General features: G+C 40.9%; 40 protein-coding genes, 5 tRNA genes and 3 pseudogenes (1 of these 48 running past the window's edge). 21 read left to right on the forward strand and 27 right to left on the reverse strand.

Translation table 11 applies throughout. From position 1 onward, the window contains the following. The 9 genes from E0H82_RS16050 to E0H82_RS16090 all read right to left on the reverse strand — a co-directional run. Positions 1-920 (reverse strand): aromatic amino acid lyase (locus tag E0H82_RS16050; protein ID WP_165492974.1); only part of this gene is annotated, 920 nt, incomplete at its 3' end. A gap of 296 nt (positions 921-1,216) precedes the next feature. Beyond that, on the reverse strand, positions 1,217-1,798 hold the full coding sequence (locus tag E0H82_RS16055) for a HutD family protein (RefSeq protein ID WP_131265713.1): 582 nt from the start codon (positions 1,796-1,798) through the stop codon (positions 1,217-1,219). A 552-nt stretch (positions 1,799-2,350) separates the two neighbouring features. Then, a complete protein-coding gene (gene aguA, locus E0H82_RS16060; protein WP_131265714.1) occupies positions 2,351-3,454 on the reverse strand; it encodes an agmatine deiminase in 1,104 nt (367 codons plus the stop codon). Positions 3,455-3,527: 73 nt separating this feature from the next. Next, on the reverse strand, positions 3,528-4,874 hold the full coding sequence (locus E0H82_RS16065; RefSeq protein WP_131265715.1) for an APC family permease: 1,347 nt from the start codon (positions 4,872-4,874) through the stop codon (positions 3,528-3,530). A gap of 115 nt (positions 4,875-4,989) precedes the next feature. After that, positions 4,990-6,405 (reverse strand): aldehyde dehydrogenase family protein, encoded by a 1,416-nt coding sequence (locus E0H82_RS16070; RefSeq protein ID WP_131265716.1) that lies wholly within the window; start codon positions 6,403-6,405, stop codon positions 4,990-4,992. Positions 6,406-6,606: 201 nt separating this feature from the next. Continuing rightward, positions 6,607-8,007, reverse strand: a complete 1,401-nt coding sequence (locus E0H82_RS16075) for an aminotransferase (RefSeq protein WP_131265717.1) — start codon at positions 8,005-8,007, stop codon at positions 6,607-6,609. A gap of 78 nt (positions 8,008-8,085) precedes the next feature. Continuing rightward, positions 8,086-9,345, reverse strand: coding sequence for a Zn-dependent hydrolase (locus tag E0H82_RS16080; RefSeq protein ID WP_131265718.1), 1,260 nt, complete (start codon positions 9,343-9,345; stop codon positions 8,086-8,088). A gap of 591 nt (positions 9,346-9,936) precedes the next feature. Then, entirely contained in the window at positions 9,937-10,689 is a 753-nt protein-coding gene (locus E0H82_RS16085; protein ID WP_131265719.1) for a TorF family putative porin, read from the reverse strand. A 399-nt stretch (positions 10,690-11,088) separates the two neighbouring features. Further along, a complete protein-coding gene (locus E0H82_RS16090; RefSeq protein ID WP_131265720.1) occupies positions 11,089-12,024 on the reverse strand; it encodes a LysR family transcriptional regulator in 936 nt (311 codons plus the stop codon). A gap of 911 nt (positions 12,025-12,935) precedes the next feature. On the opposite strand from E0H82_RS16090, the gene E0H82_RS16095 reads away from it, so the two are divergent. The 6 genes from E0H82_RS16095 (at position 12,936) to tcuB (ending at position 20,020) form a co-directional block, all read left to right on the forward strand. Continuing rightward, on the forward strand, positions 12,936-13,865 hold the full coding sequence (locus E0H82_RS16095; RefSeq protein ID WP_131265721.1) for a LysR family transcriptional regulator: 930 nt from the start codon (positions 12,936-12,938) through the stop codon (positions 13,863-13,865). Between the two features lie 278 nt (positions 13,866-14,143). Next, complete coding sequence (locus E0H82_RS16100; RefSeq protein ID WP_131265722.1) at positions 14,144-15,454, forward strand: MFS transporter; 1,311 nt, start codon at positions 14,144-14,146, stop codon at positions 15,452-15,454. An 83-nt stretch (positions 15,455-15,537) separates the two neighbouring features. Further along, positions 15,538-16,332, forward strand: a complete 795-nt coding sequence (locus E0H82_RS16105) for a substrate-binding domain-containing protein (protein WP_213073969.1) — start codon at positions 15,538-15,540, stop codon at positions 16,330-16,332. A gap of 131 nt (positions 16,333-16,463) precedes the next feature. Continuing rightward, positions 16,464-17,393: a LysR family transcriptional regulator gene (locus tag E0H82_RS16110; protein ID WP_131265723.1), complete on the forward strand. Its 930-nt coding sequence runs from the start codon at positions 16,464-16,466 to the stop codon at positions 17,391-17,393. Positions 17,394-17,496: 103 nt separating this feature from the next. Next, entirely contained in the window at positions 17,497-18,903 is a 1,407-nt protein-coding gene (tcuA, locus tag E0H82_RS16115; protein WP_131265724.1) for an FAD-dependent tricarballylate dehydrogenase TcuA, read from the forward strand. Continuing rightward, positions 18,893-20,020, forward strand: a complete 1,128-nt coding sequence (tcuB, locus tag E0H82_RS16120) for a tricarballylate utilization 4Fe-4S protein TcuB (protein WP_131265725.1) — start codon at positions 18,893-18,895, stop codon at positions 20,018-20,020. Before tcuA ends, tcuB begins: the two co-directional genes overlap by 11 nt. Here the strand turns inward: tcuB and E0H82_RS16790 are convergent. From E0H82_RS16790 to E0H82_RS16145, 6 genes and pseudogenes are all read right to left on the reverse strand, one after another. Then, positions 19,966-20,193 (reverse strand): annotated as a pseudogene (locus E0H82_RS16790) (hypothetical protein); the annotation flags it as partial. The gene tcuB and the pseudogene E0H82_RS16790 sit on opposite strands and share 55 nt — an antisense overlap. Before the next feature lie 61 nt (positions 20,194-20,254). Further along, positions 20,255-20,380 (reverse strand): annotated as a pseudogene (locus E0H82_RS16795) (IS5/IS1182 family transposase); the annotation flags it as partial. A gap of 146 nt (positions 20,381-20,526) precedes the next feature. Then, positions 20,527-21,333, reverse strand: a complete 807-nt coding sequence (locus E0H82_RS16130; RefSeq protein WP_131265726.1) for an oxidoreductase — start codon at positions 21,331-21,333, stop codon at positions 20,527-20,529. A 38-nt stretch (positions 21,334-21,371) separates the two neighbouring features. Continuing rightward, complete coding sequence (locus tag E0H82_RS16135) at positions 21,372-24,437, reverse strand: efflux RND transporter permease subunit (protein WP_131265727.1); 3,066 nt, start codon at positions 24,435-24,437, stop codon at positions 21,372-21,374. Beyond that, positions 24,434-25,558, reverse strand: coding sequence for an efflux RND transporter periplasmic adaptor subunit (locus E0H82_RS16140; RefSeq protein ID WP_131265728.1), 1,125 nt, complete (start codon positions 25,556-25,558; stop codon positions 24,434-24,436). The genes E0H82_RS16135 and E0H82_RS16140 overlap by 4 nt, the downstream gene beginning before the upstream one ends. A gap of 79 nt (positions 25,559-25,637) precedes the next feature. After that, positions 25,638-26,258, reverse strand: coding sequence for a TetR/AcrR family transcriptional regulator (locus tag E0H82_RS16145; RefSeq protein ID WP_131265729.1), 621 nt, complete (start codon positions 26,256-26,258; stop codon positions 25,638-25,640). A 127-nt stretch (positions 26,259-26,385) separates the two neighbouring features. Here E0H82_RS16145 and E0H82_RS16150 point away from each other — a divergent pair, with 127 nt between their 5' ends. The 3 genes and pseudogenes from E0H82_RS16150 to E0H82_RS16720 form a co-directional block, all read left to right on the forward strand. Next, entirely contained in the window at positions 26,386-27,822 is a 1,437-nt protein-coding gene (locus E0H82_RS16150) for an efflux transporter outer membrane subunit (protein WP_131265730.1), read from the forward strand. A gap of 51 nt (positions 27,823-27,873) precedes the next feature. Further along, entirely contained in the window at positions 27,874-29,226 is a 1,353-nt protein-coding gene (locus E0H82_RS16155; RefSeq protein WP_131265731.1) for an MATE family efflux transporter, read from the forward strand. 261 nt (positions 29,227-29,487) lie between these two features. Then, positions 29,488-29,750: pseudogene (locus E0H82_RS16720) on the forward strand (IS982 family transposase); the annotation flags it as partial. Between the two features lie 208 nt (positions 29,751-29,958). On the opposite strand, the gene E0H82_RS16165 reads toward E0H82_RS16720, so the two are convergent. The 6 genes from E0H82_RS16165 to lldP all read right to left on the reverse strand — a co-directional run bounded on the left by E0H82_RS16165 (position 29,959) and on the right by lldP (position 37,946). Further along, positions 29,959-30,048: transfer RNA gene (locus tag E0H82_RS16165), tRNA-Ser, on the reverse strand. Positions 30,049-30,135: 87 nt separating this feature from the next. Continuing rightward, complete coding sequence (locus E0H82_RS16170; RefSeq protein ID WP_131265732.1) at positions 30,136-32,172, reverse strand: NADPH-dependent 2,4-dienoyl-CoA reductase; 2,037 nt, start codon at positions 32,170-32,172, stop codon at positions 30,136-30,138. Positions 32,173-32,353: 181 nt separating this feature from the next. After that, a complete protein-coding gene (dld, locus tag E0H82_RS16175) occupies positions 32,354-34,051 on the reverse strand; it encodes a D-lactate dehydrogenase (protein WP_131265733.1) in 1,698 nt (565 codons plus the stop codon). A 291-nt stretch (positions 34,052-34,342) separates the two neighbouring features. Continuing rightward, positions 34,343-35,497 carry an FMN-dependent L-lactate dehydrogenase LldD gene (gene lldD / locus E0H82_RS16180; protein WP_131265734.1) on the reverse strand — a complete coding sequence of 385 codons (1,155 nt, stop codon included), beginning with the start codon at positions 35,495-35,497 and terminating at the stop codon, positions 34,343-34,345. 2 nt (positions 35,498-35,499) lie between these two features. Then, complete coding sequence (gene lldR / locus E0H82_RS16185; protein ID WP_131265735.1) at positions 35,500-36,243, reverse strand: transcriptional regulator LldR; 744 nt, start codon at positions 36,241-36,243, stop codon at positions 35,500-35,502. Between the two features lie 32 nt (positions 36,244-36,275). Next, positions 36,276-37,946 carry an L-lactate permease gene (gene lldP, locus E0H82_RS16190; RefSeq protein ID WP_171458310.1) on the reverse strand — a complete coding sequence of 557 codons (1,671 nt, stop codon included), beginning with the start codon at positions 37,944-37,946 and terminating at the stop codon, positions 36,276-36,278. 566 nt (positions 37,947-38,512) lie between these two features. Between lldP and argG the strand changes: the two genes are divergently transcribed. The 11 genes from argG (at position 38,513) to E0H82_RS16240 (ending at position 46,190) form a co-directional block, all read left to right on the forward strand. Beyond that, on the forward strand, positions 38,513-39,853 hold the full coding sequence (gene argG / locus E0H82_RS16195) for an argininosuccinate synthase (RefSeq protein WP_131265737.1): 1,341 nt from the start codon (positions 38,513-38,515) through the stop codon (positions 39,851-39,853). A gap of 266 nt (positions 39,854-40,119) precedes the next feature. Then, a complete protein-coding gene (gene pyrC, locus E0H82_RS16200) occupies positions 40,120-41,154 on the forward strand; it encodes a dihydroorotase (protein ID WP_116762306.1) in 1,035 nt (344 codons plus the stop codon). Beyond that, positions 41,139-41,798 carry a ribonuclease T gene (rnt, locus tag E0H82_RS16205; RefSeq protein WP_165492975.1) on the forward strand — a complete coding sequence of 220 codons (660 nt, stop codon included), beginning with the start codon at positions 41,139-41,141 and terminating at the stop codon, positions 41,796-41,798. Before pyrC ends, rnt begins: the two co-directional genes overlap by 16 nt. A gap of 20 nt (positions 41,799-41,818) precedes the next feature. Continuing rightward, positions 41,819-41,894 (forward strand) — tRNA-Glu (locus tag E0H82_RS16210). Positions 41,895-41,991: 97 nt separating this feature from the next. Continuing rightward, the gene (locus E0H82_RS16590; RefSeq protein ID WP_165492976.1) at positions 41,992-42,144 is read left to right on the forward strand and encodes a hypothetical protein; all 153 of its coding nucleotides are present in this window, start codon (positions 41,992-41,994) and stop codon (positions 42,142-42,144) included. Positions 42,145-42,460: 316 nt separating this feature from the next. Continuing rightward, positions 42,461-42,536: transfer RNA gene (locus E0H82_RS16215), tRNA-Glu, on the forward strand. A gap of 108 nt (positions 42,537-42,644) precedes the next feature. Next, the gene (locus E0H82_RS16220) at positions 42,645-44,063 is read left to right on the forward strand and encodes an amino acid permease (RefSeq protein ID WP_131265739.1); all 1,419 of its coding nucleotides are present in this window, start codon (positions 42,645-42,647) and stop codon (positions 44,061-44,063) included. A gap of 81 nt (positions 44,064-44,144) precedes the next feature. Then, positions 44,145-45,038, forward strand: a complete 894-nt coding sequence (locus E0H82_RS16225) for a hypothetical protein (protein WP_131265740.1) — start codon at positions 44,145-44,147, stop codon at positions 45,036-45,038. Positions 45,039-45,164: 126 nt separating this feature from the next. After that, positions 45,165-45,240: transfer RNA gene (locus E0H82_RS16230), tRNA-Glu, on the forward strand. A 42-nt stretch (positions 45,241-45,282) separates the two neighbouring features. Beyond that, positions 45,283-45,358, forward strand: a tRNA-Glu gene (locus tag E0H82_RS16235). A 133-nt stretch (positions 45,359-45,491) separates the two neighbouring features. After that, positions 45,492-46,190, forward strand: coding sequence for a glutathione S-transferase family protein (locus E0H82_RS16240; protein ID WP_131265741.1), 699 nt, complete (start codon positions 45,492-45,494; stop codon positions 46,188-46,190). A gap of 2 nt (positions 46,191-46,192) precedes the next feature. On the opposite strand, the gene E0H82_RS16245 is transcribed toward E0H82_RS16240, so the two are convergent. The 6 genes from E0H82_RS16245 to E0H82_RS16270 all read right to left on the reverse strand — a co-directional run bounded on the left by E0H82_RS16245 (position 46,193) and on the right by E0H82_RS16270 (position 56,329). Then, positions 46,193-47,437, reverse strand: a complete 1,245-nt coding sequence (locus E0H82_RS16245; RefSeq protein WP_131265742.1) for an NADH:flavin oxidoreductase/NADH oxidase family protein — start codon at positions 47,435-47,437, stop codon at positions 46,193-46,195. 62 nt (positions 47,438-47,499) lie between these two features. Then, positions 47,500-49,128: a dipeptide ABC transporter ATP-binding protein gene (locus E0H82_RS16250; RefSeq protein WP_131265743.1), complete on the reverse strand. Its 1,629-nt coding sequence runs from the start codon at positions 49,126-49,128 to the stop codon at positions 47,500-47,502. Beyond that, entirely contained in the window at positions 49,106-50,116 is a 1,011-nt protein-coding gene (locus E0H82_RS16255) for an ABC transporter permease (protein WP_131265744.1), read from the reverse strand. Before E0H82_RS16255 ends, E0H82_RS16250 begins: the two co-directional genes overlap by 23 nt. Further along, a complete protein-coding gene (locus tag E0H82_RS16260; RefSeq protein ID WP_131265745.1) occupies positions 50,116-51,180 on the reverse strand; it encodes a microcin C ABC transporter permease YejB in 1,065 nt (354 codons plus the stop codon). Before E0H82_RS16260 ends, E0H82_RS16255 begins: the two co-directional genes overlap by 1 nt. 77 nt (positions 51,181-51,257) lie before the next feature. Then, positions 51,258-53,072, reverse strand: a complete 1,815-nt coding sequence (locus tag E0H82_RS16265) for an extracellular solute-binding protein (protein ID WP_228258676.1) — start codon at positions 53,070-53,072, stop codon at positions 51,258-51,260. Positions 53,073-53,122: 50 nt separating this feature from the next. Next, positions 53,123-56,329 (reverse strand): LysM peptidoglycan-binding domain-containing protein, encoded by a 3,207-nt coding sequence (locus tag E0H82_RS16270; protein WP_131265747.1) that lies wholly within the window; start codon positions 56,327-56,329, stop codon positions 53,123-53,125. A gap of 218 nt (positions 56,330-56,547) precedes the next feature. On the opposite strand from E0H82_RS16270, the gene dnaQ reads away from it, so the two are divergent. Then, positions 56,548-57,671 carry the 5' portion of a DNA polymerase III subunit epsilon gene (gene dnaQ, locus E0H82_RS16275; RefSeq protein ID WP_131265748.1) on the forward strand. 247 nt of this gene lie beyond the right edge of the window, so only the first 1,124 of its 1,371 coding nucleotides appear in the window; its start codon is at positions 56,548-56,550; the stop codon falls past the right edge of the window.

Here is a 57,671-nt window from a genome sequence, read left to right on the forward strand (position 1 = left end):
GCTTCAATTTCTAATACTTCAGCCGCCTGACGGATTTGAGTTAAACAGGCACCCATCACCTGTGGTTGGCAACGTAAAGAATACGGATCTTGAACTTTGCTACAGTCTTCGTGTGAATGTGCAATTTCACTCGAATCAGTCAATAAGTCACGATAAGCCGCCGCCACATCAATTTGACCACGTTGACCACGTACTTCATGAATACGGGCATCGAACGGTGAGCGTGAACCCAGCATTGCTTCAACACTTAAGCCACCACACACTGTCGCAGCAGCAAATAAATCTTCAGCTTCAAACAAACCACGTAAAGCATAAGCGGTCGAAACTTGTGTACCATTTAAAAGGGCTAAGCCTTCTTTGGCAGCTAAAGAAATGGGTTCTAAACCTGCAATTTTTAAAGCTTCGATTGCGGGTAACCATTCACCTTTGTAGCGTGCTTTACTTTCACCCAATAAGATTAATGACATATGCGCCAAGGGTGCCAAATCACCTGAAGCGCCTACTGAACCTTTCAGAGGAATGTGTGGATAAACTTCAGCATTAATTAAAGCCAACAACGCATCAATGACTTTACGGCGAATACCTGAGAAGCCACGTGCCAAGCTATTTGCTTTCAATAGAATAATTAAACGAACCATCGCATCATCCAGTGGCTCTCCTACACCTGCGGCATGTGAAAGAACTAACGAACGCTGTAATTGTTCTAAATCTTCAGGAGCAATCTTGGTTGAAGCAAGTAAACCAAAACCTGTGTTAATGCCGTAAGCTGTACGCCCTTCATTTACAATCTGTTCTACACAAGCCACGCTTGCGTTGATTGCAGCTGAAGCACTGTCATCTAATTTAACTTTAATTGGGTTGAGGTAAGCTTGACGAAGGTCTGCAAGTGTCAGTTGACCGGGTTGAAGTAAGAGTTCCATCTTTATCCTTTGCTTCACGATATTGTTCAATCCCAAGGCTGCTTATCCATAGAGCAGCATTGTATTTACTTCTATCTATTTATTATTGCGTCATCATTATCAGGTTCAGGAAGATAGCACCAATCGGATTGGTATATCAATGTATTATCTTGTATATACATTTATTTATTACATAAAACAGCCTCATAAATAAGCTGATTCTTTGAACCGTTGTAACAGAGTAAGATTAAATATTACTGTGCATAAACTTAAGCCAAAGTAGGTTTAATCCTTGGCTGAATGTCCGCTTTATTCCATTAAATTTTGCTTAACTCAATCCAACAGCCCTGCCGTACAGCGGATGCAGGAAAAATAAAATGTTTCACATTTTGATTGGAATGTATGTAGATGCTCTGATGTTGCTCAAGCTTAAATCGTTGACCATCCACAGACAGCTCTAGTGCCAAAATGCTTTGATTAAAAATAAAGATGACATCTGCTGAAGAGAAAAACTCAAGAGCTGATGAATCTTCTATCCATTGGTAGCGAGCAGTATAGTGCAGTGGTGAATAAATTAAATTAAAATCACGGATTGGCCCCGCCAATAGATTACAACTGACCAGACGATCCCCACTAAATTGGATCGACTGCAACGTCTGTAAAGTGTGGGTTGCTCCATCAATGTTTAATGCAATGCCCGTTCCCTCTAATACCGTCAAAAAACGTTGCATTCCCATAAACTGAGAAAAAGTCCCTGAAGTCGTGACGTCCGCCATGGAAATGCGCCAATCAAACTCAGTCAACTCCTCTCCTGCACTACGCGCCAGTTCTAGGGTATAGCCTGCTCCATTTTTCCAAGGCATTTTTTTATAGTGATTTGCTGTAAGCAACTCGATCATGGCGTAAATTTCCCTTTTAAAGAATAACGACTGTCTGGGTCAATCAGTCATGTACTTGAAATAAACTGTTGGTTTACCCTTGTACGATGGCAAATCCATCAACAGGCTGATTTTTTTAATTTTTAAACCGTTACATGCTTGAACTAATGCTTGAATAGCCGCGACAATCTGCTCGACTTAGATCACTGGTGATCTCGATATTAAATAAGCATTCGAGGTAATTTGGCTAAAATCTTGGTTTAAATACGTTTAAATCATCAGTAATCATATATTTGACACCTAAATACAACGGCACAGCGCTATCATTTCCCAAAGACAATGCCAAATCGTATTGTTCCGACCCTCTGAGCACTCGCTAGATTCATACAAAATAATCAAATTTATCTTAATCTATCATTCATGTATTTGTATATACAGGACTATACATTAATATTTATTCTGATTAGATCTCAGTTCTCTCAAAATCTTAGATTTTTTATACTCAATAAAAAGAAAAGCCATGTATTTACATGGCTTTTCTTTTTATTTGGGGTGAACACCCCTCAGCATTAATTAAGCTGGAATTTGCTGAGTAATACAGTGAATATTACCACCGCCCAACAGAATTTCACGTGCAGGCACACCTGTAATTAAGTAATCAGGATACATTTGCTGGAACAATGCTCGGGCTTGTTCATCGGTACTTTCATCAAATAACGGGAAAATAATCTGTTGGTTACTAATCAAGTAATTCACATAGGAACCTGCCAAACGATTGCCTTCAACACGCTCAATCGCATTGCCTTTTTCGACATCGTTAATTTCATTCTCGCGCGCAAAAAGCGGACCTGGCGCAGGCAGTTTCCATACTTTTAGCTTACGACCTTGGGCATCCAGACTATTTTCCAACACCTTGAGTGCTGCGACAGAACGTGGATATTGCGGATCCGTTTCATCATTCGTCCAGTGCAATGCCACTTCACCGGGGCGAACAAAACAACACATGTTATCTACATGACCATCCGTTTCATCATTAAATACCCCTTCAGGCAACCAGATGAAATTTGTCACTCCTAAACATTCTTGCAGAATTTCTTCAATTTCATCCTGCGTTAAATCTGGGTTACGGTTTGGGTTCAGCAAGCATTCTGCTGTCGTTAACAACGTCCCTTCACCATCGACATGGATTGAACCCCCTTCAAGCACTAATGGCGCTGCGAAAGTTTCTAGCTCATGCATGGCTGTAATGTGTTTTGGAATTAATTGATCTTGGTCCCACGGGAAATACAAGCCGCCATTTTCTCCGCCCCAAGCATTAAATACCCAGTCAATTCCCAAACGTTCACCTTGTGCATTTTTCACAATGGTTGGGCCTGTATCACGCGTCCAAGCATCGTCACTTTCCATTTCATACAAAGTTACTTCTGCTGGCATGGTTTGACGTGCTTTTGCCATTTCTGAAACTGGAACTGCCATAAATACAGGCGTCTTTTTCGAAATGGCTGCCGCAACCTGAGCAAAGGCTTGCTGTGCAGGTTGAGCATTATTACGCCAGTTGTCTGTACGGTACGGCCAAATCATCCATACTGCTTCTTGTGCTGCCCATTCACCCGGCATACTAAAACCCTGTTGCTTTGGGGTTTTTACTGTTTTTTGCTTTTCTACCACAAGTTCCATTTTGATACTCTCTTGAATTTTTACGTTTCCAAATTTTTGATTTAGTGAATTAAAGTCGTTCACTCACACTGACTTAACTGTTTGAAACTTCCTCTACAGGAGATCCCAATGAAATCGGCTGCTTTTTAATTTTCTTGTACAACACCAGTACAATCCCTACGCATAACCAAATTCCACCGAATTCAAGCGCATTTTTTTCCAAGTTAATCCATAGGCCTAACAATGAAAATACAGACGCCAAGGGTAAAAATAGGTTCATAAACAAGTTTTTAAACCCAGTACGTTCTTTTCTAATTACAAAGAATTTCATGAAAACTGAGAAATTCACCATGGTAAAGGCAATTAAGGCACCAAAGCTGACAAAACTCACCACCATTGCCAGATCGACATAAATTGCCAGTAATGAAATTAAACCTACAAAAAAGATTGAATATAACGGTGTACCCAGTTTTGTATTGACTGAGCCGAAAACTCGCTTACTGAATATGCCATCACGCCCCATAATATGAATTAAACGCGAAGCACTGGCATGTGTTGCTAAACCAGAGGCAAAGGCATTCATAATTTGGACCGTTAATAATTGAGTCTGGAATGCTGCACCACCGACAATTAGGGCAATTTCTGGCAAGGCTTCATCAGGATTTTGGAATTGAGCCAAGGTCGGAAACTGTAACGTCACGAACCAAGATACTGTAATGAAAATGGCGCCACCCACCAAAGTCGTCCAAATAATCGCTTTTGGAATGGTCTTGGTTGGGTTTTTGGTTTCATTTGCCAAAGTTGATACTGCATCAAATCCCAGATAGGAAAAACAGACCAAAGAGATACCTGCGACCAAGGTGTTCAGTTCTGGATTACCATTGAACATTGGCTTCAAGGTCATCACCTGACTATAACCTTGTGAGTTTCCTATACCTGTCACCACCAAATAGATAAACACCAGCATCATCACCAAGGTCGCAGCAACAAATACAAAGCTGAAATTGGCCAAAATATTAATGCGGAAGCTGTTAATCAATGTGACCAATCCCACCATGATGAGTACCCACGCGGTATAGGACACATCAGGAAAGATGGAGTTTAAATAAAATCCAGCAAGTAAGGCATTGATCAGGGGGAGCAACATATAATCTAATAACGAGCACCACCCCACAAAAAAGCCCATGGTTTTACCGCAGGTTTCAGTGGTATAGGTATAAGCCGAACCTTCTCTCGCTGAGAGTCGACTAAAACGCGCATAACTTACTGCGGTTAACAGCATAGCAACCAGTGCCAATAAATAGGCTAAAGGAACTTGCCCATTGGTGACTCTTGAAATAATACCAAAAGTATCAAATACCGTTGCTGGTGCCATATAGGCAACCCCAATGACAACCACTTGCCAAAGGGAGAGGCTCCTGTGTTTATTCTCGCCTTCCATGCTTTTACTCCTGTAGCATTGCAAGCACTTTATTTCGTGCAATAGTTGTTCCACTTAACAGCACATATATTGAGAAGAGCATCCTTTTTCTTCTCAATAATCCTTAAAACCACATCTAAATCGTAATTACATTTTCTTCTAAATAACTTTGCATTCCAGACTCACCCAGCTCACGCCCAGTGCCGCTCTTTTTAAAGCCACCCCATAGCGAACTTGGATGAATCATTTGGAAAGAGTTAATCCAGATGTGCCCAGCACGAAGCCGCTTAGCAAGCGTTTTACCGTGATCGACCGAGCCTGTCATGATGGTGGCTGCCAAACCAAATTCTGAGTCATTCGCGACTTGAACCGCTTCATCTTCACTGCTAAAGGTACGACAGCACATGACTGGACCAAAGATTTCTTCTTTCCATAAACGGCTGCGGGTTGGTACATCAATAAAAATTTGCGGGCGAATATAAAAACCCTGCGTAGGACATCGAATATTTTCAGCATCCACTAAGGCTTGCAGTTGCTCTTGTGCTGCAAGGGCTAAGTATTCATTGACTTTATTGAATTGTTTTTGCGTGGTCATAGGACCCATGCTGAACTGATCTTCAGCTTCTTGCCCCAACAAAATAGCTTCCGTGGCTTGCTTCAGCTTTTGGTAAAACGGGGCAGCAATTGATTCATGCACCAATACACGCGACATGGCTGAACACATTTGTCCTGCGTTATAGAACATCCCGCCTACGGCTTTTTCCACCGCATCATCAATATCGGCATCTTCTAACACTAAAAATGCCGACTTTCCGCCTAGTTCAAGGGTAACCCGTTTGACCGACGTTGCTGCAGCTTGCATCACTTGAATCCCAATCTCGGTACTACCCGTGAAAGAGACTTTTTGGATCTCTGGATGACGTACCAAATGTTCGGCTGCAATGGCATCACCAAGGACTAAATTAAACACACCTTGTGGGAAGTTAATTTGATTGAGTAGTTTAATAAATTCAAGTTCTGGTAATGGCACCAATTCCGAAGGTTTAAAAACCAAGGTACAACCCGCTGCCAAAGCAGGTGCAATTTTCCATGCACTGGTAATTAAAGGAAAATTCCACGGCGTAATGAGTGCCACCACACCGACAGGGTTTTGCTGATGGGTGAGTTCAGTGCCATGATCAGTTTGACTGGTTTTACTAAAGGCAAATTTCTGGACTAAATCAGCATAGTAGCGATAACATTTGATACTGTTCTCAACATCAACTTTGGCTTGACTCAATGATTTGCCATTGTTGCTATGTGACAGTTCAACTAATTTTTCTTTTGCTTGTTCAAGTGCATCGGCAATTTTATTTAACCAGACTGCACGCTCCGCTGCACTGGTCTGACTCCAGCTTGCTAAAGCATGATTTGCCGCTTCTACCGCAGCGTCCACATCATGGATTGAGGCTGTCACGAAATGTGCCAGTGCTTGCTCACTACGTGGATTGATCACCGCAATCTCGGTGCTGCCAGTCGTTGCAGCCCATTGTCCATTGATATAATTTTTCATCTTTTTACTCGCCTTTGTCTGTGTCCATCATTTGAGGCTTAATCTGTCTCTTGTGTGTACACCACATCAGGAACATTATTACAGTTCGTCTTTCTTGACTTTTGATCTTGTTGTTTGCCCAAACCCATTGTTTAAGCAAACAAGTACTGAACAATCTGCCCAAATAGGTCAGATTGTCAGAAGGTTAGATGAGAATAAAACTTATAAGTGACCTTCGGCTTTTAACTCTGCAATCGTGTTTTGAATTGCATGACGTAAGGTTCTGACTACAAAATCCACTTGGTCACGCGTTAAAATTAACGGTGGAGAAAGTACATTCATGTGACCCACTGGGCGTACAATCAAACCTAATTTTTGGCAATGGTTGGCAATACGCTTACCTACACCCACTGAGCCATCAAACAACTCTTTGCTTTCTTTGTTACGCAAGTTTTCAATACACATCATGAATTTCTTGCCACGAACCTGACCTACAATTTCTAAATCAGCTAAAGTTTTAAGTTGTTCTTCAAAATACACCCCGACATCTTGCACATGTTCGCAAATGTTTTCGCGCTCAATGATTTCGATATTTTTTAATGCAGCCACACAGCTCACAGGATGACCTGAATAGGTAAAGCCATGTGTCAATAAGCCACCTTGGTGATGTGGTTTGCTAATGGCGTCATAAATTTCATCAGAAATAATGGTTGCACCCAACGGTAAATAACCAGAAGACAAGCCTTTAGCACAGGTAATAATGTCTGGCACAATACCGAACACCGCTTCTGAAGCAAACATGTGACCTAAACGACCAAATGCAGTCACGACTTCATCCGATACATACAACACATTGTATTTCTTACAAACTGCCAAAGTTTTCACATGGTAGCCTTCTGGTGGCACAATCACCCCACCCGCCCCCATAATTGGCTCGGCAAAGAACGCCGCAACATTGTCTGGACCCAGTTCTAAAATTGTGTCTTCCAATTCCTGCACTTTTTCATTACAGAAATCTTCCATCGACTGAGATTCAGGCTTGCGGTACGGGTTTGGACAAGAAACGTGATGTACCAATTGGTTGTGAATTTCAAAGCCAATATGGTCTGCTTCAATGCCTGTTAAGCTCATGCTGATGTACGTACTACCATGATAAGCATCTTTACGTGCAATCAGTTTTTTCTTAGACGGCTGACCAATTTGATGGAAATAATGGTGAATTAAACGTACCGCGGTGTCATTTGCGACTGAACCACCACAACCAAAAAACACATGATTTAAGCTTTCTGGTGCATGCTCTGCTAACTTTGCGGCTAATTTAGCTGCGGGCGCAGTAGTTTGATGACCGAATGGAGAGAAGTACGGCAATTCCATAATTTGTGCAGATACGGCATCCGCAATTTCTTGACGACCATAACCGACATTCACACACCACAAGCCACCAATACCATCTAAGTATTTATTGCCATGTACATCATAAACAAAAACATTTTCACCTTTTGCCATAATTAAAGAACCCTCTTCTTTAAATGTGGTGAAATCTGTCCATGGATGAATGACATGATCTTTGTCTTTTTGCCAAACATCTTGAATATCAATTTCTACTGGTAATTTAGAATTCATACTTTTTCCTTCCTAACACTTCGCAGCAGATCAATCCTGATGGCTGCATTTTAACTGGGTATTTATTGAATCATCTGTTTAGACCGCTTCAGCACAATGCTGTTGCACTGTATTTGCTTGCATAGCGTCATAATTTAAGATGGCATTGAGCAATACATCTGCACCCTGTGCCGCATCAAGTGCATAGACATCTTCAGCTTCGTTATGGCTTAAACCATCAATACACGGAATAAAAATCATGGTGGTTGGGCAGTGCTTTGCAATATTAATCGCATCGTGTCCTGCACCACTCACAATGGTCTGGTTTGAATACCCTAAGGTGTCCACTGCTTTTTGTACCGTCTCGACACATGCAGCATCGAAATAAGTCGCTGGACTTAACCAATGCTGAGAAATATTGATTTCTAAGTCATGATGTTCTGCAAGTGTCTGCAAAATTTTGCGCGTTTCTTCTTCCATTTCTTTCAATACAGCGTCGTTTGGATTACGCAAATCGATGGTCCATTGAATTTGCCCTGGAATGGTATTGCGTGAAGAATTTGCAACTTGCATTTCACCAAAGGTGACTAATCCCTCTGGGAAGCGTTTACGAATGTTACGCTCTAACTCTGCAATCATTGCTGCTGTACCCACCATGGTATCTTTACGCATATACATGGGCGTGGTGCCTGCATGTGCTGCTTTACCTTTGGTTTCTACATCCAGCCACAAAATTGCTTGCCCACCCGTCACCACACCAATGGCAATTTGGTTCTGTTCTAAAACAGGCCCTTGTTCAATATGTGCTTCATAATATGCTTTAAACGGACGGGCTAAAGGGGTTTGACCTAACTGACCTGTACGTACCAATTCTGAATAAACAGAAACACCTTGTTTGTCGGTACTTTCATACACTTTTTGCTTCGGCAATAAGCCTGTAAATACCGCCGAGCCCATCATGGCTGGAGTAAAACGTGCGCCTTCTTCATTGGTCCAAACCACAACTTCCAAAGGATGGTGAGTGGTAATTCCCTCTTCAGCCAAGCGTTGCAAAACTTCCATGCCCGACAATACACCATAGATACCATCAAAACGGCCACCTTTCGGCTGCGTATCTAAATGACTACCCATAACGATCGGTAAAGCTGTCGCGGAGTGACCTGCACGTCTTAAAATCAAATTTCCAATTTCATCATAATCAATGGAAAGATTGATCTTTTTTGCCCAGTTAATCAGTAGAGAACGTCCAGCAACGTCTTCATCTGATAATGCTAAACGTGTATTTCCGCCTTTATCTGTTGCGCCAATTTTTGCCATTTCCATCAGCATGTGCCACAAACGTTCCGCATTCGCTTTCATTACTAGAAACATCCATTTTATAAAATACTTTTTTGTGTCTTTTACAGAACACCAAATTTCATAAATTCACTCTAGAAAAAAAACCGAGCAGCAACAAGTTATATATTTTTAAGCGAAATATTAGTAAAACTTATACCCTAGCATTTCATACCACTTTAATTGTCGGAACTATAATAAATAGATTAGCACCTGAACCAAAATAGAAAGTTAAGACCCACCGTTCAAAAATGACTAGCACATTGATATTGATCAAGTTCATAAAAAATACAATTGCAATCTACAAAGGTACAAAAAACCAATTTTGCTTATTTTTAATACAAAATTAATTCAATTATTGCCAAAACCTGCATATCCACCATACGAAAACAGATGAATTAATAAACAATAATTTGATGTAAAAACAATTATTTTTAAACCTTGTTTGAAAATACAAGTACAAATACCGAGTTATAAACCCATAGCACAAATGCTTATTACATTAGAAACTTGCAAATAAGTTTGACCATCAATTAAAATCATCTTTATAAAATACAAAGGCTTATTCTAAATCTTAAGAATAAGCCTTTGGTATACAGATGTTCTAAACTCGGCTTAGAAAGCTTTGGTAATACTAAAAATCACTGCATCATCAGCATAATTTAATTCTTTATTGATATTTGAATCGACATAATACAAATCAAAAATAAAGTCATTGTAGTTATAATTTCCACCTAATTTATAATCATAATATGAGTCTTCTTGATCTGTTGCCCATAAAACATCATAAGCCTCGTGACTTGAAAACTTGTTATATCCAACTTGGGCATAAGCATTCCAGTTTTTAGCTATCGGATAATTATAACTGGTTTCATAGCGAAGCATTTTACCCGTCTGGAAGAAATATTCTGGAGAATAATAGAAGGTAAAATTCAATGCATCATCATCGGTTAATAAACCCATACCTGTTGCAGCAACAGAATATTCTTCATAGTCAGTATCAGGTAAAGATTTATCTGAACCTGGATAATTAATATCGGCATATTGAATATTGAGTTTAAGATGATCATTTACCAAATAGTCATAACCCAAATAATAATCTAGCTCTATGCTACTACCAATATCAAGCTCACTGTTCGAAGCAAAAAGTTGTGCATATAAACCAGAGTCATGATCTATACGTAAAGTACCCTGTACAGCAGGATCTCCTTCCGTTTGCGAATAACCCCGCGAATAATAATCTGTTAAAAAGGAGACCGTACCACTGCTTGAAAAACTTTTTAAGATATTTGATTCTTCGACAGTTTCTGCATGCACACTTGAAATTGCCATTACTGCCAATAAACTACACATTAGCTTATTTTTCATTACTAACCTTCCATCAATTCCATGATTTTTATTTGGTTTTTTATTGTCATGCTTTTTTTATGAAAGCATAGAACCAATTTCCACAATTCGATAGGAACCATTTCAAGAGTAAAGATTAATTATATTTTTCAAAAACTTATGTTATTTTATCCAAAAAATACAGCAATTTAAGTGACCATTAGAATGTAAAATTAAACAAAGAATGATCTTGAATTGCATTTAAATGAAAAAATAAGAGATCCAGTTCGCTTGCAAACGATATGTACAATATCAATATGCAGTCCATCAGCCTGATGGGTGCATTGATGCCGATTATTTAATAAACAAGATCAAATCAATAATGGTGAATGAATACGCTATAAAATCATGCTCATATTGAAAAAATATGAATGGATAAATTTATACTTTTGAATGATTCACATTAAATACACTTCTTAAATCATTAATAAAATACTGCTCAACTAAAGATAACTCTCGATCTTTATGCCATGCTAATGAAATTGGGATAATGGATACATATGGAAATGGTGGAAGCTGTTTAAATAAATGATAGTCACTGCTTTTTTCAATAATATTTTTTGGCAATAGACCAACACCAATACCATTTTTAATAAAACGAATCACTTCATCCATATTATTTGTCGTGACCAATAAACGATTATTCTTCAAAATTTTTTCACGCACTTCACTTAATGGGGATAATGGATCATTTAATTGTTCACTTTGAAAGGAAATAAATCCATGCCCTTTAATTTGAGCAATAGTCTCAATATTTTCACTATACAGTGAATGTTTATCACTACAGAATAAGGCATATTTTTGATTAATTAAAGTCTGATAATTAAGTTTAGCGTGTTGGGTTTGATTAATCCCAATACCAAGTGCTGGAATCTTTTGTAATAATAATTGTTGGATTTCTTTGCTTTTTAAAACATCAACCTGAAAATCAACCAACGGATATTTTTGATTAAAATCATGTAATAGCTGATCATAACGTGTGGACTCAATTCGACTCAGTACTAAAAGTTTAATTGTTCCAGACAAACTATTTTTTTCTGTATTTAATTTTTCCTCATAATCCATCAATTGAGTGTAAATCATCATACTTGCTTCAAAAACAATCTCACCTGTAGCAGTTAAATAAAACTTTCCGCCAGTCCGTACAATTAATGTTTCACCAATCTGCTCTTCTAATCTTTTTAAACTTTGACTGATTGCTGACTGAGTTAAAAATAATTTAATGGCTGCTTTATTCAAACTACCTTCTTGAACAATCACACGGAAGATACGAAGCAAAGACCAATTACATTTATCGAGTAATACATTTGATCTCATGCTGACTTACCTCATTGTATGTGATCTCAGAATTTTCATTCCGATCATATCAAAATTGTAAGGTGCTCACTTCTTATTTTTAATATCTATTTAATATCAATATATTACTATTCTTTTCATTAATATCTGAATATATTTAGCTCAATTTAAATGAAAAAAATTATCATCAAATAGTATTTTACTGAGTCAATTTTTAAATTCGTATTTACATCTAGGTCATCACCAATCAGCATTACACCGACTTATTATGTGTTTTTATCCACACTTTTATTTTAAATAAAAAATTGCATCACTAAATTTTAATGATTTTTTAATTTATTACTAAATTAAATTTCGTTGAAACTCAAACTTAAAGTTTTCATATTTATATTCATTACATTTGAATCATCAAAACTAATATCGATAAGATAAAACAAGGTCTGAAGAGATGGGTCCTCCCCTTCAGACCTTAAGAAGCATTCAATATCTTTGCTCTATGCCCTTAATTTGAACTTTTTTGAGCAAAGATACGAGAGCCATTTAATGACGGTGAAAGAGTGCCAATTGATTTTTATACTTCATAATGAATACTCCATCCAATACCAACTGGTGCTGAGTAAGAATTGATGAAAATAGCGTGAATGTTATGAATGTACTTACATCGCTTTGCTGGATTTCATTCTTTTTTTTAAAAATTTCCATTTAAGCGAAGTAAATTGAAATCACACCGTCATAAAATTAAATTCATTTCCCGAGGCTCTTTTGTTAAAGCATGCGCTTACTTTCATTTTAAATTAGTGATAAAAATATTTATCGTATATAAAATTTCCAACTTAATTTAAACATTTTTCTAGCAACACTGATAACATCCACTCTATTCATTAAATTGCTTTATTGAATAATCTGGCACTTAGATATAAAAGAATATTTTTATGGAAATCAAGCAGATAAAGTACTTCTTAACGGTGGTTGAAGCAGGAAGTATTGGTAAAGCGGCTCAAAAACTCGATGTTGGTGCTTCAGCCATTAGTCAGCAAATTAGTAAGCTAGAACAAGAGTTAAGCATTCGCCTATTACAGCGTAATGCCTTTGGCGTCACGCCTACACCCGCAGGTCTGGCCTTTTTAAAACATTCTCAACTTATTTTACGGCAGATTAATTTTGCAGTAGATGCTGCACATTCAGCACGGCTTTCTGGTCATGTCAGCCTCGGTTTTCCGCCGACCATTACCGCGTTAATTGGCATCCCTTTAATGAAACTAATGTCTGAACGCTATCCAGACATTCGTTTAGAAATTGTGGAAACCCTGTCGGGTAACCTGATTCAATCGATTAACTCACGTCAGCTTGATATTGCCATTATTTTTACCAATGAAATTGATAAACAGTGGTCCATACAACCTTTGGTACGCGAGCAAATGTATTTAATGGCACGCAAAGAAGTGCTCGAAAAATACGGTCTTGCCGAGTGCATCAAAAGTGGAATTATTCAGTCTCAACAAATTGGGGATATTCCTTTAGTACTACCACGGCAGCGTCATAGCTTAAGAAAACTGCTTGAGCACAAGATTGGACAGCTTAATGTGGTCTATGAAATTGATGGCTTACACTTGCTTATGGATAGCCTGATTCACCTTGACCTTGCAAGCATTCGCCCCGGAAGCGCTTGTTTGCAAGAATACAAACACAAGCTTCAGTTACTGAAACTCATTGATCCTGAAGTTGAGCGAATCAATTACTTGGTGAGTCTTGCCGAAGAAGAATTATCACCTGCCGCACTCGCTGCAAAATCGGCAATTAAAGCCTGTGTGAAAGAGTTGATTCAAAACCAAATTTGGCCGTGTTCTGAAATTATTTTATAAAGGGTCATTAATTTTATTAAAGACCTAATTAATTTTGCCCTCTCACTCCTTCCTGCTTTTTAAGATTACATTTTCATCTGAATGATAAGTGAATTTCTGTTTATCGAATTATAGATGTGTAGTTTGAACTGGAAACAAGGCATCACATTTTCAACAAAGGACAACTTTAAATCTCATTTCTAAGCCATTTTTTATTTAGGTTTAGTGAATGAATGGTTTTAAGTCCACATATTGAAAATTGTGAATGTTTCCATTTTGTCAGGCCAAGGAGGTCTCCAATGGATGTCGTGAATAACCGTAGGGCTACTTTTAAAAAAATATTAAATGTAACGAGTGGCAATTTTTTAGAACAGTACGATTTTTTTCTTTTTGGTTTCTATGCCACGTATATCGCAGCAAAATTTTTCCACTCTGAAAATGAATATGTCTCTTTAATGATGACATTTACCGTATTTGCTGCGGGCTTTCTGATGCGTCCTCTCGGCGCTATTTTCTTGGGCGCTTATGTCGACAGAGTTGGTCGACGTAAAGGTCTTATTGTTACCTTGAGCCTTATGGCAATCGGAACCATCTTAATTACCTTTGTACCAGGTTATGAAACCATTGGTATTCTTGCGCCAATTTTAGTAGTGATTGGACGTCTATTACAAGGCTTCTCGGCAGGTGTGGAATCTGGCGGTGTATCCATTTATTTAGCTGAAATTGCAACAGATAAAAACCGTGGATTTATTACCAGTTGGCAGTCTGGCAGCCAACAAATTGCGGTTGTGTTTGCGGCACTACTTGGCTATTGGCTCAATACCATCTTGACTCAGGCTCAGGTAGGTGAATGGGGCTGGCGTATTCCGTTCTTCATTGGTTGTTTGATTATTCCTTTAATCTTCTTGTTCCGTCGTACATTAGAAGAAACTGAAGACTTTAAAGCGCAAAAGACTCATCCATCGACCAAAGAAATTTTCAGCACACTTGCGAGCAACTGGCGCATTGTACTTGCAGGCATGATGATGAGTGCCATGACCACAACTACGTTCTATTTCATTACGGTTTACACCACGGTGTATGCAAAACGTACTCTAGAAATGTCGGTAACAGATAGCCTTTTAGCGACGGTATTTGTGGGTTTATCAAATTTCTTCTGGTTACCAATGGGTGGCTTACTTTCAGACAAAATTGGTCGTCGTCCAGTTTTAGTCGGTATTACGACACTTGCCATCTTTACCACTTATCCAGTTTTAAGCTGGTTGGTGAGTGACATTAGTTTTACCAATCTGATTATTACACTTGCTTACTTCTCGTTCTTCTTTGGTCTATACAACGGTACCATGGTCGCAATCCTTGCCGAAGTCATGCCAAAACGCGTACGTACAGTCGGTTTCTCTTTAGCGTTCAGCCTTGCAGCCGCTATTTTTGGTGGCATGACTCCAATTGCATGCACATATCTAGTTGAACACACAGGTAATGCAAGTACACCCGCATTCTGGCTGATGTTAGCAGCAGTATGTAGCTTAATCTCAAGCTTATATCTCTGCCGTGGTTCTAAACAGAAAAATGCTGACCCAATTGTTGAACCTGCAAAAATCAACGCTTAACACCTTCCCTATTTAGTTGTTATGAACAGTACGCAGATCTTGAGTCTACGTACTGTACTCTTTTGCACTTAAAGTGAGGCACTATGAAAAAATCTCCTATCTTCATGACCATTTGCCTAGCGAGTGCAGGCTTAGGCTCAACCTTTGCTAACGCAGATACCCTCGAAGTGATTAGCTCAGGCGGTTTCTATTCATCTATGGAAAAACTCATTCCGATATTTGAAAAGCAAACTGGTCACACGGTTCACCTTTCGTCTGGTTCATCAATGGGCGCATCGCCAACTGCGATTCCAAATCGACTCGATCGTGGTGAACATTTTGATGTGGTGGTGTTGGCTGCTCCAGAACTGAACAAGCTTGCAGAAAAAGGTTATGTTGACTCAAATTCACAAAGTGCTTTAGTCAATTCAAGCATTGGCATGGCTGTACCTAAAGGTGCGCCAAAACCAGATATTAGCTCTGCGGCAAAATTCGAAAAAGTTTTATTAAATGCTAAGCATATTGGCTATTCAGCAAGTGCAAGCGGTACACATCTTGAAAAAGATGTTTTCCCAAGCTTCCCACCTGTCGAGTACAAAGTGATTTCTGGTAAAGCAGAAAAAGTGGTAGGCGACCGCGTTGCAAAACGCATTGCTGAAGGCCAGTTTGATATTGGTTTCCAGCAAATTAGCGAAATCAAACCTTTTACTGGCCAATATGGTCAAGTTGATTTAGTCGGTCCAATTCCTGCGCCTTATCAAAAAGTCACTGTGTTTGCAGCGGGCATTGGTAAAAACTCTGAACATGAAAAAGTCGCAAAAGAACTCATCAAATTTGTGAAGTCACCACAAGCAACACAAATTATTGAAGAACAGGGTCTGGAGCAGGTTAAACAATAAAAGCTCTAAAAGGCAACGTCTTGAGGTGATGTTGCCTTTACTCTATTGGTGGTTTACTCAGCCTAATAGAACAAAATGTATAGCGATAAACCAGTGTAGAATAACCAATAAAGGACAATGTAGTATTTGCCGTGGAACTCAAACAATTAAAGTATTTTATTGCGGTGATCGAGTCAGGAAGCTTGGGTAAAGCTGCAAAAAATCTCGATATTGGAACTTCTGCATTAAGTCAGCAAATCTCAAAATTAGAAAGTGAGCTTTCTATTCGCCTTTTACAACGCACTGCCCTTGGTACAGTTCCCACCCCTGCGGGTTTAGCTTTTTTTCAACAGGTTCAACTGGCGCTTAGGCACTTAGACCATGCTGTAGACTCTGCACATTCTTCACGTTTAAGTGGACACGTCACCGTCGGTTTTTCGCCGAGTGTCGCATCGGTTATAGGCACTCACTTTTTAAAACTTATGAGAAACCGTTATCCCGATATTAAAGTCCGTTTAATTGAAGGATTATCGGGTGACCTCAAGGCATTAGTTAATGCACGGCAGCTCGATGTTGCCATCATCTTTAGTGACGATGTCGACCCACAGTGGGCCATACAGCCTTTAGTCAAAGAACAAATGTTTTTAATCACACCTAAAGAAGTGCTGAGTCAGTACCATCTTGAAAGTTGTATCGACACTCAAACGATTACTCATTCACAGCTAAAAGAACTTCCGCTGATTTTGCCGAGCCAACGACATGGACTACGTTTGTTGCTCGAACAGAAAATTCATCAGCTTAAAGTGGCCTATGAAATTGATGGACTACATTTGTTAATGGAAAGCATCAGCCAACTCGAAATGGCAACCATTCAACCTGCGGGTGCATCGTTAAACTCAAGGCAAGACTTATGTTTACTTCGCGTTGTGGAACCTCCGATTGAACGCATTAACTATTTAATTAGTCTCTCTGAAGAAGAAATCTCACCTGCTACTTTAGCCACCAAAGTAGTGATTCGTGCTTGTGTAACCAACTTGATTAATGAAAAACGCTGGCCCGGTGCGGAACTCATAAACACTTAAGCGCTTAGTGTTTATTTTTACTAAACACCCATTCAAGCTTAGCCTCTCACTTCACCTTCCCTTTTAAAGCTACATTAGCGTTAGCTGAGAAAGGGAGAAATCCATGCATGATGTGATTATAATTGGTGGTGGGAATGCCGCACTGTGTGCCGCGCTTACGGCAAAAGAAAGTGGTGCATCTGTGCTTGTCATAGAAGCAGCGCCTAAAGAATGGCGTGGTGGTAACTCACAACACACTCGTAACCTCCGTTGCATGCATGATGCTCCTCAAGATGTATTGGTCGATGCCTACCCCGAAGAAGAATATTGGCAAGACCTACTTAAAGTAACTGCCGGAAAAACCAATGAACACTTAGCCCGTCTGGTTATTCGTAGCACGGCGACTTGTCGTGACTGGATGCGTAAACATGGCGTGAATTTTCAGCCGCCACTATCCGGTGCTTTGCATGTTGCACGTACCAATGCCTTTTTTATGGGTGGCGGTAAGGCTCTCATTAATGCGTATTACCGTAGTGCCCAAGAACTTGGCATTGAAATTTTATACAACACAAAAATTAAAGATCTAAAGTTAAACCAAGGACATTTTGAAGCCGCAATTGCGGAAGATGGTCGTGTGTTTAAAGCAAAAAGCTGTGTATTGGCCGCAGGTGGTTTTGAGTCAAATCTGGAATGGTTAAGAGAAGCATGGGGACAAAATGAAAACGGCGAATGGCCTGCCGATAATTTCATTATTCGTGGAACCCGCTTTAATCAGGGCAACTTACTTAAATTTATGATAGATCAAGGCGCCGATATTATTGGTGATCCATCGCAATCGCATTGCGTCGCTGTGGATGCACGAGCACCGTTATATGACGGCGGCATCTGTACTCGTATTGACTGCGTTTCATTGGGTATTGTGGTCAATAATAAAGCCGAACGTTTTTACGATGAAGGCGAAGACTTCTGGCCAAAACGTTATGCGATTTGGGGGCGTCTTGTAGCTAAACAGCCGCAGCAAATTGCCTATTCGATTATCGACTCAAAAGCCATTGGCCGCTTTATGCCACCTGTGTTTGCGGGTGTAAAAGCAAATAGCATTCAAGAGTTAGCCGAAAAAATCGGACTGGATGCAAAAGCCTTCTGTCACACGGTAGAAGAATTTAACCAATCTTGTGTGCAAGGCACCTTTAACCATACCGTTTTAGATGACTGCACCACCGAAAATATTGTTCCTAACAAAACCCATTGGGCCGTTCCTCTCGATCGCCCACCTTTCTATGCCTATGCGCTTAAACCCGGCATTACTTTTACCTATTTAGGCTTAAAAGTCGAAGACGATGCTGCGGTACGTTTTAACAATATAGCCAGCCGCAACCTGTTTGTTGCAGGTGAAATGATGGCAGGTAACGTACTCGGTCAGGGTTATACCGCAGGCGTTGGTATGTCGATTGGCACGACCTTTGGACGCATTGCCGGAAAAAATGCAGCCCACTATGCACTTTCACAAGGAGTTGAACATGAATGCTAGTACTAAAGCCCTAATTCCAGTTGTTCAGCTCTCTGACCATGAGCAGGAAGTTCAAAGAGCCCTACAGATTTGTAATGCTTGTCGTTACTGTGAGTCTTTTTGTGCTGTATTTGCGGCGATGACCAAGCGCCTTGAATTCAATCAAGCCGATATTCATTACCTCGCAAACCTGTGCCATAACTGTGGTGCTTGTCTACACGCTTGCCAATATGCCCCGCCACATGAGTTTGGTGTAAACATTCCACAAGCGATGGCGCAAGTACGTTTGGAAACTTATCAAGAGTTTGCGACCCCTCAGCCTTTAGGCCGACTTTATAAATCGGTGGGCATTCCTTTTGTCTCAGCATTATCAGCTATTTTCTTTTTATGCATGTTGGCTGTGGTGTGGTACAAAGGCACCGACCTGTTTGCAGGCTATCAAGGTAATTTCTATGCGATTTTCCCGCATAACTTTTTAGCTCTACTGTTTGGAGCAACCTTTACAGTTGCGATTGTTTTGCTAGGCATTGGAATTAGTAAATTTTGGAGACAAACCTCTAAAGTTATTCACGGCAAAGTTGAAAAACCAGACCTTATTCAAGCCTCTCAAAATGTTTTAACGCTTAAATATTTAGATGGTGGACATGGCAAAGGCTGTAATGAGCAAGATGACCGTTACACACAAATCCGCCGCGTCTTCCATCATCTGACGTTTTATGGCTTTATGCTTTGCTTTGCTGCCACAGGCGTAGCGACTTTATATCACTATTTCCTTAACCTGCATGCGCCGTACCCTATCTTTAGCTTGCCTGTTATCTTGGGTACGTTGGGTGGTTTTGGCTTAGTGATTGGACCATCTGGCTTGCTCTATTTAAATCTTAAACGCCATCCATTACATGGCGACCGCGAGCAAAAACCTGTAGATCGAGGCTTTATTTTCCTTTTAATTTTAGTCAGTGCTTCAGGCTTAGCTCTTATGGCATTTCGTAATTCTCCATACATGGCACTTTTACTGATTTTCCATTTAGCTACAGTCATGACGTTTTTTATTACCATGCCATTTGGAAAGTTCGCACACGGTTTTTACCGCAGTGCTTCTTTACTCAAATTTTCTATTGAAGAGAGAAAGGCAAAATAATAAATCACTAGAGATGGAATAGACGGTAGCCAAATCAATATACAAGCTAAAGCAACTGAATTTTTGTAGTTCTGCTTTGGCTTGTTATAGCCTGTAGCAATTCCTCTAAATTGCTTGAGTCTTGCACATAAATTCTCAACTAAGTGTATGATTTTATATAAGTATAAATCCATTTTAATAACTTACTGTCTTTAGAGCACCGAGTGAATCATTTAAAGATTCTGGTAAATCTCACCAAGGACAGCCAGTTCTAATTCTATAAAGAATTGCTTCGATAAAACTTCCGAGATTATGTTTGAGATAGATACCAAAATTGTGGACAGTAGATTTCAGCTTTAACCCGTGTTGATCAGTCAGCATGGGTTAAAGCATAGCGAGAAGTAAATTTGGTTTGGCGATTGAGTTTCACTTTCTCGTTATTTTTTGCACAGTAAATGTCGACAGAACCTAAGATAGACGCATAGCTTCTTATGTTTCTATCTTAATATCTAAATAATCCCTAAAACTCATTTCAAACCAAAAGTCTTTCGAATACTTTTATCAACAAGACTACTTGGCATAAATCGACGCAACCTGCTTAACAAAGATGCTTGTCCAGATGGTGTACGGCGCATTTGCCAATCATTCAGTGCCGCTGTAACAATGGTATCCGCAACACTATCGGGCTGAGGTGCTTGATCAATCTGTTTTAAGATGGCATGAGTCGCTAAGTTGCGCTCATTGTCATATTCAGGAATTTTAGACCTTGCTAAGGGTGCATTCTTATCTAAATTGGTTTTAGTAAATGAAGGCTGAACAATGGATATACGAATTCCAAATTGGCGAAGCTCGTGATCTAAAGATTCAGACAATCCTTCAACTGCATGTTTAGTCGCCGAATACAGTCCCATATACGGTGAAGGCAAGAAACCCAATACTGAACTCACATTTATAATTCTTCCATAATGCTGTATCCGCATATAAGGTAATACGGCTTGTATCGTACAAAGAATACTAAATACATTGGTGCTAAATAAAAATTCTGCTTCTTTTATCGAGGTCTCCTCTACTGCACCAATTAAGCTTGCTCCCGCATTATTAACCAAAATATCAATATGCCCAGCTTTATCAATAATAGAATGAATCCCCAGCTGGACAGAGTCTTCATCTGACACATCCATCTCGACAAGCTCAACGCCTTCTAAAGGTTGAGCTTTGACTTTATTTCTGACTGTACCGAAAACTTTATGGCCGAGTTTAGCAAATTTTTCTGCTGTAACTTGCCCAATGCCAGATGAAACACCTGTAATTACAACCACTTTTGAGTTTGACATATGAACTCCAATAACTTTTAAATTTGAAAATTTGATCATTAAACTGCTGGTTTAGCCCCGATCTTGAACCAGATCGAATACATTGCTGGCAGGAAAACCAAAGTCAAAATGGTTCCTGCAAGCGTTCCGCCAATAAGTGTGTAAGCAAGCGTTCCCCAAAACACTGAGTGAGTCAGAGGAATGAAAGCTAAAATAGCTGCTAAAGCTGTCAAAATTACAGGTCTGGCACGTTGTACTGTGGCCTCAACCACTGCATTCAACGGATCAAGCCCAGCTTCTTTGTTTTGCTGAATCTGTCCAATTAAGATGAGCGTGTTACGCATCAAAATTCCAGACAATGCAATCAACCCGACTAATGCATTAATACCAAAGGGCTGCTGAAATAAAAGAAGTGTTGGCACCACGCCGATTAATCCCAACGGGCTAGTTAAAAACACCATAATCATTGCAGCGATAGACCTCACTTGAAGAATGATAATGAGTAGAGTCATTGCCAACATGATTGGAAAAATAGGAAGCATGGCTTTAGTGGCTTTACCTGACTCTTCAATAGAACCCGCCTCTACAATCTGATAACCCTTTGGTAAATCTTTAATGACTGGTTGAAGCTGTTTAGTAATTGCAGTAGATACATCGGGTGGTTGTAACCCTTCAGCAATATCTCCACGAACGGTCATTGTTGGCACCCGATCTCGACGGCGGATGACTGGTTCTTCCATGCGAACTTCAATTTTGCCAATTTGTGCTAAAGGAATACGCTGTCCATTTGCTCCCGTGAGTGTGAAATCACCAATTTTTGCAGGATCTAGTCTTATATCTCCTGCTGAACGAGCAATCACCTGCACTGTACGAATATCTTCACGTACAGATGTAATTGGAATACCAGTTAACAAAAACTGTAATTGCTGTGCGACTGAACTTGATGTCAGACCAACTGCTTGCAGGCGGTCTTGTTCCAATGTGAAATGTAGGGCTGGCACACGAGTTCCCCAATCCGTATTTACAGTTCGCATCATTGGGCTAGCATTCATAACTTGCTGAACCTGAGCTGCAATCACACGTAATTTTTCTGGATCTGGGCCTGAAACTCGGTAAGCCACTGGATATGGCGAATAGGGTCCAAATACAAGTTGTGTTACACGTAGCTGCGCCTCAGTCGCAAGTCCATTTGAAATCGCTTGTCTTAAGCGGTGTTTTAAAGCTTCACGTTCTTCTTGATTGTCAGTTCGTATCACAATCTTGGCAAAGGCTGGATCTGGTAACTCAGGCCCCATCGAAAAATAAAAACGAGGTGCACCTTGACCAATATACGATGTCACAATCTTTGCTTCATGTTGCTTAGATAACCAAGCCTCAACTTTTGCTGTCGCAGCACTTGTTTGCGTAATCGATGTACCATAAGGCATCTGTACTTCAACAAGTACTTCAGGTCGGTCAGAGATTGGAAAAAATTGTTTTTTCACCAATGCCATTCCACCGACGGCTAAAACAAATAGGCCGATTACACTACCGGCAACAATCCATTTACGCGCAATCACGCGTTCAAGAATTTGACGGAAACGGTTATATCGTGGTGTGTCATAAATTGCAGTATGGCCACCTTCAATTTTTTTAAAATCAGGCAACATTTTCACACCCAAATAAGGTGTAAAAACTACAGCAACAATCCATGAGGCAATAAGTGCAATACCAACAATCCAAAACATATTGCTGGTATATTCACCCGCTGAAGAGCGAGCAAAACCATTTGGCATAAATCCAACAGCGGTGACTAATGTTCCTGAAAGCATCGGCGCGGCTGTATGACTCCATGCATAGGCGGAAGCTGCTGTCCGACTAAAGCCCTCTTCCATTTTGACGACCATCATTTCAATCGCAATAATGGCATCGTCAACTAAAAGCCCTAAAGCAAGAATAAGAGAGCCAAGTGTAATCCGGTCAAAGTTTTTACCCGTTGCCAGCATCACTACAAAAACAATAGCTAATGTGAGTGGTACAGCCATAGCAACCACGACACCAACACGCCATCCCATGCTAATAAAGCTTACAAACATAACCACAAGTAATGCTGCAAAGAACTTAATCATGAACTCATCTACCGATGAGCTAATATTGACCGCTTGATCAGTCACTTTATTTAAACTGATACCCAGAGGTAAATCTTCGTTGATGGAACTAACTTCTTTCTCTAATGATTTACCTAGATCTAATCCATTCCATCCTTCGCGCATCACCACGCCCAACAGTAAGGTCGGTTCCCCACCATTACGAATCATGAATGTTGCAGGATCTTCAGTGCCGCGTTTAACTGTCGCAATATCTGACAATTTCAAGGTGCGACCTTGAGCCGTTATCGGGGTGTCACGAATTTTTTGTAACTTGTCAAAAGCACCATCTAATCTGACAAAAACTTGAGGACCCTTGGTTTCAATAGAACCCGCGGGAGTAAGCACATTCTGATTATTCAGTGCAGCAAATACATCTTGTGGATTTACGCCTAGGGTTGCCAAACGCTCATGTGAAAATTCAATATAGATACGTTCAGATTGCTCACCAATAATATTGACTTTCTTTACGCCTGGCACATGAAGTAACTGCTGTCGAATTGTTTCTGCATCACGTACTAATAATCTTTGCGCTTCATTTTTTGCCTTTAATGAATATAAAGCAAAAGTTACATCTGCATATTCATCATTAACGAGTGGTCCAATTACACCGGCGGGCAAGTTGCTCATCTCGTCATTTACTTTCTTCCTCGCCTGATAGAATTCGTCTTGCACCTGTGATGGTGGCGTACTATCAAGTAAAGTCAGTGTCGTAAAAGCTAAGCCAGGTCTGGTATAGGTTTCTGTTCGATCGTACCAACGCAGCTCCTGCATCCGTTTTTCGATTTTTTCAGCAACTTGATTTTGCATCTCTTGAGCAGTTGCTCCAGGCCAAGCCGTCACAATGGTCATAACCTTCACTGTAAAAGCTGGATCTTCGGCTCGACCTAACTTGAAAAAAGCAACGATGCCAGCAATTGAAATCAAAAAAATCAGAAATAGCGTGATACCGCGTTCACGCACAGCAAGGGCTGATAAGTTAAAACCTTTTTCACTCATGAGTGATCCCCTTCATTTTCAACTGAAGGATGACTCGCTTGTGATGCAATACGTACCAACTCACCTTCTCGAAGCAAATGCGCACCTAAAGCAACAATTCGGTCTCCACTTTGAATATTGCCAGTGACATAGGCATATTCATCATCAAGCTGTTTAACAACAACAGGACGCCACGTTACTTTCTGAGTTTTTCCATTAATTACCCAAACTCCAGCTCCTTTACCCTTATCAAGTAAGGAACCGACTGGCACTTGTAAAAAATGTTGTGAACTCTGATTTTGATTGGCAATACGTACAGTAACCGTTGAACCTAAAGGAGCATTTGCTAAATCGCCTTCTAAGACGAAACGTGCCTCAAAAGTACGAGTGAGTTGATCTGCTGTATTTGATAACTGTCTAAGTTTAGCTGGAACACTTATATTTTCTTTACCAAACAGTGTAGCTTGACCAATAGCCCCTATTGCAGGACGTAATGTCTCTGGAAGCTGAATGATTGCTTCCCTTTGACCCGAATGAGCCAAGCGAATGACTGTTTGACCCGCACTGACAACCTGACCTGGTTCGACCAGTGTTTCCATAATCGTACCATCACCATCCGCAATTAAATCGGCATAGTGACTCGCGTTTAATGCCACCCTAGCTTGAGCTTGAGTCGAACTTAGCTGCGCTCTCGCTGTGTCTGCTGCCGCTTTAATCTGATCATAGGCAGAAGCAGATATAGCCCCGCTTCCACGTAAATCCTGATATCGGGCTTCATCTTTCTCTGCTTGTTCTGCACGGGCTCTGGCTGCACCCACAGCTTCTTGTTGGGCTTTAGCAGCAAGTTCTAAATCGACCGGATCAATACGCATCAGTAACTGACCGCGCTTTACTGTCTGGCCTGCTTCAACAAATCGTTTGATGACTTTACCAGAGACACGAAAACCCAAATCACTTTCTACCCGTACCCCTATCGTGCCTGTGAATGCTCTTGAATCAGAAGTGATTTCGTCTTGTACAGTTGCGACTCGTACTAACGGCGCCGAAGTACGGGGGTCAGATTGCGTATTTTCAGCACAACCGAGCAAGAAAAAAGGAAATATACATATTGCTGTAAACGGAATAAGGCGACGATAAAGCATATTTGAGCCCCCCTTAAGAAATTAATCAGGAGACTCATTTTTAATCAAGTGACCAATTTAGTCAATAGTCACAAATCTATTATGGCGATAAACTTCTCAGTACGAGGCTAGAAAGCAAGACTGGAGCATCCGTGTTATATGAAATACTATGTTGTAAAAGTAGTGGGTGCAGATAAGGTCTCATAACTAAATAAATAGCCTTAACTGCTTCATCAATTGGAGTTTTTCTTTCAAAATCACCAGATTGACGACCTTCTTGAATAATGTTTTGTAGTACTTTAAGGATTCGATTTTCATAAGCGACTGTTGCATCCCATTTCTCGGAAGCAGCAGAAGCGGCAATTTCATAAAGCTTACGCTCTTGAGAAAATAAACGAAGGCTTGCTTCAACAATTACTTTAAATAACACCCTTAATTTTTCTGCGGGATACTCAGCTTCTTTAATGGCTGTATTAACTTCATCTTCAATTTCACGTAAACAATTGGCACATATCATTTCGCCAATCGCTTGTTTAGATTCAAAAAATTTATAAATATAAGCTTTAGAAAAACCTATAGATTTTGCAAGATCAGAAACTGTAGTTTTCTCATAACCATATCGGCTGAAATGCTCTGTAGCGGCACTCAGGATTTGATCTCTTACGTCATGATCTTCTGGTCCTCGCTTCGAAACAGGATAACTACTTTTTTCTTTACTCATATTTTCAATTTAAACCTTTATCTGAAAGTGGCAGTTTAACTCTTGCGAAATGATATTGACAACTAGTGACTAAATTGTATTATAGTCACAATTAAACTATTGTTCAAAATCTCGCCTCGGGGGAAATATGTTATCTAGATCTATCGTTCTCCTACCAATCATCGTAAGTACTCTTACTGCGTGTACCGTAGGTCCTAATTATAAACGCCCTAATATATCTCTACCCGAGCAATACCTTGGCACACCGTTAAACTCATCAAATGACAATAGCAAAGCAGATATTGCCGTATGGTGGCAAAGTTTTAACGATCCTCAACTTACTCGATATGTCACATTAGCGTTAAAACAAAATCTTGATCTGACCCAAGCATATACTCGAGTGACTCAAGCTCAGGCAGGATTATCGGCAGCTAATGCCTCTTTACAACCAATAGGTACAGTTGGCGCACAAGCAGCTAAAGTTTACCAATCTGTTGAAACACCATTGGGGCAAGTTTTAAATTCAATGCCAGATTTTGACCGACATGGCAGTTCTTATGAGGCAAATTTAAGTGCAACTTGGGAGTTAGATATTTTTGGAGGCCTTCGTAGAGATCGTGAAGCGGCTCTTGCAAATTATCAGTCTTCAAACGCAGGAGCCTCAGCCGTCCGTTTAATGGTCGCAGCTCAAACTGCCAATATCTATATTAATATTCGAGGCTTACAATCTCGATTAAATATTGCCCATCAACAATTAAAAACTCAACAACAACTTCTTTCAACTATTAATCTTTTATATAGCAAAGGATTAGCTTCCGAATTTCAGGTCAAACAAGCCAAAGCGAATGTCGCTCAAGTTCAAGCTGTTATTCCTGTTCTTGGAATGAATCTAGATATTGCCATGAATGCCCTCGATGTCATGCTTGGAACCGTACCGGGAACTCACCGAGCAGAACTAACAGAAGTAAAACCAATTCCGGTTATTCCTCAGATTACAGAAACCGGAACACCTCGTGATCTTTTACGTAGACGACCAGATCTCATCATGGCTGAAAGACAATTAGCAGCGTCAAATGCACGCATTGGCAGTGCGATTGCAGAATATTACCCAAAGGTCTCTCTAGGCGGTTTGATAGGTAGTGCAACTACAGCAAGTGGAAACTTATTTTCAAGTGGTGCAAATCAGGCTGCTGGCTTATTAGGCTTGCGTTGGCGCTTATTTGATTTTGGTCGAATTAATGCAGAAATTCGCTTAGCCAAGGGCCAAGAAGCCGAAAAGCTTGCAGCCTACCAATTAGCCGTCTTACATGCAGCAGAAGATGTAGAAAACTCATTATCAACTTTGTCCAAACGACAAGAACAGTTAATGGCTCTCCAAGATGGAGAAAATGCATTAAAGCATGCACAGAAAATCGCTCTAATTGCCTATCAAAAAGGAATTAACAGTCGAATAGAAGTATTACAAGCAGATTCAAGCGCTTTGCAATTTTCAGATAGAGAACTTCAAGCACGAACTGATTCGGCCCTTGCAGCTGTAGCAGTTTACAAATCACTAGGTGGCGGCTGGCAACCTCAAAATTTTTAAGACAACCCTATTGCAATTGTAGGCAAGTAATTCATAAAACGAGAATCTGTTATGCAAGAACAATCAGTACGCCAGTCTTTAAGTACACACGATTTAAATCATGCCATCTTAAACGGCCCAATAACCCAAGTAATGCTAAAACTGGCGTTACCGACCATAGCTGTTCTACTCGTACAAACATTGATTGGATTACTAGAGACATATTTTGTAAGTTCTTTGGGAACTGACGTAATGGCAGGTGTAGCCGTTGTGTTCCCAATTCTTATGCTCATGCAAATGCTAGCAAATGGTGGGTTTGGGGGAGGTTTAGCCTCAGCAATTGCTCGGGCTTCTGGAGCAGGACAATCAGAAGATGTCCAATCCCTTGTCTGGCATGGTGTCATTCTTGCTGGCCTTTTGGGAGGAATTTTTAGTATTGTTATGCTCAGCGCTGCTCCCACCATCTACCACTTAATGGGGGTTACGGGCTTAGCTTTGAATGCTGCTCTAAAATATTCCAATATTATTTTTATTGGTTCACCTCTCATATGGGCTGTAGCCTTACTCTCAGCAGCTTTACGCGGTGCAGGTGATACAAAAACCCCAGCTCGCATAACACTTCTAGGTGGAGTACTACTTTTACCTCTATCACCTATTTTTATTTTTAGCTGGGGATTCATTCCTTCATTTGGTGTGGCCGGAGCTGGACTCGCTGTATTAAGTTATTATATTTTTGCCATCATATGCTTAATTAGACACATGCGAACAACGCATAGCATTATCAAATTATCGATCAAGCCCATTAATTTTCAGTTCTTCAAAGATATTCTTGGTATTGGTTCACTATCCGCTATCGGAATAATTCAACTCAATTTAACTGTTGTCCTCATAACTACCCTAGTTGGTCAATTTGGATCTGATGCAATCGCTGGGTACGGTATTGCGTCCCGATTAGACTACATACAAGTTCCGCTTATGTTCGGTATCGGTTCAGCAATCATGACCATGGTTGGTATTAATTACGGAGCTGGACAATTTCAAAGAGCACGTCGTATAACATGGATCGGGGTTTTCATTACGTTTCTTATTACTGGCTCAATAGGACTTTTCTTTAGTATTTTTCCTTCCATTTGGCTTGGTTTTTTTAGTCATGATCCATCTGTTCTTCAGACTGGAATAAATTACTTGCAGCATGTTGCGCCTTTTTATGGCGCGATAGGTATTGGTATGGCACTTTATTTTGCAGGCCAAGGTTCAAAACGATTATTAGGCCCTCTCTTAGCAGGTACGACCAGAATGATCATTGCTGCTGTTATTGGAAGTATCTCTGTCTTATATTTTAATGCAAGTTTATCAACCTTCTTTCAAATCATTGGAGTCAGTGCTTTGATATTTGGTTTAGTATCACTAATGACAAATTTTTAACGAAAAAATAAGGAAGATCACTCATCCCTTTTTTTCTCAAGATTAAACTATTAAGAATAGTCGCGTACTTTATGCTACACCAACTCATTAACGCTTAAAAAAACTGAAATGTTAAGGTATTAATTGATGCCTTAACATTCACTCAATGCAACTTTGCTGAACAAATATTTGAAAGGAAAACCCCTCCTAAATCACTCAAATTCAAGTACTGAATTGGGTATGAGTGATGATATCCAGTTTGAAGCTTCTTGCATTTCAATTTACATCAATGAAGAATTAACCCTGAACAAACAAAACATTAATTTGATGACCTATCATCATAAAAACACACGGATAGTTCAATTATCAAAAGAAGATGAATATCACCTAAGACAGCGCAATAAAATAGAAACTTTATTTAGCTTACTGAAAGACACGTACAATTTAAAGCTCGAGGTGTCACAGGGATTTATGCATCGTTATATGCTTATCAGGTTTGTCATCAAAACAAGCCGATGATTCATATTATGGAAATATCGGCTTAAGCAGGATTCAGGTTATTTAGAAAGATGAGCTGTTGTCATGACACTATAAATATAGCTAGATTTAGATACAGTTTTTAAACTACATTCCTTAATCTTTCAAATACGGGTTAAGGAGCCAATTCAATCCAAAATTTGATGTGGTGACTATCCTTTACAAAATGATAGACAATAAAAAAGCCCCTGTATTAATACAGGGGCTTTTTGAATTTGGCGGAAGCGGTGAGATTCGAACTCACGGAGGACTCACACCCTCGTCGGTTTTCAAGACCGGTGCATTAAACCGCTCTGCCACGCTTCCATGTGCGAGAGAATACTAAGCTTTTTCATTTTAGACAAGTAAAAAGTACGGTTAAAGCATTCAAGTGCGTATTGTTTCATCAATTCCTTAAAGTTTGGCTGCAATTTCAGCACCATCGCGGATTGCACGCTTGGCATCAAGCTCTGCTGCAAGCTTTGCACCACCAATAATATGATAATTGGCTAAAGTGGCCTGCCCTTCTTCATTTGGCATCAAATCTTTCACAGATTCTTGTCCTGCACACACCACAATTGTATCCACTCGAAGTAACTGATCCTGACCATTGGTTTCAATCCATAAACCTTCATTGGTCACGGCTTTATACTGCACACCACGTAACATGCGTACCGCATGTTTTTTTAATTGTGCACGATGCACCCAACCCGAAGTTTTGCCCAATCCAATGCCTAATGGCGTAGTTTTACGCTGTAATAAATAAATCTCTCGTACAGGCGCTTCAACTTCTGCATGTTGCAAACCACCTTCTGTCATATAGTGCGCTTCAGCATCGACGCCCCATTCTCGCTTCCACTCTGCCAAAGGTTGTGGCTGAGGCTGATGTGGCGGTTTTAATAAAAACTCAGACACATCAAAGCCAATTCCCCCCGCACCAATCACGGCAACACGGTGACCAACTGCTGCTCCTCGCAGTACTTCCGCATAAGAAAGTACATTCGGTGCATCGCTGCCTTGAATCTTTAAGGCCCGTGGCGCGACTCCCGTAGCAATAATGACCTCTTCAAAACCTTCTCGCTCTAATTGTTCGCGGCTGACTTGAGTATTTAAGCGTAGCTCGACCCCGGTTTTTTCCAGTTGCACTTTAAAATAGCGAATCGTTTCGTGGAATTCTTCTTTGCCAGGAATCACTTTAGCTAAATTAAATTGTCCACCTACTTCATGACTGGCTTCAAACAATGTCACTTGATGCCCACGTTCAGCCGCAACTGTCGCTGCCGACATGCCTGCCACACCACCACCGACCACCGCGACACGTTTAGGCTTAGCGGTTTTGACATAAACCAATTCAGTCTCAAATGCCGCACGTGGGTTGACCAAGCAAGTTGCTCGTTGATTTTTAAAGGTATGATCCAAACACGCCTGATTACAGGCAATACAGGTATTAATCTCATCCACCCGATTGGTCGCTGTTTTATTGACCCAATAGGGATCTGCCAAGAATGGACGTGCCATTTGCACCATATCGGCTTTGCCTTGCGCCAATATTTCTTCCGCTGTATCTGGCATATTAATTCGGTTCGAAGCAATCACAGGTACTGTCACATGCTTTTTCACTTCTGCAGTATAGTCAGCGAATGCTGCACGTGGCACCGAAGTCACAATGGTCGGAATACGCGCTTCATGCCAACCAATGCCTGTATTTAATAACGTAATACCTGCTTTTTCTAAAGCTTGTGCAACGGTAATCACTTCTTGCATGGTGTTGCCATCATGCACCAAATCCAACATAGATAAGCGGAAACAGATAATAAATTTCTCCCCCACTTTCTGACGGATTGCTTTGACAATTTCAACCGCAAAACGCATACGGTTATCAATCGAACCACCCCAACGATCTTGACGTTGATTGACATGACGGCTTAAAAACTGATTCAGTAAATAACCTTCTGAACCCATAATTTCGACACCATCATAACCCGCCAATTTTGCAAGATATGATGTTTGGGCATAATCTTGAATCGTGTCCAAAATGAGTTTTTCACTCATCTGGCGGGGTTTGAATGGTGAAATAGGCGACTTAATGGGGCTGGCAGATACCACGAAAGGCTGATAGCCATAACGACCCGAATGTAAAATCTGCATGAGAATTTTTGCCCCATGCTTATGCACTGCATGGGTCACCAAGCGATGCGGTGCAATATCCCCCATGGTATTCATGGTACCGCCTGCAGGAAGCAACCAACCTTGACGGTTCGGCGAAATTCCACCCGTAATAATCAGCCCAACCCCACCTTTCGCGCGCTCGCCAAAATAGGCAGCCAATTTAGGATAATTATAAAAGCGGTCTTCTAAACCTGTATGCATAGAGCCCATCACCACACGGTTTTTAATGGTGGTAAAACCCAAATGAAGGGGTTTTAAAGTATTTATATAGGGTGTGGTCATGGTGAATCCTTATAATTTATTTGCTTTGCAACTTGTTGCATAATACTTTAACGTGATTTTTTATTTTGTTTATGGCTTTAGCAGACTGATTCGCAAAATAATCAGCCAATAAAAAAGTGTAGCCAAATTCTATTACGAGTTGACTACACTTTTATCACAACTTATGAATCAGCTGTTGTATTTACTTCCAGTATTTTAACTTCGAAGTCTGTCCAATGCCCACATTAAAACTATTGGTTGGGTCAAGTTTTTGATAATGCTGTTTTAATGCAGATTTCGCGACATATAAATGTCCAACATTATGCTCCGCTGGATATTCAGCACCACGATCATCCAGTAAATGCCACATTTGATGCTCCATCGCTAAAGGATCGACACCTTTTTTGACAATATAGTCTTGATGGAACACATGACATAAAAAATGGCCGTAATACAGTTTATGTACGATCATCTGGTCCATTTCTTTAGGCAAGGTTTCCACCCATTCACGGTCATTACGACGCAAAGCAATATCCAGCGCTACAATATCTTCCACTTCACTCCGATGGGTATCACGATAACGAATCGCAGCACCTGCGACCGCAAAGCGATGTAAAAAGGCTTTTCGTCCTTCTTCATCCGTACAATGGAAAAAATTGCCTGTAGAACGTTGAGCGAAATAGCCACTCAGAAACTGTTTCACTTGCTCCACATCCTGATTTTCAATGCGTAAAATCAGATGATGTTCGTAAAGATCACGAAATTCGTTCATACGTTTTGGTAAATGATTCGGCATAAACTTGGTGATCAATTGCAAGACTTTATCGGACAATCCTTTCAAGCCTACTTTTTCCAAATAGCCATCAACTTTGTCTTTCATGGCAAAAGCAGCAGGCACTTTAGCCGTACCAAATTTTTCAATAAAGACAAAAGTATCTTTACCATATTCTGCACCAATGTCATATGCGATGCGGTGAATGTATTCCCCTGCAATCGGTAATCTCGGCAAATCTTTCAGTAAAAAACGACGAATCTCGGTCAAATCATCCTGTGCATTGGTGCCCACATAAAACACCTGACTTGGAATCTTCTCGAAAGTATCTAGTCGAACTGCAAACACACAAATTTTTCCTGCCGAACCAGATGCTTCAAACAAGCGGGATGGATCAGCATTAAATCGTGCAGGGGTCGCTTCATCTACCTGTTTGACATCATGGGCATAACGCTGGTCAGATGCACAACAACTTGGATTATGCTGCACATCAAGCATTTGATATTGCTTGTTTTGCAGACGAGACAAGATTTCTTCAGGCGTAGTACCTAAATCCACTCCTAAATGGTTGACGAGTTCCAATCGCCCTGTCTCATTGACTCGCGCATACAATGCCAGCTCAGTATAAGCAGGACCACGACGTACCAAGGCACCGCCTGAGTTGTTGCAGACTCCACCTAGTACTGATGCACCAATACATGAAGAACCAATCACCGAATGCGGTTCACGATTAAAGGGTGCCAGTTCTTTTTCTAAACGGTCTAAGGTTGCTCCAGGCAGACAAATCACTTGCTGCCCATCACGGATAATTTGAATGCCCGTCAACCGACGTGTGCTCATCAATACCACAGGGCGGTCATAATCATCACCAAAGGGGGTTGAACCACCTGTCAAACCGGTATTGGCCGCTTGCATAATTACAATACAATCCGCATCAACAGCAGCTTGTAGGACTTGCCATTGTTCAAGCAATGAACCCGGTGCGACAACAGCCAACACTTTTCCCGCACCATAGCGACGACCTTGGCGATATAAGCGTGTGTCTTTATCTTCAGTTAATACATGTTGTTTACCAACAATCGCGATGAGCTTTTGAATGGTTTGCTGTGCAGCTGATTGAGTTTGCATATGAAATTTCCCTATTCCAAATGTTAATCAGGAATAATGTTTATTAATCTAATTTTTTATTTAAGTTTTGAATTAAAAATAAAAACCTAAATTTTAATCCTGTATTGGAAGAATCCCCCTTTAAAAAAGGGGGACTTTTTCATTCCTTCAATCTTGAAAGATGTAGCCCCTCCCTTTCTAAAAGGGAGGCTGGGAGGGATTAAAGTAAAATGAATTGGGAGATGAATTAAAAAATTTAAATATTTTCAACTCATAAACTTATGACTGAACCACTACACTCGTTAAAGCTCTTCACTCAGCCAATTCTCGCTCTAACTTCACCAAACAGTCAGATGTAATATCTGTAATGGTTTTGGCACCAGTCAACGTCATGGCAACCCGCATTTCTTTATCAATCAGTTCCAATAGATTAGAAACACCTTCACCACCCGCAGCACCTAAGGCATAAACAAAGGCACGACCCAGCATACAGGTGTCCGCACCCATCGCTAGCATACGCACCACATCTAAACCATTACGAATCCCTGAATCTGCGAGGATTTTAATATCGCCTTTGACCGCATCAGCAATTGGCGGAAGCGCACGTGCAGAAGATAAAACACCATCGAGCTGACGACCACCATGGTTTGAAACCACAATACCATCCGCACCAAAACGCACTGCATCTTTGGCATCTTCGGGATCAAGAATGCCTTTAATCACCATTGGGCCATCCCAAAACTCACGAATCCACTCTAAGTCTTTCCATGAAATAGACGGATCGAAGTTAGAACCTAACCAACCGATGTAATCTTCGAGACCAGTCGGCTTACCCAAATATTTAGAAATATTACCCAAATCGTGCGGACGTCCCATCATGCCGACATTCCACGCCCAATGTGGGTGGAAACACGACTGCATATAACGACGCATTGCGGCATTGGGTCCACTCATTCCAGAGTGGGCATCACGGTAACGTGCACCCGGAACAGGCATATCCACGGTAAATACCAATGTTGAACAACCCGCTGCTTTGGCACGCTCTAAAGCATTACGCATAAATCCGCGATCGCGCAGCACATATAATTGGAACCACATTGGACGCTGAATAGCAGGTGCCACTTCTTCAATTGGACACACTGAAACCGTCGACAATGTAAAAGGAATGCCTTTTTTATCCGCTGCCACTGCCGCCTGAACTTCACCACGACGCGCATACATACCCGTTAAACCTACTGGTGACAATGCCACAGGCATCGACAAGGTTTCATCAAATAGTTTGGTTTCAAGACTCAGCTCTGACATATCGTTCAGAACACGTTGTCTTAATGCAATTTTAGAAAGATCTTCTACATTGCGCTTCAGGGTATATTCTGCATAGGCTCCACCATCAATGTAGTGGAAAAGGAATGGCGGTAAACGACGTCTCGCAGCTTCGCGATAATCATTTGCAGATGAAATAATCATGGTTATATCCTGTTTAAACGGCTCGAACGTTGTCGACGGGCTTCTTCCTCATCAATCGAACGTACTTGCTGAACTACAAACTCAATGTGCCCACACACAGCCTTGCGTGCAGCTTCTGGGTCTCGGCGCTCAATGGCATCAATCACTTGCAAATGTTGCTCATGCAATTGATCAAAACGATGTGCTTCGGAATAGACTTTGCGTCGTCCTAAAGCCACGTTAAATTGCAACAAATCGAACACGCCACGCATGACTTGAATCAGCACCAAATTATGAGAAGCTTCTGCAATCGCCAGATGAAAATTGGCATCGGCGCGTGCAGCTTGCTCATCATCGCCCAAAGACTGAAAATGGGTAATCTGGTCATAACAATCACGGATGTGCTGAATATCTTCAGGGGTAGCACGTAAAGCCGCATGCCATGCCGTGCCACCCTCCAAAATAATTCGAGCTTCCTGCACATCAAAACGATAAGCAGGATCTTCATCAATTAACTCACTCAGTGGTTGCACAATTTGATGTTGCGACCAAGAGCTGGGTAATTGCTGTAAATAAGTTCCCGCACCGACTTTGCTGACCAGCATACTCTGACTGGTCAGTTGCTGTATTGCCTCTCGCAAAGAGGAACGGGATACACCAAGTTGCTCACACAACTTTCTTTCAGCAGGCAAACGGTCTCCAACTTGCATATTGCTTTGTTCAATCAATACACGCAGGCTTTGTACAGCTTTATCGGAGACTTTCATCTGCTTTCCTTAACGTTGGTACACAATTTGTGTTATGGAATCATCCATGGGAACACATAGGCTTGTAAGGTAATAATAATACCCATCATGATTGTGAACGTTATACTGTGTTTTACGGTAAAACGGAATAAATCAGACTCTTTACCGACTAAGCCTACCGCTGCACAGGCAATCGCAATCGATTGAGGCGAAATCATTTTACCTGTTACACCACCACTGGTATTGGCCGCCACCAAAAGCACTTCTGGTACACCAATTTGTTGTGCCGTTGTTGCCTGTAAAGCAGCAAATAAAGCATTGGCAGAGGTATCTGAACCTGTGAGGAATACACCAAGCCATCCTAAGAATGGTGAGAAGAAGGTAAATGCATGACCTGTATGGGCAAGCGCCAATGCCAATGTTGCAGACATGCCCGAATAGTTAGCAATAAAAGCAAAAGCCAACACCATACCAATAGAATAAATTGGAATTTTTAATTCATTAATAGTTTCACCAAAAGTAATTACTGCTTCTTTTGGCTTCATTTTTAAGAAAATAATGGTGATGATTGCAGCAATTAAAATTGCAGTACCCGTTGCCGAGAACCAATCAAATTTATAAATTGCATCGTAATCTTTAATTTCAGGAACAACAGGTGGCATCTTTTGAATCATTTGATGCAAATATGGCACTTTGATTGCAATCACGAGGTCATGTAATGCGCCATCTTTGGTAAATAAATCCTTAAACGGTTTTACGCTCCAAATCGTGACCATCACCGTTAAAATTGCAAAAGGTGACCATGCTTTAGCAATTTGAGCAATTGAATATTTCTTTTGCTTTTGTTCTGCTAAATTCTCATCAACATTGCCTTCTTCATTGGCAAAACGGAAAATATGTTTCGGCTGCCAGTATTTCAATAAAATCGTTAATGAAACCAAAGAAGCAATCGATGCCGTAATATCTGGTAATTCAGGACCAACAAAGTTTGAAGTTAAATATTGTGCAATCGCAAATGAACCACCACCAACAATAACGGCTGGCCATGTTTCTTTCACACCGCGCCAACCATCCATAATTGCCATGATCCAGATCAATACGATGGGCACCATAAATGGTAACTGTCGACCGACCATCTGACTGATCTCATGTGTGTCTACACCAGACACCTGACCTGCCACAATAATTGGAATCCCCATCGCACCAAAAGCCACAGGCGCGGTGTTCACAATTAAGCAAAGACCTGCTGCATATAAAGGTTTAAAACCTAAACCTACCAACAATGCTGCGGTAATTGCCACAGGTGCACCAAAACCTGCTGCACCTTCTAAGAAAGTACCAAAAGCAAAACCCACGAATAGCATTTGTAAGCGCTGATCTTCAGTAATCGACAAAATAGAAGAACGAATAATGTCGAACTGGCCGGTCTTCACCGAAATTTTATACAGGAAAACAGCGCCAATAATGATCCACGCAATAGGCCATAAACCGTAGAAGAAACCATAAACCATGGATGCCAAAGCCATCAGCAAAGGCATTTTATAAGCAAATAAAGAAACAAGCAGTGCAAGTACAACTGTGATCGTACCTGCCACACTGCCCTTCATACGAAAGACCGCTAGGGCTAAAAAGAAAAAGATAATTGGAATAAGTGCAATTAAACTGGAAAGCCAGATATTGCCAATAGGATCGTAAACTTGTTGCCAATGTTGAAGCATTGTCATCTCCTTGAAATGCTTACTAGAGCCTTGAGTTGGTCAGATCATCCTGAGGTAAAACTACCTAATTGGTCAGACCAATAAACCAAAAGTGTAAAAAAATAATAGCTGTTTGCACCATTATAGTAATTTCAAACCTTAAACAGGTCAATAAAAAAGCATGATAAATATATTGGTCATACCAATATTTTAAATCTGTTTCATCAAGACACTCCGTTTATAAAAAATGAATAATTGTTGTAACACTACTGTTTTTATTTGTTTTTTTTAAACGACCAACACCAGACTGCACAATTATTCAACTTTAGTCGAATTAATGTGTTTGTTGAGGATTTATCCAGCCTTCAAGGCAGTTCTCTGATTTTTATGTGAATTACAAAGCTTCAAACCGTAGCAAAATACTGCTTTTGGGGGCTTTAATTTACGTATATCCATTAGAAAATTTACTGTTTTTTTTATTTTGACTTTGTTTTGCGAAAACAAGCGTCTGGAAAAGTGCTACAATCGCAAAAATATATATTCTTTCAGGCCACCCATTCTCGGTGCCTATATTTATATCGTTAGGATTAACAATGACTGATAATGCAACTATCTTGCAGAATGTCCCAGTTGGCAAAAAAGTTGGTATTGCCTTCTCTGGTGGTCTAGATACTTCAGCTGCTTTATTGTGGATGAAACAAAAAGGCGCAGAGCCTTACGCATATACGGCAAACTTAGGTCAACCTGATGAAGATGACTACGATGCCATTCCGAAAAAAGCGGAAGCTTATGGTGCAGTAAAAGCACGTCTAGTAGACTGCCGTTTACAACTTGCACTTGAAGGTATTGCGGCAATTCAGTGTGGTGCATTCCATATCAGCACTGGCGGTATGCCATATTTCAACACGACTCCGCTTGGTCGTGCAGTAACAGGTACAATGCTTGTTACCGCGATGAAAGAAGATGACGTGAACATCTGGGGTGATGGCTCAACGTATAAAGGCAACGATATTGAACGTTTCTATCGTTATGGCTTGTTGACCAATCCTGCACTTAAAATTTACAAACCGTGGTTAGACCAAACATTTATTGATGAGTTAGGCGGCCGTGCAGAAATGTCACAGTTCCTCATCGACAATGGTTTTGACTACAAAATGTCGAAAGAGAAAGCTTACTCAACTGACTCGAACATGTTGGGTGCAACTCACGAAGCAAAAGACCTTGAATACCTCAATGCAGGCATCAAAATCGTTGATCCAATCATGGGCGTTGCGTTCTGGAAAGACGATGTAAAAGTTGAAGCTGAACAAGTTTCAATTACTTTTGAAGAAGGTTTTCCTGTTGCAATCAACGGTCAACGTTTTGAAAATCCAGTCGACTTTATTCTTGAAGCGAACCGTATCGGTGGTCGTCATGGTTTAGGGATGTCTGACCAAATCGAAAACCGTATTATCGAAGCGAAATCTCGTGGTATTTATGAAGCACCGGGTATGGCCCTTCTTCATATTGCTTACGAACGTTTAGTTACTGGTATTCACAACGAAGACACGATTGAACAATACCGTATTAACGGTTTACGTTTAGGTCGTTTGTTATACCAAGGCCGTTGGTTCGATTCTCAAGCGCTTATGCTGCGTGAAACTGCACAACGTTGGGTGGCTAAAGCCATTACGGGTACAGTGACTTTAGAATTACGCCGTGGTAATGACTACACCATCATGAACACCGAATCTCCGAACCTCACATATGAAGCTGAGCGTTTAACGATGGAGAAAGGTGATTCAATGTTTACGCCAATGGATCGTATTGGTCAGCTTACTATGCGTAACCTCGATATTACAGATACACGTGCAAAACTCGGCATTTATACAAACTCTGGTTTGTTAGCTGTAGGTACTGGCTCTGCAGTTCCACAATTGAAAGACAAAAACTAAGTTTTCAATTGCTGAACACTTAAATAAAAAACCGTCCTAAGTTGGCGGTTTTTTATTTTTATGAGTCTCATCCTACCCGTATTGATTCTTCGCAGATGAAATGGCATTAATCAGAGAACTGATTGCTTTTGACATTTCTCAATCACACAAAAACAATAAAAAAGCCTTTTTTATTTACCAGAATTAAGCCATTTATCTGTAATTCAGCTTAGCATTACAGACTGATATAGATTATCATCTGATTTATTTTTTAGTCCGAAATCGCCTTGAATACGATTACTCTTTTGCAGCCAGACGATTGGCATGCCCACTTACGTGACGGTCTTGCCCTGAAACGCACTGTTCCAGATTTAGCTAAGCAATTTAAGCGTGCGATTTGTATGCCAAACCTTGTTCCACCTGTAAAAACTGTGGAAGAAGCGCTTGCTTATCGTGAGCGAATTATGGCACATGTGCCTGAAGGTAACGCATTTGACCCTCGTATGGTGCTGTATTTTACTGATAGCACGCCTGCAAGCGAAGTCAAAAAAATTAAAGACTCTGAGTTTGTTAATGCCATCAAGCTTTATCCTGCGGGTGCAACCACCAACTCGGACAATGGCGTAAGCGATATTCGTAAAGTGTACGCGGTGATTGAGCAACTTGAAGAACATCAAGTACCATTACTGTTACATGGTGAAGTCACACATAATCACGTCGATATTTTTGACCGTGAAAAACGTTTCCTAGATGAAGTTTTAGCACCACTATTAAAACAGTTCCCGAAATTGAAATTGGTACTTGAGCACATTACTACCAGTGAGGCTGCACATTTTGTGTTAGAACAAGACCGTAATGTTGCTGCAACAATTACGCCTCAACATTTATTGTTCAACCGTAACGACATGTTGGTTGGCGGGATTAAGCCTCATTTCTACTGCTTGCCAATTTTAAAGCGCCAAACACACCAACAAACCCTGTTGGAAGTGGCAACCAGTGGCAATCCTAAATTTTTCTTAGGCACAGACAGTGCACCACACTCAAAAAATGCCAAAGAAAATGCCTGTGGTTGTGCGGGTTGCTATAGCGCACCAACAGCAATTGAACTATATGCTCAAGCTTTTGACCAAGTAAACAAACTCGAACGCCTTGAAGGCTTTGCCAGCCTTTTTGGTGCAGACTTTTATGGTCTTCCGCGTAATACTGAAACCATTACACTGGTTAAAGAAGAGCAAGTCATTCCTGAAAGTTTTGATTATTTAGATGGTGACAAAATTATCCCGCTTTATGCAGGTAAAACCATCCAGTGGAGAAAAGTGTGACAAATGAAACTCTACCAGTAATTGGTCAGCGTTTCCGTGGATTTTTACCTGTGGTAGTCGACGTCGAAACTGCAGGTTTTAATTCGCAAACTGACGCGTTGCTAGAAATAGCTGCGATTCCAATTATTTATAATGCTGAAGGCCAATTCGTTCCAGGTGAAGCCCATCATGCACACATCAATCCATTTGCAGGTGCCAATCTAGATCGACGCTCATTAGATTTTATTGGGATTGACCCATTTAATCCTATGCGTGTTGCAATGGCTGAAGATGAAAAATCAGCACTAAAACGTATTTTTAAAGCCGTGAATGAAGTGCGTCGCCAACAAAATTGCACCCATGCTATTTTGGTCGGTCATAATGCACACTTTGATTTAGGTTTTGTTCAGGCAGCAATTGCGCGCACGGGCACTAAAAATCAGAATCCATTTCACAGCTTCTCTGTGTTTGATACAGTGACTTTAAGTGCGATTACCTTTGGTCAAACGGTACTTGCCAAGTCATGTATTCAAGCTGGAATTGAGTTCGATGGTAAAGAAGCACACTCGGCTTTGTATGACACTCAAAAGACTGCTGAACTGTTTTGCTATATTTTGAACAAACTATCTCCTCACCTACTTGACACTATGGTGGCGGATCAATAAGATACCGCCATCTTCTAAACGTCCCTATCGTCTAGAGGCCTAGGACATCGCCCTTTCACGGCGGTAACCGGGGTTCGAATCCCCGTAGGGACGCCATCTATTTGCACTCGCAAAACTTTTATTTTAAAATTTTCATCGCATTCTATTTTTAAGAATTGTTTATACTCTTGTGTTTATTTTTTACCATTAACTCATGTTAAAGAAAATATTACTGGTTTTACTCATTCTTGCACCTTCTGCTGTTTATCTCTATATTGCCAATAAACAGCAAGAACCTGCACCGCCCTCATCTAATGCGGCAAAGTCAGATAAAGCTCACACCCCATATCAAACACCTGAACATTAAATGTGCTTGGTGCTTTCATTTTTCTATGAATCCAAGCTATTGAAATTTCGGTTTTCTCGATATCAAATACATATAATCGAATTAAAACAACTCTCAGAGCCACATCAAACCCTCCAGGCTTAGGCCATCGGATGAATTAAGCTTGCCCTTACCAATAAAAGAAATAGAGATATCGAGTGGGTCGAAACGTAAAAAATTGCGTTATATCCTACAAGTAAGACATTTTTTACACAAACAAACCCTTATTTTTGAAATATTGTAATAACTTATTTGACAGTAAAGAAAAAAATACATAATATACGCATCACCTCGCAACGTCCCTATCGTCTAGAGGCCTAGGACATCGCCCTTTCACGGCGGTAACCGGGGTTCGAATCCCCGTAGGGACGCCATCTATCGTTTATACGATCATTCAAAACGCATAATTCATTATTATTCGATTGCAGATTTGTAGTTTTGCACTACAATAGCGCGCTTCATTATTCTATTTTCTCTCTCTTATGCAGTCATCTCAATCTCCGAATGATGCTATGCATCAGGGCAATTCTGCGCCTTTAAAACGCGCTATGAGTACTCGACATCTGGTTATGATTTCACTTGGTGGTGCAATCGGTACCGGTCTATTTTTAGGGTCGGGTGAAGTCATTGCACAAACGGGGCCTGTAGGTGCCATCATCGCTTATATTTTAGGTGGAATTATTGCCTATATGGTGATGCTATGTCTGGGAGAACTTGCGGTACATATGCCTGTATCGGGTTCTTTCGGTGCTTATGCACAAAAGTATATTGGTCCAGGGACAGGCTACACGATTACATGGCTATATTGGCTGACTTGGACGGCAACACTCGGCACTGAATTCACTGCTGCTGCGTTGCTTATGCAAGAATGGTTTCCCCATATATCTGTATGGATTTGGACGCTCATATTTGCCGCCATTATTTTTAGCTTAAACATGAGTTCAACTCGCCTGTTTGCTGAATCAGAGTTCTGGCTGTCTCTGGTCAAAGTCGTGACTGTTATTAGTTTTATTATTTTGGGTTTATTGGCCATTTTTGGTGTGCTGTCTTTCCAAGGTTATAGCTCTGCACCTCTATTTAGCAATTTGACCGCAGAAGGATGGTTTCCACAGGGCTTCTTCCCTATTTTTGCGACCATGCTGATTGTGAACTTTGCCTTTTCAGGCACAGAGTTAATTGGTGTTGCGGCAGGTGAAACTCAAGATCCAGCGAAAAATGTGCCTAAAGCAATTAATGCTGCTATTTGGCGTTTGCTCATCTTCTTTGTAGGCACAATTGTCGTGATCAGCGCCCTACTGCCACATGAAATGGCGGGCTTAGGTGGTAATGGCGTGAGCAGCAGCCCCTTTGTGACCGTGTTTAACTATATTGGGATTCCACATGCAGAAGACATCATCCGCTTTGTGATTATTACCGCACTTCTTTCAGCGGCAAATTCAGGCTTATATGCTGCTTCACGTATGATGTGGTCTTTATCTTACAAAAAGCAACTACCCGAAGTGTTCTCTAAGCTAAATCACAAAGGCATTCCTTTTGTTGCCATTATTGTCACCATGTTTGGTGCAATTCCGGGATTACTGTCTGAACAATTTGCGCCTGAAACCATTTTCAAAAACCTACTGGGTGTAGCTGCATTTACGATGGTCGTGGTGTGGATGAGTATCTGCTTAAGCCAGTTCAATTTCCGTCGCCAATGGTATAAGCAAGGCCATACTGCGAAAGAGTTAGGCTTTGCAGCACCACTATTTCCAATTGTGCCAATTTTAGGTTTTGTATTCTGTTTTATTACTGGCATCAGTATGGCAGCAGACCCTGAAATGATTGCAGGCTTTATTGGCTGTTTAATCTTTATTGCCTTGTGTTATCTAAGTTATTATATTTTTTATCGAAAGCAAAACTAACACATAAAAAGAGTGGTCAAGTACCACTCTTTTTTTTAAGCTAAATACAGATAATATCCTCTGTAAAAAGCCTGACCCTGTATGAAAATTATTTTTATTCATGGTATGAATCAACAAAATTATGATGAGAAAACATTAAAACAATACTGGTTAAATCTATTTAAAGCCGGCTTGAGCCATGCAGAGCAAAATATAGAACTTGAATCACTGGATATCAATCTCCCCTTTTATGGTGACTTACTGACCAAACACCAACTCAATAATAGTTTAGATTTAAATACACTGCTCCCTAAATCATTGTTGCATTTATATTTTCCGTTTCATCTTTGGCATAACACATCAATTGTTCCAGAGCATAGCCCATGTATCACTACCTTACCCTGTTTCAATCCAGAGCAATCTGAGTCACTTACCCAGCGTTTGGCTGTCATTTCAGCACTCACCAAAGACCATGCATTTAAAGAATTAATCATGTTCCTCAATCATTACCCCAAACTCCATGAAACACTCATGCATAAATTTCTCATCGAGACCTATTTATACTTATCCAATTCTAATTTTATGCATGAAGTTCACCACAGAATTATGTCGCATCTTCATCCAAGCAAAGATCATATTATTGTGGCGCATTCATTGGGTACAGTGATTGCCTATAACTTATTGCATCAATTTACCCATTTTAGGGTGCACCGTTTTATTACACTGGGTTCCCCGCTTGCATTTAAAGTCATTCAAGAAAAACTGACTTTACCGATTTCTCGACCACCTCAGCTACATGGCGATTGGTTTAATTTTTATTCCCCTGATGATTTCATGACCGCCTTCCCATTATCTAAACCACCTTTCAATTTTGAACCACCGATCATTAATCAAGCAATCACTACACTTGTGGATAAGCCTCATCAAATTACAGGTTATTTAGAACATCCAGCTGTTATCAAAAGCATTGTGGATGTATTAAAGCTCGAAAAATAAACGATCTAAATTATATTTCCACATTTTGTATTCTTTTTATTCACTCAATTCTTTTTTAATGATTATGCTCAAAAAAACGTTTGACACTCCCCTATATTCGCCCTAATATACGCCCACCTCTGAAACGTCCCTATCGTCTAGAGGCCTAGGACATCGCCCTTTCACGGCGGTAACCGGGGTTCGAATCCCCGTAGGGACGCCATTTAATTCATGGTTTAGCTTTCAGAAGTACCTGCCTCATTAAGTCCCTATCGTCTAGAGGCCTAGGACATCGCCCTTTCACGGCGGTAACCGGGGTTCGAATCCCCGTAGGGACGCCATATTCAGAGATGTTTATCTCTTAAAAAAAACCTGAGCAAAATGACTCAGGTTTTTTTATGTCTATATTTTGAGTTATGCTCTCTTTCAGCAACATAAAAACTATATTGAATAAAAGGCAACTGAAACAACAAAATGCAGATTCAACTTTACCATAAGCCCAATTCACGCTCACAACGTATTGTCTGGCTTTTCGAAGAACTCGATCTCGATTATGACATTTTGGTTTTCGACACACTAAACGATGCCAATACGCGTCAATTACAACAAGCACACCCTTTGGCAAAATTTCCAACAGTCAAAATAACAGAACTTGAGCACACTTTTTTCTTATCTGAAACCAGTGCCATTGCTGAATGGTTCAGTGCTCGCCAACAATGTTTAGGTGCAATCAATTTAGACGGTTCTGCCTTAGTGGATTACTACTATTGGAAAAACTTCGCTGAAGCCACATTTATGCCAAATTTGGCGTTAAAACAGATCTTTTCCCAATTGGCGATCAAAACACCTTGGCTTATCCGTTTTATTCCACGAGCCATTCAATATGGATTTAACCAAGGCTATTTAAATCCCCTACTGCAACAACAAATGCAAATGATCAATCAGCATCTCACCACACAACCGTGGGTGGCAGGCTCCCAATTGACTATTGCAGATATCTTGCTCTGGTTTCCATTACACGCCTGCACCCATCTAAATGACCGTTATATGCACTACCCAGCGATCAATACCTATTTACAACAGATTGAAGACAGACCCGCCTTTCAACGCGCTTTGTCAAAAGGTCAATGGTCTGCCTCAATCTTCAAACAGTATTGGGTCGAAGCCAACTAATATTATGCGCTTTTACGGGAGTTGATTTGCCCTTGAATCACGGCTTTTAAATTCCCCTTCACATAATGGAAGAACACTTTAAGCGGAGAAAGTTTCGGATTTGGCTGTTTACCCTGTGCAATGGTCTTAAATTGAGCGGCATACCAAATAATTTCCATAATGGCCATTTTATCCACCATTGGAATACCTGTTTTAATTTTATCCACTGCATAACGAACATCTTGCCCAGCCAATAAACGTTCGGTCAAATCAGTTTCTACGGCAAATGGGCGCGCAATTCCAATAAAATCACAGGCACCACTGTCAAGTGCAGCATTCATGCCTTGCGCTGTACGGAAGCCACCTGTCACCATCAAGTGACAACTGACTTGTTGACGAATTTTTTCAGCAAAGTCGAGGAAATAGGCTTCGCGAGCGATGGTGCTGGCTTTACGTTTATCTTCTTTTGCTCCTGCCATAGCAGGTGCTTCATAGGTACCACCCGAAATTTCAATCAGGTCAATCCCTGCTGCATCAATCGCTTTAAACACAGCAATCACATCTTCTTCAGTGATCCCCCCACGTTGGAAATCGGCAGAATTCAGTTTAACCGAAATAATAAAGTTATCTGATGTCGCTGCGCGAACAGCTTGGTAAATTTCCAACAAAAAGCGCATACGATTTTCAATACTACCGCCCCATTGATCTTGACGTTTATTGGTCAATGGCGAGAGAAACTGACTAATCAAATAACCATGTGCACCATGTAATTGAACGCCTTCAAATCCTGCTTTTTCACAAATCTGTGCTGAACGAGCAAAGCGTTGAATAATGTCTAAAATTTCATCTTCACGAAGTTCACGTGGTGTACCAAAAGTGGTGGCAAGCATCGGGCTAAACGCTACTGCCGAAGGTGCTACGGTTTCTTTATTTAGACCTTTCGGGCATTGTCGTCCTGGATGTGACAATTGAACCAACTGTACCATCCCATATTGCTTACCCAAAGCCGCCCACTGACTCAGTTCAGCTATGTCACGTTCAGATTCTACGACCACGACCCCAGGTTCATTTTTGGCACGAAAATCTACCATCACATTACCCGTAATGGCGCAGCCCAAGCCACCTTTTGCCCAAGCTTCATATAAACCTAAATGTAATTGATTCGGTTGCCCTGCATGGTTGGCTAAAGCCTCACTCATTGCCCCTTTAATGATACGGTTCTTAAAAGTGGTATTTCGGATTTGCAAAGGCGCTGCAATGTGACTCATGTGAACTTCCTCATTATTTTATTTAGATGTTTTACTCTAATCGGTTTGCCAATGAGGTCAAGTCATTTCTGACAATTTATTTTGTCAACTTTGTCAATTGAATGATATTGACTGGCTTGGATCAATTGCTGAGTATACAAGTGCAAGGGATGAGCAAACAGTGCTTCCGTGGTCTGCATTTCTATCACTTGCGACGCGCGTAATACCAAAACTTTTTGACTGATCGCACGCACTACATGTAGGTCATGGCTAATCAACAAATAACTCAGTTGATACTGCTGCTGTAAGCGTCGCAATAGCTGTACAATAGCCCGTTGTGTCGTACGGTCTAAAGAAGATGTCGGTTCATCCAAGATAATCAACTGCGGCTGTAACACCAGTGCGCGAGCCAAAGCAACCCGTTGGCGCTGACCGCCTGATAGTTCATGTGGATAACGATGCTTGAAACTGTCATCTAACTCGACATCCAATAAAGCCTGATGCACTTTCGCTTCAATATGATTTTCATGTTGATGACTAAGCGTCAATCCTTCAGCAATAATCTGTTGCACAGTTAAACGTGGGTTTAAGCTGCTAAAAGGATCTTGAAAAACAATCTGGAAATTGGCACGAAGCGGACGTAATTGTTTTTGATTCAAGGTATTTAAATTCTGCTGCTGAAACAGGATCTGTCCTTGACTCTGAACCAAACGCACAATAGCTAAGGCCAAAGAACTTTTACCCGACCCACTTTCCCCCACAATACCAATACATTCCCCCTGCATTAACGCTAGATGAGGAATTTCAACCGCAATCTGTTGCCCCATCACGCGATTTAGCCAACCTTGTTTAATTGGATACTGCACCAATAACTGTTCTAGTTGCAGGACTGTTGGAGTCACGGAAGGTGCGAGTGCTTCACCAAAATTATGGTTCATCAATTCATGGGTATAATCCGTTGCAGGATGTTGAAATACCTGCTCGGTAGTACCCTGTTGCTCGACACGCCCTTGATTCATCACAATCACATCATCCGCATATTGGCGAACCAAATTCAAATCATGGCTAATCAAAATCAGTGACATCTTACGCTGCTGTTGCAGCGTCTTAATTAAATCTAGAATCTGTACTTGCAGGGTCACATCCAAAGCAGTTGTCGGTTCATCTGCAATTAAAATTTCAGGGTCTAATGCTAAGGCAGCAGCAATCATTACCCGCTGTCGCTGACCACCCGAAAGCTGATGCGGATAACGCTTCAGAAGGGCTTCTGTTTGAGTTAATCCAACATCCTGTAATAACTGCATCACCTGCTGACGGACAGACTGCTTGGACAAGCCTTGTAAAATTAAGGCTTCCCCAACAATTTTTTCAACCTGATGTAATGGATTCAATGCTGCCATTGGGTCTTGGAAAATTAGGGCAATTTTATGACCCCGAATAGACTGAAATTGCGGTGCAGAAAGTTTGAGTAAATCAATATCAGCATAATCTACCCTGCCTGATCTGAGCAAACTTGGGGGCAATAAACCTAACAGTGCCAAACAACTGATCGTTTTACCCGAACCACTTTCCCCCACCAAAGCCAATGTTTTACCCCGATGCAGTTGAAAGGATAAATTGTCCAGTAATGTCGTTTGTTCGTGTTGAATATGCAATTTCTGAACATCTAGAATCACACTTGCTGCATGATTATTGTCGTGGATCGAATGCATCTCGCGCCGCCTCCCCAATATAAATCAAGAGTGACAAGACTATAGCGAGAGTAAAAAAACCGGATAAAGCCAACCACGGCGCATTTAAGTTATTTTTACCTTGTAGCAAAATTTCCCCCAAGGAGGCCGTATCAGCAGGCAATCCAAGCCCCAAAAAGTCTAATGCGGCTAAAGCAGTAATATTGGCAGTGAGCATAAAAGGGAGCTGTGACAAACTCGAACTAATCACGTTGAGTAAAATATGTCGAACAATAATACGTGTGTCCGCAACACCCAAAGCACGGGCGGCTCGAACATAATCTAAATTGCGCGCACGTAAAAACTCCGTCCGAACCAAATTTACCAATGTGGTCCAACCAAAGAACAACATGATGAGAAATAGCCAATACACACTTGGGGTAAAAATACTGACTAAAATCATGACCATAAATAGCATGGGTAAACCACCCCACACTTCTAATAACCGCTGACCGATTAAATCGATCCAACCGCCATAGTAGCCTTGTATTGCGCCAATAAAGATACCAATCACTGCCGAAAATAGCGTTAAAGCAAAACCAAACAATAGCGAAACACGTAAGGCGTACAAAATTCTGGCGAGGACATCTCTGCCTTGATCATCCGTCCCTAACCAATTTTGCGTTGTCGGTTTTGATGGAACAGGGACAGCTAAATCTAAATTTGGCGTTTGTGCCGCGTACCGAATCACAGGCCATACCGCCCAGCCCTGATCAGCAATCAATTGCTCTACTACAGGATCTTTATAATCGGCTTCTGTTTCAAATACCCCGCCAAAAGTGGTTTCGGGGTAGCTCTTAAATACAGGAAAATAAAAAGACTGCTGATATTTGACCAATAAGGGTTTTTCATTGGCAATTAAGTCCGCAGCTAATGACACCGCAAAAATCAGGCTAAATAAAATAAAGCAAACAAACCCCAAACGGTTTTGTCTAAAACGCTGTAGACGTGTTTGAATCATGGGAGACATTAGTGTTTCCCTCGTGATTCAAAATCAATTCGTGGGTCAACCCATTGATAGAGCACATCGCAAATTAAACGCAGAATTAAGCCCAATAAGGTAAAGATAAATAACGTGCCGAAGATGACAGGATAATCGCGCTGAATAATGGCTTCAAATCCCAACAATCCTAAGCCATCAAGGTTAAATACAATCTCAATAAATAAATTGCCAACAAAGAAAATACTGACCAATGCTTCGGGTAAACCCGCCATAATCACCAATACAGCATTTCGAAATATATGCCCATACTGAACACGAGATTCACTCAGTCCTTTGGCACGAGCTGCCCAAACATAAGGTTTGTTTAGTTCTTCCAAAAAAGAATATTTGGTCAAATAAGCCAAACTGGCAAAACCGCCCAAAACCATCGCCAATAAAGGCAGGCTTAAATGCCAGAAATAGTCTTGAATTTTGCCCAGCAAACTCAATTGTTGAAAATTATCCGAGACCAAACCTTGCAATGGGAACCATTGAAAATAGCTACCACCAGCAAAGAATACAATCAACAAAATAGCAAAAACAAAAGCAGGAACAGCATAGCCAACGGCTAAAATAAGAGAAGTGGTTTTATCAAACCATAAACCATGTTGCTTGGCTTTTTTAATTCCTAAGGGAATCGCAATAGAATAAATCAGCAAACTGCTCCACAGCCCGAGTGAAACAGAGACGGGCATTTTTTCCCAAATTAATTGCGTCACTGGTTTATCTTTAAAAAAACTGACACCAAAATCAAAGCTCAGGTAGTTTTTAAGCATCACGCCAAAACGTATATACGCAGGCTGATCAAAACCATACTGGGCCTCAATCTGGCGAAGCATCTCGTGACTCAGACCTTTCGCACCTTGATAATTACTGTTTTCTGTAGAGATACCTGCTTTTGCGGCTTGCAAGCGCTGAAAAGACTCTGCTTGCTGAATGGCGCGCTCTACAGGTCCACCTGGGGCAATCTGAATCACGGCAAAATTAATGCACAGAATAAAAAATAAGGTTGGAATGATCAGGAATAACCTTTTTAGAATATACGTACCCAATTGCTTATCCTTATCTTCAGCATTATTTATCCCCCAAATCTGGCTGCATCACTCAAAATGGAGATGCCCTCTCGTCGTTATTTACCGAGATATTGACTGACCTTTTTGGCTTGTGTGGGGTCACTCCACCAATAATCTAAACCCAAAGATAGTTTTGGTTTAACTTTCGGCTGTTGATACATATTCCAATAGGCATACCAATTGTCATTTTTACCATAGGTTAGGATTTGATAGTAACCTGCACGCAATAACCGATCCAACACTCGGGTGCGTAAAATTAGTTGCTCTCGATTCGGTGCTTGAATCACTTGTTGCACAGCAGCATCGATGGCAGCATTTTGAATGCCTGCATAATTATAGTTACCAAACTCACGTGCAGCACTACTGCTCCACATTTGTGCTTGCTCGCTACCAGGTGAAAGCGATTGTGGCATTTCCAAAGTGGTTACATCAAATTCGTAACGACGCATCCGCTCCATATATTGCGAGACATCAACCTGACGCAGCTTCACATTGATACCTAATTTTTTTAGGTTTCGAATCCACGGCATAATTGTACGCTGTGCACCTTCTTGATAGAGCAAAACTTCAAACTGGATCGCCCGTCCATTTTTACCATACAACTGCCCTTGTCGATATTGATAACCCGCCTTCAGCAAAATAGTACGTGCTTGGAGTAAATTCAGGCGATTGAATCCACCCGCATCCGATTTAGGATACTGCCAATTGGAGAGTACACCTTGTCGTTGCACAGGATGTAACTTGGGTAAATAAGGTTGTAATAATTTTAATTCAGCAGCACTCGGTTGTCCCATTGCTGCCAACTCGCTGTTCTGAAAATGGCTTTGCAAACGCTGATACTGTCCATAGAACAAAGCTTTATTCAGCCATTCAAAATCGTAGGCATAACTGAGTGCCTGACGAAAATAAATGTCGTTAAATGGCGCTTTCCGCGTATTCAATACCAAGCTTTGATTGACTACAGGTCGTGCCAAACGCTGGCTATATTGCTTGACCAACCCTGCTTTTACTGCAGGGAATTGATAGCCTGTAACCCATGTCTTGGTTTTCTTTTCTTCGTGTAAAGTATATTGACCCGACTTAAACCCTTCAAAGGCGATATCATTATTGCGGTAATAGACATATCGCAGCCGATCAAAATTATAACGCCCACGATTGACCATTAAATCTTTTGCCCAATAATTCGGATTGCGCTTATAGGTAATACTGCGCCCTGCATCAATGCGCTCAATTAAATAAGGGCCAGAACCTAAAATCGGCTGTAGCGTAATTCGGGTGAAATCTCTATTTTTCCAGTCTTGCTTGGAGTAAATAGGGAGACTTGCCACAATCAGCGGCATTTCCTTACTTTTACTGGATTTAAAACTAAATTTAACTTGTGATTTGGACAGTACTTCTGTTTTCGCCAAATTGGACAAATACATCTGCAAACCTAAGTTGGCTTTGCTTTGATAAGTATCAAAACTGAATTTAACATCTTCTGCTGTCACAGGCATTCGATTGCTAAAACGCGCCTGAGGATTCAAATGAAAAATAATAAATTGCGGATTTACAGGATCAAATGTGACTTGATCTGCCAATAACGGATACATCACCCCAGATTCATCTAAAGAATTATCCATTAAGGTATCAAATAGATAATTTACGCCCTCTGTTGCACTGCCTTTGCCATTCATACTGTTGAGATTATCAAAAGTACCATTTGCCGCAGTACTGATATATCCCCCTTTGGGTGCCTGTGGGTTGGCATAAGGCATTGCCTTGAGCTTGGTATATTTAGGCTGACCATGTACAGCAATATACGGTGTGGTCTGCAAAGCTGACCACACTTGCTGCGTCACCATACCACTGCTTAAACATAGCAATAGCATGGCAACTTTTTGGCTCGTTAAACGAACTACCGACATCTTAGATTGACGAATTAAAGATTCGGGACTTTAATCACATCACCAATTTTTAACTGTGCGGATGGCTTCAAATCATTCATTTCAGCCAAAGCACTCGCCTCAACACCATAACGTGCAGCCAAGCGAATCAGATTATCACCTGATTTCACTTTATATTCTTTCACCGTTTTAGGAATTAGAATGGTTTGACCGACCTGTAAACCAGTACGCGAACTCATATCGTTTAGACTTGCCAATTCAGCAACTGAAATACCCGTACGACTCGCAATTGAATTTAATGATTCACCCGATTTTACTGTATATTTTTCAGTATCTTTACTGCTTGCACTGCTCTTTTTCACAGTTGCATCAGCTTTGGTCGTGGTCTTGCTTGGCAAATCACCTTCAACTTTTAAACGCTGCCCAATACGAACCGAAGCATTAGTTGATAAATCATTCAACGTTGCCAAATAACTCAACTGCAAATGATATTTCTTGGCAATACTGCCTAAGGTCTCACCCGATTTCACTACATGCGTGTCTTTTGTAGTAACCGAACTCTCACTTGGCTGTTCAATCTCAGGAACTTCCCCTGTGAGTTTTAATCGCTGCCCAACACGAACATTGGCATGACGACCAATTCCATTTAAGTTCGCTAAATTCTCTTGGCTTAAATTATATTTACTGGCAATGGCAGACAAACTATCGCCAGATTGCACCACATAGCTTTCAGGCACTGTAGAACCTGCTGGCACTTTGATGGTTTGTCCAACATAAACACCACTGCTGGCCGAAATTTTATTTAGTTCAGCCAAATCACTCAGTGACATTTTAGACTGTGATGCAATGCTATATAGCGTATCGCCACGCTGAACTTTATACGTTTCAGTTTTAATATTGATATCAATATTTGGACTGTCCACTTTTGCCGTGGCATGTTTTTCCGATGTCGATGCTTCCTGATTAACAGTATTGATTGGAACATTAATTTTTTGTCCAACCATCAAATTACTACCTGCATTTAAGCCCGATGTTAATTCTGCCAACTCTTGGTTAGATAATGCATAGCGGTCAGCAATCAGCTTTAAATACTCACCGCGTTTCACCACGTAGGATTTGGTTTTAATGCTGCTCTTTGCCACGGCTTTTTCAGTCGATTTCTTCGCCGTACTTGAACTGTTGTCTTTTAAAGACAACTTCTGACCCACAAATAAACCGCTAGTTACAGTTAAATCGTTAAAGTCCGCCAACTGTTTCACCGATAAACCGAATTGATTCGCCACACTGGTCAAATTGTCATTGGCTTGCACCACATAACTGTCGGGTTTGCTATTGGCACTATTAGCAGGACGATCTTGCACAACGGGTTTAGCATCGTATAAATAAATACTGGTGCCCACAAATAACATTGCATTCGGATCAATCTGATTCCATTTGGCAATATCACGCCAGTTCACGCCATTTTTCATTGCGATCGTTGCCAAGGTATCACCTGGCAGAACTGTATAAGTGGTACGTTTACCTTTAGGCGGCACCACCACCACTTCAGAAGCGGTTTTCACATAGTTCTTATCTTTATTCAGTTGGGCTTCTTCTGAGTCCAACTTGGTATTATCCGTTACTGATTTTGGATAAGCAAAGCCTTTGGTTAACTCTTTACCTTGTTGCTCTGCTACAGATTGGCTAGTCTGAATCGCTGTCAGTTTAATCTTGCCATCATAAGGATCAACAATTTCTGTGCCTTGCGGTGCAATCTGTTTGATCTCTGCAACCACTTGTTCTTGTTCAGCCTTAGTTGCCACAGGTTGTAAGACCTGATCCACTGTTTTGGTTGCATCTTCCGCTTGAACCACGGCCATAATCTGCTCACGTTCCACTGCAGAAATTGGTGGTTCCACACTCACTGGTTTCACATCTTTGGCAGGTGTAACTGCAACAGGAATACGTGGTGCGCTCGGAACAACTGTATTCGAAGCAAAAGCCGCTAAAGCATCCGCACCGCGTGGTGTAGTGGATAAAGGACGGCCTGTATTGGTCGTCACTGTAGTGGTCGTTTTCGAACTTGTTGTTTTCGTGGTGTTGCTGGCAAGCAAAGTCGGTGGTGTAGCTTTACTTGGCGTAATGACTGTCGCAGTCGAACTATTGTTCGTAATAGGTACAGCACTTGCCCATAAACCGCCCGAGCTTGATTGTAATTTAGATAATTTTGCATCAATCGATGGACTAATATCCGCAGGGATCAAAATACGCATTGGGCTGCTACTATCAATCTGATCACCACGATGCCCTGGATTGAGCGCATACAATTCGGCCCGGCTTAAACCCGTAATCGCAGCAACATCATTTAAGTTTGCTGGCCCTACACTAATTTCTCTAAAGTGTGGTCGGTTGGCAATCGGGGGTAATGTCACACCATAAGCGTTCGGATTCTTAATAATCTGCGCCACTGCCAAGAAACGTGGCACATAATTCATGGTTTCTTGCGGTAACCGTAAAGACCAATAATCGGTAGGTAAACCCGCCTCACGGTTACGGTTAATCGCTTGCTGAATTCGACCTGGACCTGCGTTGTACGCAGCCAAAGCCAACTCCCAAGAACCAAACTGGTTATACAGACTACCTAAAAATTCATAAGCTGCACGGGTAGATTCGACCACATCACGACGACCATCATACATACCCGACTGTTTAAGCCCGTAAATACGTCCCGTACTTGGAATAAACTGCCAAAGTCCTGCTGCCGCTGCACTACTGGTTGCAGCAGGGTCATAAGAACTTTCAATAATCGGCAATAACGCAAGTTCAGTTGGTAAACCACGACGCTCGGCTTCTTTTACAGTATGGTAAAGATAACGTGATGCACGTGCGCTTAAACGCTCAATATAGGGTTGTCGAGAGACGAACCAATTGCGCTGTGCTTCAATACGCGAATCCCAATGATTGAGATCCATTTTAAAACCGACGGTCATGCGCTTCCACACATCACCATGTTTTAAAATAAGCAGACGATCCCCTTCTACGGCACGCATATCGGTGGCAGATAAAAGATCTTCCAAAGAATCTAAACTATTTGCATCTAAATAATTCGAGCCAACCTGTTTTGATGCAGCAGCCTTGGTTGCACTCTGGCTCGATGCACAACCTGTGGTTAATCCTAATGCAGCAAGTGCAGAGCCCAATACAGTAATCTTAAATAATGTCGGAACCGAGGGCTGCCACAAGAACGTGGTTGGTTTATACATAAAAAAATCCAAACAACTCGTATAAAATTTATTTTTAGCACTGCCATTGTAGTGAAGCACGGCAGAGACTCAAGGCAATAATTTAGCGCGATTCCATGATAAATGTTACAAGAAATTAAAATTTAACCATGTAATACACTCCCAAAGCACAAATGCGTTATACAATACGAGATTAGATTCGCTTCTGTTAACTTTCTTTGCTGGCTGGATGACCCTTTATGTCTGAAACAATTACGCTCTATGTCGATGGCGCTTGTCGTGGAAATGGTAAGGATGGCGCACTCGGAGGTTGGGGAGCTTATATCGTTACAGCAACCGAAGAACGCAAAATTTTTGGTGGAGAAACACATACTACCAACAACCGCATGGAATTGACCGCAGCAATTGAAGGCGTGCTCGCTTGTCCCAAATCTGCCAAGTTAATTATCTGGACTGACTCCAACTATGTCAAACAAGGCATAACTGAATGGATTCATGGTTGGAAAAAGAAAAACTGGAAAGATGTTAAAAATCCCGATTTATGGCAAAAGTTGGATAGCGTTTGCCAAGGTCGAGACATCGAATGGAACTGGATTAAAGGTCATGCAGGTCACCCAGGTAATGAAATGGCAGACCAATTAGCGAATTTAGGCGCTGACCAAACCGCAAAAAATTTAACAGCAGCACTAGAAAACAACATTGAAGATAAAAAAAAAGCTGAATCCGACTGGCTTTTTGACGACCCTTTCGGACTAGATTTTGCTGGAGAAGAAGCTGAGCCTGTGGAACCTGACTATATTGAAGATGAAGTCGCTGAATCCAGCATTCCTGTAGAAACACTTCAAGATTCACAAAAACAAACTACAACAACGCATCCGCATATTGTGATTACGCCTGCAACCGTTGAAGCCATTGGTCCTCGTCAGTTAATTCTGGATACCGAAACCACAGGTTTCTATTTTCAGGACAGCGATCGTATTATTGAAGTCGGCGCGATTGAAATGATCAATCGCAAACTCACAGGCAGCTCCATCCATATTTATATCAATCCTGAAAAGGAAGTCGGCGACTCAGTCAATGTCCACGGCATTACCGATGAGTTTTTAACAGACAAACCCAAATATGCAGAAATTGCAGATGTTTTGTTTGACTACTTAAAAGGCGCCGAGATTATTGCACATAACGCGACCTTCGATATGAACTTCTTAAATATGGAGTTTAAACGTACAGGTCATGGAGCACTCTCTGAAGTCTGTGAAGTCACAGATACTTTAGCGATGGCAAAAAGCAAACATCCTGGACAAAAGAACTCCTTGGATGCCTTGGTACGACGCTACGAAATCGCACAACGCGACCGTACTTT

It is taken from the genome of Acinetobacter sp. ANC 4910 (genome assembly GCF_004331035.1).
In the GTDB taxonomy this organism is placed as follows: domain Bacteria; phylum Pseudomonadota; class Gammaproteobacteria; order Pseudomonadales; family Moraxellaceae; genus Acinetobacter.

Bases quoted from the DNA above. Each gene is read 5' to 3' on its own strand.
- E0H82_RS16055 (WP_131265713.1), bottom strand. From the start codon at position 1,798: ATGATCGAGTTGCTTACAGCAAATCACTATAAAAAAATGCCTTGGAAA.
- aguA (WP_131265714.1), bottom strand. From the start codon at position 3,454: ATGGAACTTGTGGTAGAAAAGCAAAAAACAGTAAAAACCCCAAAGCAA.
- E0H82_RS16065 (WP_131265715.1), bottom strand. From the start codon at position 4,874: ATGGAAGGCGAGAATAAACACAGGAGCCTCTCCCTTTGGCAAGTGGTT.
- E0H82_RS16070 (WP_131265716.1), bottom strand. From the start codon at position 6,405: ATGAAAAATTATATCAATGGACAATGGGCTGCAACGACTGGCAGCACC.
- E0H82_RS16075 (WP_131265717.1), bottom strand. From the start codon at position 8,007: ATGAATTCTAAATTACCAGTAGAAATTGATATTCAAGATGTTTGGCAA.
- E0H82_RS16080 (WP_131265718.1), bottom strand. From the start codon at position 9,345: ATGAAAGCGAATGCGGAACGTTTGTGGCACATGCTGATGGAAATGGCA.
- E0H82_RS16085 (WP_131265719.1), bottom strand. From the start codon at position 10,689: ATGAAAAATAAGCTAATGTGTAGTTTATTGGCAGTAATGGCAATTTCA.
- E0H82_RS16090 (WP_131265720.1), bottom strand. From the start codon at position 12,024: ATGAGATCAAATGTATTACTCGATAAATGTAATTGGTCTTTGCTTCGT.
- E0H82_RS16095 (WP_131265721.1), top strand. From the start codon at position 12,936: ATGGAAATCAAGCAGATAAAGTACTTCTTAACGGTGGTTGAAGCAGGA.
- E0H82_RS16100 (WP_131265722.1), top strand. From the start codon at position 14,144: ATGGATGTCGTGAATAACCGTAGGGCTACTTTTAAAAAAATATTAAAT.
- E0H82_RS16105 (WP_213073969.1), top strand. From the start codon at position 15,538: ATGAAAAAATCTCCTATCTTCATGACCATTTGCCTAGCGAGTGCAGGC.
- tcuA (WP_131265724.1), top strand. From the start codon at position 17,497: ATGCATGATGTGATTATAATTGGTGGTGGGAATGCCGCACTGTGTGCC.
- tcuB (WP_131265725.1), top strand. From the start codon at position 18,893: ATGAATGCTAGTACTAAAGCCCTAATTCCAGTTGTTCAGCTCTCTGAC.
- E0H82_RS16130 (WP_131265726.1), bottom strand. From the start codon at position 21,333: ATGTCAAACTCAAAAGTGGTTGTAATTACAGGTGTTTCATCTGGCATT.
- E0H82_RS16135 (WP_131265727.1), bottom strand. From the start codon at position 24,437: ATGAGTGAAAAAGGTTTTAACTTATCAGCCCTTGCTGTGCGTGAACGC.
- E0H82_RS16140 (WP_131265728.1), bottom strand. From the start codon at position 25,558: ATGCTTTATCGTCGCCTTATTCCGTTTACAGCAATATGTATATTTCCT.
- E0H82_RS16145 (WP_131265729.1), bottom strand. From the start codon at position 26,258: ATGAGTAAAGAAAAAAGTAGTTATCCTGTTTCGAAGCGAGGACCAGAA.
- E0H82_RS16150 (WP_131265730.1), top strand. From the start codon at position 26,386: ATGTTATCTAGATCTATCGTTCTCCTACCAATCATCGTAAGTACTCTT.
- E0H82_RS16155 (WP_131265731.1), top strand. From the start codon at position 27,874: ATGCAAGAACAATCAGTACGCCAGTCTTTAAGTACACACGATTTAAAT.
- E0H82_RS16170 (WP_131265732.1), bottom strand. From the start codon at position 32,172: ATGACCACACCCTATATAAATACTTTAAAACCCCTTCATTTGGGTTTT.
- dld (WP_131265733.1), bottom strand. From the start codon at position 34,051: ATGCAAACTCAATCAGCTGCACAGCAAACCATTCAAAAGCTCATCGCG.
- lldD (WP_131265734.1), bottom strand. From the start codon at position 35,497: ATGATTATTTCATCTGCAAATGATTATCGCGAAGCTGCGAGACGTCGT.
- lldR (WP_131265735.1), bottom strand. From the start codon at position 36,243: ATGAAAGTCTCCGATAAAGCTGTACAAAGCCTGCGTGTATTGATTGAA.
- lldP (WP_171458310.1), bottom strand. From the start codon at position 37,946: ATGACAATGCTTCAACATTGGCAACAAGTTTACGATCCTATTGGCAAT.
- argG (WP_131265737.1), top strand. From the start codon at position 38,513: ATGACTGATAATGCAACTATCTTGCAGAATGTCCCAGTTGGCAAAAAA.
- E0H82_RS16590 (WP_165492976.1), top strand. From the start codon at position 41,992: ATGTTAAAGAAAATATTACTGGTTTTACTCATTCTTGCACCTTCTGCT.
- E0H82_RS16220 (WP_131265739.1), top strand. From the start codon at position 42,645: ATGCAGTCATCTCAATCTCCGAATGATGCTATGCATCAGGGCAATTCT.
- E0H82_RS16225 (WP_131265740.1), top strand. From the start codon at position 44,145: ATGAAAATTATTTTTATTCATGGTATGAATCAACAAAATTATGATGAG.
- E0H82_RS16240 (WP_131265741.1), top strand. From the start codon at position 45,492: ATGCAGATTCAACTTTACCATAAGCCCAATTCACGCTCACAACGTATT.
- E0H82_RS16245 (WP_131265742.1), bottom strand. From the start codon at position 47,437: ATGAGTCACATTGCAGCGCCTTTGCAAATCCGAAATACCACTTTTAAG.
- E0H82_RS16250 (WP_131265743.1), bottom strand. From the start codon at position 49,128: ATGCATTCGATCCACGACAATAATCATGCAGCAAGTGTGATTCTAGAT.
- E0H82_RS16255 (WP_131265744.1), bottom strand. From the start codon at position 50,116: ATGTCTCCCATGATTCAAACACGTCTACAGCGTTTTAGACAAAACCGT.
- E0H82_RS16265 (WP_228258676.1), bottom strand. From the start codon at position 53,072: ATGCTATTGCTATGTTTAAGCAGTGGTATGGTGACGCAGCAAGTGTGG.
- E0H82_RS16270 (WP_131265747.1), bottom strand. From the start codon at position 56,329: ATGTATAAACCAACCACGTTCTTGTGGCAGCCCTCGGTTCCGACATTA.